The following is a 57,671-nucleotide window of genomic DNA, read 5'->3' on the forward strand; positions in this document are numbered from 1 at the left end:
TTTACTCTCGCACAGTTGATATTTACTCTTTCATATATTAGTGATACGGTTATGTCTCCTTCTGACAGCAGTAGAAGGAGATTTTATGAGCAAATATATTCCCGGTAACCAGAAACATCTTACCCTTGAAGACCGTATATACATTGAAAACTCTCTGAACAAAGGCTGTACCTTCAAGGACATTGCCAAATACCTGTGTAAGGATCCCACTACCATCTCGAAAGAAGTCAAGGCACACCGTTTGTCGGACTGGTATCATAAGGGTACTTTTTACAATGCAAAAAACTTCTGTATCCATCGGTATCACTGTAAAAAAACCAATGCTTGTGGGAAGCTTCTCGTCTGCGGTATCAAATGCGCTTCCTGTCCCACCTGTAACCAGACCTGCACCGATTTTGAGCGGGAACGCTGCTCCAGACTTGATAAAGCCCCTTACGTCTGTAATGGCTGTGACAAGAAGATCAGCCACTGTACCATCGCACACAAATATAAATATGATGCCCGGTTTGCAGACAGAAAATACCGTGAGAAACTCTGCGGTTCCCGTGCCGGAATCAACATGACAAAACGCGAACTCCACCAAAAGGATATGATCATCACTCCTTTAATCGAGCAGGGGCAGTCACCCTATCAAATCGCCACAAATCATCCGGAACTGGATATGTCTGTGCGCACCATATACACCTATCTTGACAACGGATTATTCACAGCCAGGAACATTGACCTAAAACGCAAGCCTAAGTTCAAACCGCGCAAATGCCATAAAACACAGATCACAGACCGGTCTGTTTTTACGAATCGGACTTATACGGATTTTCAGTTATTGGATCCTGATGTTCATGTAGAAATGGATACGGTCCATTCTTCACGGGAATCGAAGAAGACACTGTTAACCTTCTTTTTCCCGAAAGAAAAACTCTTTTTGGCATTCCTGATGAACCGCTGTACAAAAGGCGCTGTACGTCTTGTTTTTGATCATCTGGAAAAACGTCTTGGAACCTATGAATTCCTTTCCCTGTTTGAATATCTGCTTACAGACAGAGGTTCTGAATTCGGCGATCCAGAGGCACTTGAAACAGGTGTGGAAGGGATCCAGCGTACCAGCATTTATTATTGTGACCCTATGAGAAGCGGCCAGAAAGGCGGTGTGGAAAATGCCCACACCATGCTCCGCATGGTACTCCCTAAAGGGACAAGCTTTGAGTACCTGACTCAATGGGATGTGAATCTGATTGTGAACCACATCAACTCCACTCCCAGGAAAAGTCTGGATGGAAAAACACCTTATGACGCTGCCTTGGAATCATTCGGTGAAAATACCCTGAAAGCACTTCAGCTTAAGCGCATTTCACCCGATGAGGTTCATCTGACGCCTAAGCTGATTCACTTTAACCACTAACTAACTTATAAAAATCTGCTGTCGGAGTGGAAGTAAACTTTTCACATTTTTTGAATGTGGCTGGTGGAATTTAGTCTCACACACAGAATTCCAGCAGCCCGTTTGCCATATCCTGAAATCGCATTTTTTATAAGAAGTTAGCCTAATTATAGCAGATATCTGGAATCTTTACGTTAAAAACCTCATAATTTAGGCCGAATTTTAAAGACCGGTGGAATTTAGTCCTGCACTGGAATTTACTTTTTCAATTCAGCACTCTTTCCTATTTCTCAATTAGTTTTTCCCCGATTTTAAAACAGTCAAAAGTAGCAAAATAATCAGCCGGCGTCTCCGCACGGCGGATCAGCTCTGCTGTCCCGTCTTCCTTTAACAGCACCTCTGCCGACCTTAACTTGCCATTATAATTATATCCCATAGAAAATCCGTGGGCCCCCGTGTCATGAATCACCAGATAGTCTCCCATATCGATCTCCGGAAGCATCCTGTCTATTGCAAACTTATCGTTATTCTCACACAGTGATCCGGTCACATCATACTTGTGGTCATTCGGGCATTCTTCCTTCCCCAACACCGTAATGTGGTGATAGGCACCATACATTGCCGGGCGCATCAGGTTCACAGCGCAGGCGTCAACACCAATATAATCCTTATGTGTATGCTTTTCATGGATCGCTTTTGTTACAAGGCACCCGTAGGGTCCCATCATATAGCGTCCAAGTTCAGTATATATCGCCACATCCCCCATTCCTGCCGGCACGAGGACTTCCTCATAGACTCTGCGCACACCGTCTCCGATGATACGGATATCGTTCGGTTCCTGATCCGGTGTGTACGGAATACCGATTCCGCCGGAGAGATTGATAAACTTAATATGCACCCCTGTCTCTTTCTGGAGGCGCACCGCCTGTTCAAACAGCACCTTTGCAAGCATCGGGTAATAATCATTCGTTACAGTATTGCTTGCCAGGAAAGCATGAATCCCAAATTCCTTCGCACCTTTACTCTTCAGAATCTTAAATGCCTCTACAATCTGCTCTGTCGTCATACCATACTTGGAATCCCCCGGATTATCCATGATATCATTGCTGATCTTAAACAATCCGCCCGGATTGTAACGGCAGCTGATCGTCTCAGGAATATGCCCGATCGTCTCCTCAAGAAAATCAATATGCGTGATATCATCCAGATTAATGATTGCTCCAAGCCTGTCAGCCATAGCGAATTCCTCCGCAGGCGTATCATTAGATGAAAACATGATATCCTCCCCGCGCACCCCTATGGCATCGGAAAGCATCAGTTCCGTATAAGAAGAACAGTCACAGCCGCAGCCATATTCCTTTAAAATGTCAATCAAAAACGGGTTGGGCGTCGCTTTTACCGCAAAATACTCTTTATATCCCGGGTTCCAGGAGAACGCCTCCTTCAAAGCTTTTACATTTTCCCGGATCCCTTTCTCATCATAGAGATGAAAAGGCGTCGGAAACTCTTTCACAATCTCTTCAAGCTGCTCTTTTGTTACAAATGGCTCTTTTTTCATCTTCCTTCTTCTCCTCTGCATATTTCTATTAATTTAATCTCATTGGCCAAAGCCGTTTTGAATACCAGCACAAAATTATTCTGTCCCGAATACAGGCATGTGTTCATACTTCCCTTCCCGTATTCTCCCGACAGCACATACTTCGAATCCGTAATCAGTCCGATCTGCTTTCCCTTATCCTCTGTCAGGTAGACCCTTGCACCGTCCATCCCAAATAGGCCGTCCGTAATGATTACGACCTTCTTTTCCTCACTGGCCAGCTGCTTTAATTCGTTCTGAAACTCTCCCAGAACCTGCACTGCACAGGACAAATACACCCGTTCCTTCGCGGAGGCGATCAGATTCTTAACCTTATCCCTAATATTTGCCTCTCCCTCAATCGTAATATACCCTTCCTCATCTACCTGACCTTCTGGAAGATTGCGGACCATCCATTCTTCCTCAGCCTTCATCCGTCTGATGCAGTTCTCACAAAACTCCTCCAGCCTGACAGGTATGTATCTCTTCGCGGATTCCTCCACCAGATACGCCGCACCCTTTTCCACGAGCCCGGCCAGAGAACTGTAAGCATTAGACCGGGAGATTCCGGCCTCCTTAGCCACCTCATATCCCGTCTGCTTTCCCTTAAGCAAAAGCTTCTGGTAAACCAGTGCCTCCTGTCTGGTCAGTCCGAAATGAAGCAAATACCCGGCAAACAACTGCTCATCCATTTCATCCCCTCCAGTCAACACTTATCTTTGCATTTTCTAGTAGTACTGTATAGGAACACTATACACGATTGTGTCTGTGATGTCAATACAAGAAAAGAGTCCCGCTTGCGTAACTAGCGCCTTCGACGGCCACATCGCGACATCTGCCGTATACGCCGCAGTGCGCATCCCGCCGGGAGGCCTTTTTATTTCATGGGACGTCCCCCGATGAAATGAAAAAGGACAACCCTGTGGCTGTCCTTGATTATCACGAGTTCTTACTCGATTGTTGCAATTCTCATCATATTGCTGACCCCGCTTTTTTCCTTTCTGACGCTCGGTGAAGGAATTCCCGCAGTCAGTACTACAACATCGCCAACCTCGATATACTGCTTCACAAGTGCAAGTTCAATCGCACCGCTGCAGATGTCTTCAGTCGTATTAAATTCCAGTGACTTCAGTGGTCTGACTCCCCAGTAAATGGACATCCTGCGCAGTGTCCTCTCATTCGGGGTCACACCGAGCACTTCCTGTTTCGGTTTCAAGTTGGAAACGACTCTTGCAGTGGCACCTGACACGGACGGAGTGATAATACACTTCGCGTTCAGATTGGCTGCCGCAAGGACGGAGGAATAACCGATTGCGCTGGACACGCCGGTTTTTAAATGTTCCCCTGCCTTTTCGAGGATAATATCATAGTCCAGATGCTGCTCTGTGTTCTCGATAATATGAACCATCATCTGCAGTGCCTCAACCGGATATTTTCCCTGTGCAGTCTCACCGGAAAGCATTACTGCGTCTGTCCCGTCATAAACCGCATTGGCAACATCCGTCACCTCGGCCCTTGTCGGGCGCGGGTTACGGATCATAGAATCCAGCATCTGGGTTGCCGTAATTACAGTCTTAAAATTGTTGTTTGCCTTCTGGATCATCATTTTCTGCAGATATGGAACCTCCTCGGCCGGTATTTCTACACCCAAATCTCCGCGGGCTACCATGATACCATCCGCTGCACGGATGATCTCATCAATATTCTGGATTCCCTCTGCATTCTCAATCTTCGCGATAATCGGAATATAAGGTGCCTTCAGTTCCTTTAAATAAGCTTTGATCTCCAGCACACACTCTGCATTTCTTACAAAGGAGGCTGCAATAAAGTCCACATCCTGCTCAACGCCAAACTTGATATCTTCCTTGTCTTTATCTGTAATAGCCGGCAGTCTGACAGGAACGTTCGGTACGTTGACACCCTTGCGCTCACCTAACTCACCGCCGTTGACTACGATACAGTTGATCTCCCTGTCTGTCTTGCTCACCACTTCCAGTCCGATCAGCCCGTCATCAATCAGGATTGTCTTGCCTTTATCAACATCGTCCACCAGTCCGTCATATGTGATGGAAACCTTCTTATCATCTCCCTCTATCTCATCGATCGTCAGTGTAAAAGCAGCACCTGTGTTAAGTGTCACCTTTTTCCCATCTTTCAGGAGCCCTGTACGAATTTCCGGTCCCTTTGTATCCAAAAGGATCGCAGTATTGGCATGTTCCTCTTCCCTTAGCTGCTTCAGCATATCCATTCTGCCTTTATGCTCTGCATGGTCACCGTGTGAAAAATTAAAACGGGCCACATCCATGCCATTCTGAATCAGCTTTCTCATCAGTTCCCTGTCATTTGTATTCGGTCCCATTGTACAAACTACTTTTGTTTTCTTCATTCTTTCATGTCTCCTTCTTACCCTGCTGCTTTTTTCTTAATTACCGCGAGCAGCGAGCCAAAACCAAGTTAGCCTGGTCTTGCCGGCTGCCGCGAGGGTCAAATATTCCCCAGCTTGCTTCGAGGTCTTTGACTTTCTAATACGCCGCGGCGTATCATAATATCTGCCCGGACTACTTCACATGCTGGTGCGTAAACAAATGGTCCTGACAGTATTCATAGTTTCCTTTACATTTGGAACAGAATCTGAATTCCAGAGTCGGGTCATCCAGTTCCGTACGCCCGCACACCGCACACCTGTGGCGTGCTCCTCCCGGATAGGTCATGTGGGGCCTTGACTGCTGCTTAAACTGCTTCTTCCTCGCCTGTTCCTTTGGAGAATATGGCTTCATATTCCTGCTTGAGAAAAAGAAAATCACAAAGTTCAGCAAAGATGCCAGTATTGCAACCCGGATGGCTGCATTTCCCCTCACCATCGAATACAGGATCATGACTGCATAGACAAGCGCCATCCATTTTATTTTAATCGGCAGGATGAAATACAGCATAAGCTCCATATCCGGATAGCTTGCCGCGAATGCAAGGAAAATAGACATATTGATATAATATGTGCTGAAAAAGATACCTACGCTTACGCCGCCACCTGACACGAAATACAGAATAAATGCGCCGATTACTGTAAACAAAATTCCAGAAAAAATATATACATTATACCTGAATGCCCCCCATGTGCGTTCCAGGGCATTCCCCAATGAGTAATAAAGCATCAGCATAATTATGATTGTTAAAAGATTTCCATTTGGCGGTATCAGCACCCATGACACAAGCCGCCATACCTGTCCTCTTAAAATCAAAGCCGGTTCCAGTGTGAGCCAGTTCAATAGACTTGGCATCATTAAATAGATTCCATACCCGATCACATAGCCGCCGATCAGGTACATCGTCAGATTATGAATCGCATGGCGTCCGAATTTTTTTTCTAACTTATTCAACCAGTTCAATGACATCGTTCTCCTTATAATTTATTTTCTCATTCATGAAGTAATTGTACAGTCCACCTCTTTGTTTGTCAAATATATGTTGGCTTTTTTCTGTTATCATTTTGTTAAATTTTATAAACTTTATCGAAATAAACTGCCATCCTGCATAATAATGCCAATTGTGTTTTTCCCTTTCATGTCGTATAATGTAAATTGTTGTAAAAACATGAACTACATTTAATAAGAAGTAACAGACATATACTAGTAAAGAGCCTGCATCACGCATGCTCTGGAGGATGAGGAAAATATTATGAGCTTACATGAATTACATACCTTAGGAATTGACATTGGCTCGACCACTGTCAAAATTGCAATTCTCAACGGTGATAACGAAGTACTTTTTTCCGACTATGAACGGCATTTTGCCAATATACAGGAAACATTGTCCGACCTGCTTGGAAGAGCGATCTACAAACTGGGACCGATCCGTGTCTCACCAGTTATCACAGGGTCCGGCGGGCTGACTCTGGCAAAACATTTAGGAGTGCCATTTGTACAGGAAGTAATCGCCGTATCAACCGCGCTGCAGGACTATGCACCGCAGACAGACGTTGCCATCGAGCTTGGCGGAGAAGATGCCAAGATCATTTACTTTGAAGGAGGCAGTGTCGAACAGCGTATGAACGGCGTTTGTGCCGGAGGCACCGGTTCCTTTATTGACCAGATGGCATCTCTTTTACAGACAGATGCAGCCGGTCTGAATGATTATGCAAAAAATTATAAAGCACTCTATTCAATCGCCGCACGATGTGGTGTATTTGCGAAATCTGACATCCAGCCCCTGATCAACGAGGGTGCTGCTAAAGAAGACCTGGCTGCCTCTATTTTTCAGGCTGTTGTCAATCAGACCATCAGTGGTCTGGCATGCGGGAAACCAATCCGCGGGCATGTAGCGTTTTTAGGAGGGCCGCTCCATTTCCTCTCTGAACTGCGCACAGCATTTATCCGTACTTTAAACCTGGACGATGAGCATATCATCGCCCCGCACCATTCCCACCTGTTTGCAGCAATCGGTTCCGCACTGAATTCAAAAAAAGACGTAAATGTCGCACTGCAGGAGATTCAGGAGCGTCTGGCCGGCAAGATTAAGATGGAATTCGAAGTAGACCGTATGGATCCGCTGTTTGCGACTACTGCGGAATACGAGTCCTTTATCAGCCGCCATGCAAAGCACCAGGTACCGGTCAAGGATCTGGCTACTTACCGCGGGAAAGCATTCCTCGGGATCGACGCCGGTTCCACTACGACAAAAGCAGCACTGGTCGGTGAGGACGGAACCCTTCTATACTCCTTTTACAATAACAATGAGGGGGACCCTCTCGGCACGACGATCCGTGCAATCAAAGACATCTACAGCCAGCTTCCCGAAGAGGTGGATATCGTCCATTCCTGCTCAACCGGTTACGGTGAGGCACTGATCAAGTCCGCCCTCCTTCTCGACGAAGGCGAGGTTGAGACTGTCTCCCACTACTACGCGGCATCCTTCTTCGAACCGGATGTAGACTGCATTCTGGATATCGGCGGACAGGACATGAAGTGTATCAAGATTAAAAATCACACCGTAGACAGTGTACAGCTCAATGAGGCCTGCTCCTCAGGCTGTGGTTCCTTCATCGAGACCTTTGCCAAGTCGCTGAACTATTCTGTGGAAGACTTTGCGCAGGAGGCCCTGTATGCAAAGAACCCGATCGATCTGGGCACCCGCTGTACCGTATTTATGAATTCAAAAGTAAAGCAGGCACAGAAAGAAGGCGCTGAAGTTGCCGACATCTCTGCCGGCCTTGCTTATTCTGTCATTAAAAACGCATTGTTTAAGGTAATCAAAGTATCCGATGCATCTGAACTTGGAAACCATATTGTTGTACAGGGAGGAACCTTCTACAACAATGCCGTTCTGCGCAGTTTCGAGAAAATCGCAGACTGCGAGGCCATCCGCCCGGATATTGCCGGGATCATGGGGGCCTTTGGCGCAGCCCTGATCGCCAGGGAACGTTATGTGGAGTGTGAAGGAACTACGATGCTTCCGATAGACGAAATCGAAGCTCTGGAATACAGCACGACCATGACAAAATGTAAAGGCTGTACAAACAACTGCCGACTGACGATTAACCATTTCAGCGGAGGCCGCAGATTCATTACCGGAAACCGATGCGAACGCGGACTTGGCAAGGAAAAATCACTCAACAAGCTGCCGAACCTGTTCGAGTATAAGGAAGAACGTTACTTCGGTTATAAGCCTCTTGAGGAAGCCGAGGCTGCCCGTGGCACAATCGGAATCCCGCGTGTACTGAACATGTACGAGAATTATCCGTTCTGGTTCACATTTTTCAACAAATTAGGATTCCGCGTCGTACTGTCACCGGCTTCAACAAGGAAGATTTATGAGCTGGGCATCGAATCCATCCCGAGTGAGTCCGAGTGTTATCCGGCAAAACTTGCCCACGGACACGTACAGTGGCTGATTAACCAGGGTGTCGGGCATATCTTCTATCCGTCCGTCCCTTATGAGCGGAATGAATTTGAGGATGCCAACAACCACTACAACTGCCCGATCGTAACGTCTTATCCTGAAAACATAAAGAATAATATGGACCCGATCGTAAACGGGGATGTAGATTTTATCCACCCGTTCCTTTCCTTCAAAAACGAGGAAACACTTTCCAGCAGGCTGACAGAAGAGCTTTCCGCAAAGTTCTCTATCCCTGCCGGTGACATCAGTGCCGCCGTCCATGAGGCGTGGACCGAGCTTATCGCCTGCCGTGAGGATATGCGCCGCAAGGGTGAGGAAACCATCAAGTTTCTGGATGAAACAGGAAACCGCGGTATCGTACTGGCAGGACGCCCGTACCATATCGACCCGGAAGTCAATCATGGACTGCCGGAGCTGATTAATTCTTATAACATTGCCGTGCTGACAGAGGACTCTGTGTCCCATCTGCACGAAGTAGAACGCCCGCTGAATGTCATGGACCAGTGGATGTACCATTCCAGACTCTATGCAGCGGCTAATTATGTGAAAACAAAGGAGAATCTGGACCTGATCCAGCTCAACTCCTTCGGCTGCGGCCTGGATGCCGTAACCACCGACCAGGTTGCAGAAATACTGACCCGCTCAGATAAAATATATACTTCCCTGAAAATAGACGAAGTAAACAATTTAGGGGCAGCCCGTATCCGTGTCCGTTCCCTGCTTGCAGCAATCCGTGTCAGGGAGCAGCGGCAGACAAAGAGGGAAATCCATCCGTCTTCTATCGAAAAAGTGCCGTTTACAAAAGAGATGCGCAGTACTTATACGATCCTCTGCCCGCAGATGTCCCCGATGCATTTCGAACTTCTGGAACCCGCATTCCAGGCGTCCGGCTACAAAGTGGAGGTGCTTCCGAATGACAACAAGCAGGCCGTAGATGTTGGTCTGAAGTATGTCAACAACGATGCCTGCTATCCGTCCCTGATGGTGGTCGGGCAGATCATGGAGGCTATCTTATCCGGGAAATATGATACCGATAAACTGGCCGTGATCATCAGCCAGACCGGGGGCGGTTGCCGTGCTTCCAATTATATCGGATTCATCCGCCGTGCGCTGAAAAAGGCCGGATACTCCCATATCCCGGTTATCTCCATCAACTTAAGCGGTCTGGAGGGCAACCCGGGATTCAAGATTACACCTGCACTGGCACTGCGTGGGGTCTATGCGGCAGCGATCGGTGATATTTTCATGAAGTGTGTCTACCGGATGCGCCCATATGAAAAAGTACCGGGCACGACGGATGCCATCCACAGGAAATGGGTGGAAGTCTGCAAGGAATTCGTTTCCAGCGGATATCCGTCCAGACGGAGGTTCAAAAAACTGTGCCGGGATATCATACACGATTTTGATACAATAGAAACATTGAACGTCAGAAAACCGCGTGTCGGCGTTGTCGGGGAAATCCTTGTAAAATTCCTCCCGGCAGCCAACAACCATCTGGTGGAACTCCTGGAGAGCGAAGGAGCTGAGGCAGTTGTACCCGATCTGCTGGACTTCCTGCTCTACTGCTTCTATAACCAGAACTTCAAAGTATCACACTTAGGGTTTAAGAAATCCAAGGCCACGATGGGCAACCTCGGAATCAAGGCACTGGAATGGTTCCGTTCACCGGCAACCAACGAGTTTAAGAAAAGTGAACATTTTGATCCTCCGGCACACATCGAGGATCTCGCTAAAATGGCATCCGAGATCGTTTCCATTGGCAACCAGACTGGGGAAGGCTGGTTCCTAACCGGGGAAATGCTGGAATTAATCCACAGCGGTGCCGGCAATATCGTCTGCACACAGCCATTCGCATGTCTGCCGAACCATGTTGTCGGAAAAGGGGTCATCAAAGAACTCCGCCGCAGATACCCGCAGTCCAATGTAGTTGCAATCGATTTCGACCCCGGTGCAAGCGAGGTAAACCAGCTGAACCGCATCAAACTGATGCTTTCAACCGCGAATAAAAATCTGGAAGCAGAGATGCAGGACAGACACATAAATCCGACACAGGAAAAGAGCACGGCAAAGCGCACAGAAGCTGCTGTAAGCAGCATTTAGTAAACCATATAGAGAAAAGGTACAGACTGCCATCTGATTTTATTCTCATCCGGCTGTCTATACCTTTTCTTCTTTTTTCTTAAAGACAAAAAATCTCTGCCCTATATAGTTTAATACAACAAAAATCCCCATTCCCACCAGCATAGCCACATTATCTCTTATGACTGCATCAAAGCCCTGCAAAACCTTATAAACAAGCGGTTTCGCCGTACCATAAGCGATGAAGTAACAAATACTGATATTGAGGATAAATTTCAATATCTGCTTAAAAGAACTTTCTTTATACTGGAATGTATAATACTTGTTCAAAAAATAGCTGACGATACTGCCCACAATATAATTCATTGCCGACGAGAACCAGTAACTTGCCCGAAATACATTGTAGAGAATGAACATAACGCCTGTCCCTACAATCGTATTGATTATCCCTACGATGATAAACTTCACCGTAGTTTTATCGATGAGTTTCAATTTCATATTTGTTCACCTTTAATTACAGGTCATCCTCCCCGGTCCTTCTCTGAAGGTAGAGTATTCCCCCGACCAGCCCGAAAATGATTCCTGCATAGGTTCCTGCACACAGGATATTTGACACCGCTTTTGCAAGATCGATGCGTATCAGTACCGCGCCCGCTATTCCAAGCAGAACTGTCAGTGCCGTCCAGCATACGATATTAACCGCCAGATAGATGCCTGCTGCAGATTCCTTATCTGATATTTTATTTATCAAGTTCCATAATGTATGATACATAAACATCCCTCACAATCTGAAATACAATTTTTATTGTATTTATTGTAAGGAATCTGTGTAAACTTTATACGGAAGGTTGAGATAAAGCTTTGTTAAATTTCTCCCGTTTTACCATTTACCCGATTACATCCAGCAATTCAGCCGGTGTCTTTATGATACATCCGGCATCTGCCTTCTCTAGTTCTTCCAGTGTACCATAGCCATAAAGCACACCTGCCGAATGCACGCCTGCTTCTTTCGCACCTATGATATCATGTTCTCTGTCCCCGACCATCAGAACGGTATCTCTGTCTTCCACTCCACACGCCTCAAGAACATATTCGATTACTTCGGCCTTTTTGGTCCGGTTCCCGTCCATCATGCTTCCGCCGATAAAATCAAAATACTTTGTAAGGTTAAAATGATCGGCAATCATCAATGCATACTTCTCCGGCTTTGAGGTCGCCATAGCAGTCTGAATCCCTGCCTCCCTCAATGTCTGCAGAAGTTCAGGGATCCCTTCATACACTTCATTTTCAAAAAGACCTGTTACACTATAATATTCACGGTAATACGCAACGGCACGCTTCCCCTCTTCCTCTGAAAAACCGCAGAATTCTTCAAACTGCTTATGCAGAGGGGGCCCGATAAAGCATCTGAGCCTGGAAAGGTCATCGACCTCCATCCCGTACTTCTTCAGCGCATACTGTACCCCGTTTATAATTCCCGGACCTGAATCCGTCAGTGTCCCGTCCAAATCAAATAAAACTGTTTTTATCTTCATCTTAAAAACTCCTGATCTTGTCATCTTCATCATTGTGTGTATTCACAATTTTACGGATAACAACAAAATATCCTACGTTCTCATTTACCTTCACAAATACCCTGTCATTCACCTTGTGCCCTAAAATAGCCTTTCCGATCGGAGATTCTATACTGATCAGGCCATTAATTGAACTGCCCCTTACCGATGTAACAAGACGGTAGGTCTCAACCTCGGCATCCTCTTCAAAATAGAGCTCTACCGTATTATTGATCCCAACTTCGTCATCCTTAGAAGAATCATCCACAATGACTGCGGTTTTCAGCATCCTCTCCAGATAGCGTATCCGGCTCTCATTCCGGTTTTTTTCTTTCTTTGCGGCATGGTATTCAAAGTTTTCACTCAGGTCCCCATGCGCACGCGCCTCTTTTACGGACTCGATCAATTCCCTGCGAACCACGATTTTCCGGTGTTCAATCTCTTCCTGTATCTTTTCCACATCGCTTTTTGTTAATTTATCATACATAAATATACCAATTCCTTATCTCGTATTATGCGCCGGATCTGCCATAACTTTCATATGCCAAAAAACACCCTTCACCGGGCCGTGCCGTCTGCAGGGCATAATCCTGCCGTCCGCGCGGTCCCGCATCAGGGTGAGGCCGTTCAACTCATCACAGGGCATTCTCTGCTTTATTTTACAAGCAGGGATTTTCCTGTCATTTCTTTGGGCTGCTCCATTCCCATGAGCTCGATCAGGGTCGGGGCAATATCTGCCAGGCATCCGCCTTCTCTCAGCTTATACGCCGGGTCTGCATTAACAAGCACAAATGGTACCGGATTCGTTGTATGGGCCGTGAATGGTTCCCCGGATTCCGGGTCAATCAGCTGTTCTGCATTTCCGTGGTCTGCACAGATAAACATCTGTCCGTTCACTTCTTTCACTGCATCTACGGCTCTTCCGACACACTCGTCAACTGCCTCGATCGCCTTGACCGCAGCCTCTTCAACCCCGGTATGGCCTACCATATCCGGATTTGCAAAATTAATGATGATGACGTCATACTTATCAGATTTGATTGCATCTACCAGTTTATCACATACTTCAAATGCACTCATCTCCGGTTTCAGATCATAGGTAGCCACCTTCGGGGACTTCACGAGGATTCTGTCCTCTCCCTTGTTCGGTTCTTCTACACCGCCGTTGAAGAAGAATGTTACATGGGCATACTTCTCTGTCTCGGCGATACGTGCCTGCGTCATATTATGAGCTGCCAGAAATTCTCCGAATGTATTTGTAATCTCATCCTTTGTAAATGCAACAAGCTTATTCGGGATTGTCACATCATAGTCTGTAAAGCACACAAACGTTGTCTGAATACGTGCTCCCCTGTCAAAGCCTTCAAATTGTTCATCACAGAATGTCCTGCTGATTTCTCTTGCCCTGTCAGGACGGAAATTAAAGAAGATGACGGAATCATTGTCTTTGATCGTGGCAACCGGTGCCCCATCCTTTACAACTACGGTCGGAAGAACAAATTCATCTGTTGCATCCGCATCATAAGATGCCTGAATCCCTGCCGGGCCTGACTCTGCAGTCTCTCCAATCCCCTTAACAAGGGCATTGTAAGCCTTTTCCACGCGGTCCCAGCGGTTATCCCTGTCCATTGCATAATAACGTCCCATTACGCTTGCAACCTGTCCTACGCCGAGTTCTTTCATTTTAGCTTCCAGCTGCTCTACATATTCTTTTCCTGATGCCGGAGGGGTATCACGTCCGTCAAGGAAACAGTGGATATACACTTTTTCAATCCCCTGTCTCTTAGCCAGCTCAAGGAGTCCGAAAATGTGTTCAATGTGGCTGTGTACACCACCATCAGACACGAGTCCGAACATATGCAGTGCAGAATCATTTTTCTTTACATTTTCACAAGCCGCAAGAAGTGCCTTGTTTTCAAAGAAATCCCCGTCTTTGATTGCTTTTGTAATCTTTGTAAGGTCCTGATAAACAATGCGGCCCGCGCCCATGTTCAGGTGCCCTACCTCTGAGTTCCCCATCTGTCCGTCAGGAAGTCCTACTGCCATTCCACTGGCATTCCCCTTCACGAACGGGCATTCTGCCATCAATTTATCCATAACCGGGGTCCTGCCTTCATAAACGGCATTCCCGGTGGTACTGTCATTTAATCCATAACCATCTAAGATCATCAATACGGTTGGTTTTTTACTCATATCTATTCTCCTTTACTCCTTTTATTTCATCCGGGTAACTGTCCAGAACACTCGGACAGTTACTCATCCGGTACTTATTGTACATGTTTTTCCCGCTTTTTGCAAATATCTTTTTCAGTCCTTGTGGCAAGCCACACCTCCAGCAGGTCAATCCATGACTGGACAGGCGGGCAGACTGAACTTCCGTCCGCCCTCGATGTAGACTCATCAGCGAGTGAAAGGCCGTGTTCCCCTGTAGGATAGACATGGAGTTCTGTAGAAACCCCGGCCCCTCTTAAAGCCGCCGCAAGCAGCAGTGAATTTTCCACAGGAACGGTTGTATCGGTAAAGGTATGCCAGATGAAACAGGGAGGCATATCTGAAGTGACCAGCTTCTCCAGTGAAACTTCCTTTTTCTTTTCCTTATATTCGCTGCCCAGCAGATTTCTGAAGCTGCCCTCATGAGAATACTTCTTCTTGGATGTTATGACCGGGTAATTCAGGATCAGGCCTGCCGGTTTTAAGATATCAGGCGTCGTTCCCGCTGCTTTATACAGAAACGGCTTATTCCAGAAAACTCCCAGACTTGCTGCCAGATGGCCGCCCGCAGAAGATCCCTGCACATAAATCTGGTTCCAGTCCACATGCCATTTTTCATGATTCTCATGCACCAGCTTCATAACCTCCGCCAGTTCTAAGAGTGCCGTCGGAAATCTGGCCGGTGCAACGGAATACCTTAAAATCCCTACATGGTAACCCATTGCCAGCAGACGCATTGCAACCGGTTCCGCCTCTCTGTCACTTGTCTTTTCGTAGCCGCCGCCCGGACAGAGAATAATCATCGGGCGTATCAGGTCCGGCTGGAATTCTTTGGAGCTGTCCAGTATATACGCATAAAACTTCGTATTCGGTGCGGACTGCTCTGTATGGATAGAGATCACCTCGTACTGCATATTTTTCTCCTTCTCTGATATCATATGATGTTGGGGGCAAAAAGCATTTTTACCCCTGATGCCTACGGATTTCTCGTATAACAAGAAAAAAATCGCAGTGAGCATATGCTGTTTCGCTTACTCCCCACGATTCCCTTCCTTACAGACTCCGGCGGGATATATCCCGCCGGACCGGTATTCCTGTGATTCTTATTTGTAATTTACAATCTTTCCAAAATCAGCTTTCAGGGAAGCCCCGCCTACAAGTCCTCCGTCAATGTCTGCCTGTGCAAATAATTCAGGTGCTGTTGCAGCATTTACAGATCCGCCGTACTGGATACGGATTGCTTCTGCTGTTGCTTCATCATAAACTTCAGCGATGCATGCACGGATTCCTGCACAAACTTCCTGAGCCTGCTCTGTTGTAGCTGTCTTTCCTGTTCCGATAGCCCAGATAGGCTCGTAAGCAATAACAGCTGTCTTAGCCTGGTCTGCTGTCACGTTCTGGAATCCAACTTTCACCTGCTGGCGGATGAAGTCCATCGTAACTCCCTGCTCTCTCTGCTCCAAAGTCTCTCCACAGCACATGATCGGTGTAATGTTATGTTCAAATGCTTTCAGGACTTTTTTGTTGACATCTTCGTTTGTCTCTCCGAAGTATTCTCTTCTCTCAGAGTGCCCTAAAACTACATATTTTACACCTGCATCTACAAGCATAGCCGGAGAAATCTCTCCTGTGTATGCTCCGCTCTCTTCAAAATACATATTCTCAGCGCCAACCTGGATGTTTGAACCCTTTGCAGCTTCCACTACAGGTACGATATCGATTGCCGGAACACAGAATACAACGTCAACTTCTTCGTTCGCTACTAATGGTTTTAACTCTTCTACTAATGCTACTGCCTCACTTGGAGTTTTGTTCATCTTCCAGTTTCCTGCGATAATTTTTCTTCTTGCCATGATATGGTCTCCTTTAATCTGTTTTTATGTTGCCTCTTTGACGGGATGTTCGCCTCTCTAGGCTCATGTAATACCTCGCCAAGGTCGGCGAACTAAGTAAACGCTAGGCTCGATAATACCTCGCCAAGCTTTTTACTTATTATTAGCTGCTGCTACGCCTGGTAATTCTTTTCCTTCGAGGAATTCGAGGGAGGCTCCGCCGCCTGTTGAGATGTGGGTCATTTTGTCGCCGTATCCTAACTGGTTAACGGCTGCTGCTGAATCTCCGCCGCCGATGATTGTTACTGCTTCTGTCTCGGACAGTGCTTTTGCGACTGCTTCTGTTCCTGCTGCAAAGTTTGGCATCTCGAAGCATCCCATTGGTCCGTTCCATACTACTGTCTTAGCTGATCTTACTGCGTCTGAGAATATCTTAGCTGTCTCAGGTCCGATATCCAGGCCTTCCCAGCCGTCCGGGATTTCTCCGCGTCCTACAACTTTTGTATGTGCATCGTTGGAGAAGTCATCTGCAATTACGTTGTCTACAGGAAGAAGCAGCTTTACGCCCTTGTCTTCTGCTTTTTTGATCATATCAAGGGCATACTGGCAGTAATCTTCTTCAAGAAGGGAATTACCAACGCTTCCGCCCTGGGCCTTGCTGAATGTGTAAGACATTCCGCCTCCGATAATCAGGGTGTCAACCTTGTCCAGCAGGTTCTCGATTACGGAAATCTTGCTGGATACTTTTGCTCCGCCAAGGATTGCTACGAATGGTCTCTCAGGATTTTCTACTGCATTGCCAAGGAAGTCGATTTCTTTCTGCATTAAGTATCCTACAACTGCCGTGTCCACAAACTGTGTCACCCCAACATTGGAGCAGTGCGCTCTATGTGCTGTCCCGAACGCATCATTCACGAAAACATCGCAGAGGGATGCAAGGTCTTTGCTGAACGCTTCCCCGTTCTTTGTCTCTTCTGCCCTGTAACGGGTATTCTCAAGAAGGATGATATCTCCATCATTCATTGCTTCTACTGCTGCCTTTGCGCTAGGTCCTACCACTTCAGGATCAGCCGCAAATTTTACTTCCTGTCCAAGCAGTTCAGATAATCTTACAGCGACAGGTGCGAGTGATAACTCAGGAACAGGCTGTCCCTTCGGCTTTCCGAGATGTGAGCAGAGGATGATCTTTCCTCCGTCTGCAACCAGCTTCTTAATAGTAGGCAGGGCAGCCACAAGGCGGTTCTCATCTGTAATCTTTCCATCGATCAGCGGTACATTGAAGTCGCATCTTACAAGGACCTTTTTACCCTTTACATTAATATCATCTACTGACTTTTTGTTGAGCATAGTATTGCCTCCTGTTTTTTATTTTTACCTGCGCAAAACCATGAGCAGATACTTGATTTTTACATAAAAAGAATCCGGTCCTATACAAAGACCGGACCCTTTTTTGAGTCTATTCTATTTATTTATTCAAAACTTGTAACTGTTCAGGACCATGAACAGTTACCAAATCTTACAGTAATGTTCCGAAGTATTTGATTGTTCTTACCATCTGGCTTGTGTAAGAATTCTCATTATCATACCATGAAATTACCTGTACTTCTGTTGTTCCGTTGTCAAGTGGAAGTACCATTGTCTGTGTAGCATCGAATAATGAACCGTATTTCATTCCTACGATATCGCTGGATACGATCTCATCTGTGTTGTATCCGAAAGATTCGTTGGAAGCTGCTTTCATTGCTTCGTTGATCTGGTCAACTGTTACTGTTCCTTCAACAACTGCTGTTAAGATAGTTGTAGAACCTGTCGGGGTTGGAACTCTCTGTGCAGATCCGATTAATTTTCCGTTCAGTTCCGGGATAACAAGACCGATTGCTTTCGCTGCACCTGTGCTGTTAGGAACGATATTTACAGCAGCTGCACGTGATCTTCTTAAATCACCTTTTCTCTGTGGTCCGTCAAGTGTCATCTGATCGCCTGTGTAAGCGTGGATTGTGCACATGATACCTGATTTGATCGGTGCTAAATCGTTCAGCGCTTTTGCCATTGGAGCTAAGCAGTTAGTTGTACAGGAAGCAGCTGAGATGATGTTGTCCTCTTTTGTAAGCTCTTCGTGGTTTACATTGTAAACGATTGTAGGAAGGTCATTTCCTGCCGGTGCAGAAATAACGACTTTCTTAGCGCCTGCTTTGATATGAGCTTCTGCTTTTGCTTTGGATGTATAGAAGCCTGTACACTCCAGAACAACATCTACACCGATCTCTCCCCAAGGAAGTTCTTCAGCGTTAGCTTTTGCGTAGATTTTGATTTCTTTTCCGTCAACTGTGATGGAATCTTCACCTGCTACTACTTTGTCGCATAATGCATATCTTCCCTGTGTTGAGTCATATTTTAATAAGTGAGCCAGCATTGTCGGTGATGTTAAGTCGTTAATTGCAACTACTTCATATCCCTCTGCTCCGAACATCTGTCTGAATGCAAGACGTCCAATACGTCCAAATCCATTAATCGCTACTTTTACTGCCATGATTAATTCCTCCTAAAGTTTTAAAAAGTGTCAACTGTTACACAGTCGCTATATTGTGGAATCTCCAGCCAAACAGCCTGTTTGTTAAAGATTCATCAACTATGGTTTATTGTACTAAATCAAGAACAAAAATTCAAGTGCAAAATGCATTTTTATGGAAGTTGTTCAAATTTCGGCTTTCTCCCTGAAAATTCTGTGTAGTATTTAAATCCACAGTCTTTCAGAATGCCTGCTGCCTTCTCAAAATCGTAGGCAATGTGTTCGGGTCTGTGCCCGTCGGCACCGATCGTAATAATCTCGCCGCCAAGCTCCCGGTAACGCCTGATGATGTCCGGATGCGGATGGCAGAAACCGAGCCCATATTTGAATCCGGCCATATTCATCTCGATCCCTTTGCCTTTGGCAATCACCTTTTTCAGGATTTCATCAAGCTGGTCCGCATACTTCCGGTAGGAATACTCCTGCGCCTGATTGTTCCCGTAACGGACCACATAATCAATATGCCCCAGAACGTCAAAATCATCTACGGCATCGAGGTCTTCCAGTGTCGCCTGAAAGGTCTCCCTGTACGCCTCCTCATCGCTTCTGCCCTGAAACATTTCCCGATAGTAAGGATCGCTGCCATGTACGACATGAACCGACCCTATGACAAAATCGAATGGATATTTATTCACCAATTCTTTATAATATGCACCAAGATGTGGCTGGAGCCCAATCTCAATACCGATGCGGACATCTATTTTATCCGCATACTCTTCTTTCAGCCCTCTGAGCACTTCAAAGTAGTGGTCTATGTCAAAAATAAACGCTTTGGGTCCGATATCTTCGTGAAAGGGATAATCTTTATCATTGTGGTCGGTGATACAGATTGTCTTCAGTCCTTTTGATACCGCACCCTCTATCATGTCTCTCGCCGGTGCCTCACAGTCCGATGAGAAATCTGTGTGCATGTGAAAATCGCTTGTTATCATAATATTGTTCCTCCGCCGAGCACATATTCCCCATCGTAAAATACCACTGCCTGTCCCGGAGTGACTGCCCTCTGAGGTTCTTCAAATGTACAGGTAACTTCGTCCGTGCCCGTTTTTTCTATTGTACACCATGCACCTTTATGGTTATAGCGTATTTTTGTAAAAACACGTAAAGGTTTTGTCAAATCTTCAACGGACATAAAATTCAGGCGGTCTGCACGCAGCACATGTGTCATGGATTCTTCCTTGGTCCCGATCACCACCTCGTTCGTCTCCGGACGGATTTCCAGCACAAAGGCCGGATATCCCAGTGCAAGTCCAAGTCCTTTACGCTGGCCGACTGTATAATGTGTAATTCCCTTATGAGTTCCCAGAACAGTGCCGTCACTGGTCACGAAATCCCCCTCAGGGATCCTGACTTCTGTATTCTCTTCTATATAAGAAGCATAGTCTTTGTCCGGGACAAAACAGATGTCCTGGCTGTCCGGCTTATTCGCAACCTGAAGATGGATCTTCTCCGCAATGCGGCGCACCTCGTCTTTCGAATACTCCCCGACCGGCATCAGCGTCCGCTTCAGCTGTTCCTGTGTCAGATTATAAAGTGCATAGGTCTGGTCCTTCTCAAGCGTTGCAGAACAGCGCAGCGTGCGGCGCCCATTGGGAAGTTCCACGACTCTCGCATAGTGGCCGGTCGCGATATAATCCGCACCGATCGCCATGCTCCTTGTAAGCAAAGACTCCCATTTTACATATCTGTTGCAGGCAATGCACGGGTTCGGTGTTCTCCCATGCATATACTCGTCTATAAAATAGTCGATGACATGTTCTTTAAATTCCTGTTTAAAGTTCATCACATAATATGGAATCCCGAGGTCTGCCGCGACCCTTCTGGCGTCATCTACGGCGCTCAGTCCGCAGCAGCCTCCGTTTTCCTGCTGTACGGCCAGATCTTCATCCTGCCAGATCTGCATCGTCACCCCGATGACCTCATATCCCTGCTTCTTCAAAAGATATGCCGCCACGGAAGAATCTACACCCCCGGACATTCCGACTACTACTTTGCTCATTAATATTCCTCTTCTTCCTCGCCCTCATGGATATCTGACTTTGGCTTCGTGAGCCCTTCGATCTTAATGTCATGTTTTTCGGCATAATCCCAGAGCGCGGCATGAATGGCCTCCTCCGCTAACAGGGAACAGTGCACCTTGACTGGTGGAAGTCCGTCCAAAGCCTCCATTACCGCCTTGTTCGTTATCTGCATCGCTTCATTGATATTCTTTCCCTTTACCAGCTCTGTTGCCATACTGCTTGTAGCCACGGCAGCCCCGCAGCCAAATGTCTTGAATTTCACATCACGGATAATCTGGTTTTCATCAATATCCAGATAAATCCGCATGATATCTCCGCACTTTGCATTTCCTACTGTTCCAACGCCGCTGGCGTTTTCTATTTCCCCTACATTTCTAGGGTGTTCGAAGTGATCCATTACCTTTTCTGTATACATTTATTTTTCCTCCTGTCGTTTGCTTTGTTTTTTTATAAAATCCTCGTATAAAGGTGACATATTTCTCAAATGCTGCACGATTTCTTTTAAGGAATCAACAACAAAATCAAGGTCTTCCTTCGTCGTCTCCTCGCTCAGGGTCATACGCAGTGAACCGTGGGCGATCTCATGGGGCAGGCCGATTGCAAGCAGTACATGTGACGGGTCTAAGGAACCTGAAGTACAGGCAGAACCGCTGGATGCACAGATTCCTTTCATGTCCAGCTTAATCAGAAGAGATTCCCCTTCAATAAACCGGAAACTGAAGTTCACATTATTCGGAAGACGCTTTACCCGGTCGCCGTTCAGCCTGCTGTAAGGAATCTCAGCCCCGATCCTCCCGATCAGATAATCCCGCAGTTCGATTTCCTTCTCTGTTCTCTCCTTCAGGGACGCTGCCGCACGCTCAACAGCCTTTCCGAAACCAACGATACCGGGAACATTCTCAGTCCCTGCGCGGCGTTTCCTCTCCTGCGCACCTCCATGTACGAAAGAACGGATCTTCACGCCCTTCCTGATATACAGAAAACCAATGCCTTTCGGCCCGTTCAGCTTGTGAGCGCTTGCGCTGAGCATATCGATATGACAGGCATCTACATCGATCGGCACCTGGCAGAAAGCCTGTACCGCATCTGTGTGGAAAAGAATCCCCTTCTCATGGGCAATCTCTCCGATCTCCTGAATCGGCTGTATCGTACCGATCTCATTATTCGCATACATGACCGAGATCAGAATCGTATCCGGCCTGATGGCCGCCTTTAAATCATCGAGCTTCACGATCCCATTCTCATCTACGTCCAGATAAGTCACCTCGTATCCCTGCTTTTCCAGATACTCGCATGTATGCAGGACTGCGTGGTGCTCAATCTTCGTCGTAATGATATGTTTTCCTTTATTTCCATAAGCCTCGGCCGTCGCTTTCAGGGCCCAGTTATCCGATTCGGAGCCGCCTGCCGTGAAATAAATCTCATTTCCATTCGCCCCCAGCGTATCTGCGATAATCTCTCTCTGGCGGGTAATCACATCTTTGTTGCCCGATGCAAATGAGTATACGCTGGAAGGGTTCCCGTAATTCTCTGTAAAATAAGGAAGCATCGCCTCCACAACCTCCGGCGCTGTTTTTGTTGTAGCCGCATTGTCTAAATAAATTAGTTTATTCATCTATATTTCCTCCTGTATTGTTTCTCTAATTCTTACAGCCTGTCTGTCCGGGAAAATCCTGACATCCCATCTTCCGGCTTTCTTCCACCAGCTGGTCCAGCTTCATCTCATCCACCGTATGGTTGATGCTTTCATTAATCCGCTGCCACACATACTTGGTCACACAGCTGTCCGCCGCCTTACATCCTTCTTCCGGATTCAGTCCCGAACATTCTACCGGCTCCAGACTGCCTTCCAGGGCACGCAGGACATCGCCAACGGAAATTTCCTCCAGTTCCTTCGCCAGCACATAACCGCCGCCGGCACCCCGGATGCTCTTCACAAGCCCGGCCTTCTTCAGCATTGCCATCAGCTGCTCCAGATACCGTTCTGAAATCCCCTGTCTGTCAGAGATGCTTGTAATTGAAACCGGCTCCTGCCCACTGTATTTCGCAAGATCAATCAGGGCCCTTAAGCCATATCTTCCTTTTGTCGATAATTTCAATCTATCACCTTCTTAATCCCTAGTATAACAATTCCTAGTATTCCATATCCTAGTGTTTTAATCCCTAGCAATTTGCTAGGATTTCTTTTCTTTTGTAGAATACCACTCGGTTCTGGTTCTGTCAAGCCGTAAGCAGGAATATGTTGTAAAAATATGTTTTTTAGGAGATACATAACAAGTGTCCAGAAAACAAACCATCATACGGGGGACCTTTATCTTAACAGCAACCGGCTTTTTATGCAGGTTCATGGGCTTTTTCTACCGGATGTTTTTAAGCCATACTTTCGGGGAGGAAGGTGTCGGCCTGTATCAGCTGATCTTCCCCGTATATTCACTCTGCTTTGCGCTGACCGCGGCAGGACTCGAAACCGCCATATCCAGAACCGTTGCCCAGAAAATCTCCCTCGGGAGAAAAAAAGAAGCCCGCGAAATCCTTCTGCTGGGGCTTTTTATTTCCATGCTGCTATCTTTAATCTGCCTTTTTGTCCTTCAGGGAAATGCGGCATACATTTCCGAAAAATTTCTGGGGGACACCCGCTGCGAACCACTGCTGATTCCTTTGTCCTATGCACTGCCGTTTGCCGCGATCCACAGCTGCATATGCGGCTACTGTTACGGAATGAAGGAAACGAAGATTCCGGCCGTATCCCAGCTGGTCGAACAGGTAACAAGGATTCTTGCTGTCTATGTGTTTTATATGATTTTAATAAAAAAAGGGGACGATGCACCGATCACCATTGCAGTACTCGGGCTGGTCGTCGGAGAAGTGACTTCCGCACTTTATGCCGCCAAATCACTGACACGGAGCACTCATACTATATCCGGACTGAATGTTACATATCAAGAATTCTGTTCTCGTTTCAAGGAACTGGTCCCGCTCTCCCTGCCCCTGACCGCCAACCGCATGTTAATCAACCTGCTGCAGAGCATAGAAGCCATCTCCATCCCTGCCCGGCTGCAGATGCACAACCACAGCACCTCCGAGGCGCTCAGTATTTATGGGGTCCTGACCGGGATGGCACTTCCCTGCATCCTGTTTCCGTCCGCCATCACCAGTTCCATCTCCATCATGCTTATGCCCACCGTTGCAGAAATACAAACGACAGACAACCGTCATGAAATGCTGGATATTATAAAAAAAGTTGCCGGCTCCTGTTTCATACTCGGTCTCGGCTGTTGTTTCATCTTTCTCATCCTCGGTTCCTGGATGGGAAACGTACTGTTCGGCAGCGCCTCCGCCGGTAAGTTCATCATAACCCTGGCATGGATCTGCCCCTTCCTATACACCAACTCTGCCCTGCTGAGTGTGATAAACGGCCTTGGAAAGACAACAAGTACATTCCTCATAAATTCCTTCGGCCTCGTGATCCGGATTGCCAGCGTATTCATTGCAATCCCGTTGTTTGGAATTCAGGGGTACCTCTGGGGAATGCTGCTAAGCCAGCTCATTGTAACGCTTTGCGCGGCAGCCGTTCTCTATCCGAGTCTGAAAACAGGAAGATAAGTTCCAAAAAGAGGAGCCGGATTTTACGAATGTTCCGTAAAATCCGGCTCTGTTTTATTCCACCCGGCTCTCTTTACAGGGTTTTCAGGAATGCCTGCATCAGGATCGGGTTTACATAGGCCTCAAGGATGATGCCCATAACCATTGCCAGCCCGATAAAGATGCTCTTTTGTGCATTCCACTTATTCTGCGGGTATGTATAGCTGTACCAGATAACTACCATATACGCAGGTATATACAGAAGAAACTGGGGCAGGATACCAACAATACAAAGGATGCTGCCCTTTATCCCCATCCCGAGGACCCCCATAGATAACAGCATCCCGCTTGAAAAGCCCGTCCATACAATAAATGCTATGGAAGCCGGTTTTCTTATTTTCGTGAACGCCAGGCCCAGTAATACGAAAAAGGGGACTGCACGGACCCGGACCAGATACCATATGTATTCCTGTGCCGCAATTTCTGCGGTCTGGTACTGGTTCAGAAAGTAATCACTGAAGATTCCGGGTTCGGCGGTATATTTCTTCATGATTAAGTTTACATATAAAATTCCAAATAAAAATCCCGGCATAAAGAAAGCAAACAGCTGCTTCCTCGTATGAAGTATCTTCACAGGCTCTCCTCCTATTGTTCAGATATTTCATTATATGCCGGGGTTTATGATTTATGCCTGTTCGTTTCACCGCCAGAGCGTATGAAAGGGTTTCTTACTTATTTCCTGACGTACTTTGCATCGTATGCCAGAAGCGAGGAGATTGTTTTTCCATCCTCTATTTCACCGGAGAAAATCTTCTCCTTTAATTCTTCTATCGTATAAGCCTTCAGATCGATGAATTCGTCTTCATCCAGATGCTGCTTTGACGGAATCAGGTTCCGGGCAACATAAACTTCAATCCTTTCATTACAGAATGCGACTGTTGTGCGAAGGGTTATCAGCCATTCCAGATCCTCACTCCGGTAGCCAGTCTCTTCTTCCAGTTCACGGCCTGCACATAAGATGCCGGGTTCGTCCTCCGCATCGAGGGCACCTGCCGGAATCTCCAGTGTATAGCGGTCCAGTGCATTCCTGTACTGTCTCACCATCAATATCTTTCCATCGTCCGTAACCGGCACTACCGCGGCAGCACCTTTGTGCCTGATGAAATCCCACACTACGGTATGGTCACCGTCAATCTCCATCGTATCCTGGTAAAAATCGATAATCTTCCCTTTAAACTTCAGTTCCCGGTTAATTCTTTTAATCTGTCCGCTCATATCTGCTCCTTTTCGTTTCCCTACAGAGAGGAAACAAATTTTTCTATTCTGTCAAGACCTTTATCAATCGCCTCTAAAGAAATAGCATATGACAAACGGATAAAATTGTCAAATCCGAAATCTGCACATGGCACGACGGCTACCTTGTAATCTTCAAGCAGGATCTCTGCTACTCTTGCCGTTGTCCCGATCTTCTGCCCTTTATAGGATTTTTCCAGTACATCCGTGAAATCGATAAACACATAGAAAGCTCCTTCCGGCTCCAGCAGATTAAGAAGCGGCATCCCGGAAATCCTTTCATACATGTGCTTTCTTCTTTTATCGAATTCCACCTTCATAGACTCTAACGCTGACTGGTCTCCTGAGAGTGCCTCGAAAGCAGCCTTCTGTGCAATCGAGTTCGGATTGGATGTCTGGTGGCTCTGTACACTTCCCATCAGTTTAGCGATCTCCACGCTGGAACCGGTATAACCGATTCTCCATCCTGTCATTGCATAGCTTTTTGAAACACCGCTGCAGGTGATTGTTCTTTTATAAATCTCATCCCCAAGTGAGGCGATACTCACATGCTTCTTCTCTCCGTAGATCAGATATTCATACATCTCATCAGCTACAACGTAGAAATCCTTTTCCACTGCAACTTCAGCAATTGCACGAAGCTCTTCCTCGGAATAAACCATTCCCGTCGGGTTAGACGGTGTATTCAGAATCAGCGCCTTTGTATTCTCTGACACCGCATTGCGGATCTGCTGTGCCGTTACTTTATAGCCGTTTTCCTTTGATCCGTAGACATACACCGGTATTCCGTCGCTGAGTTTTACGATCTCAGGATAGGTCAGCCAGTATGGTGCAGGTATGATGACTTCGTCTCCCGGATTTAAGATTGCCTCGAAAATATTTGTGAGAGAATGTTTTCCACCGTTACTGATTACAATCTGGTTTGGCTCGTAATGCAGGCCGTTAAAGCTCTCAAACTTTTCACAGACTGCTTTCTTCAATTCTGCCGTTCCTGAGGCTGGCGTATATTTTGTAAATCCTTCTTTAATCGCTTTGATTGCCGCTTCATTGATATTATCCGGTGTATTAAAATCCGGTTCCCCGGCGCCGAACCCTACAACGTCGATTCCTTCTGCCTTCATTGCCTTTGCCTTCGCTGTAATTGCCAACGTTGATGACGGTTTTACCCCCGCCGCTTTTCGTGATAATGTTAATCCCATTTTTCCATCCTCCACTTCATACCAGTATTCGTTTCATTATATAGTATGCGTTCTGATTTAATATTATAGTATACGTTTCCATATATTGCAAGTTCTATTTTTGTTTTATTCTTATTTACTGGATAATCACACTTTTTAAGCAGTATTATATGTTTTTCTGCAATTTACATTTTCGTTTCCTGCATTTGTATTCCCACACTTCAAAACTATTCCTTTTCCCATTCGAAATTTTCTATTGAGGATACCTGAACGAACCTCTCTGGAGCATGTTTAATAATTGCTTATGCATATTTACGGGCAAAAGAAAAAGCCCCCGTCATATGACAAGGGCTGTAATTTCAATTCCTATCTGATATGGATTATTTCGCATAATCTGTAACTCGTGATTCACGGATTACATTTACTTTAATCTGGCCTGGATATTCCAATTCAAATTCAATCTGCTTTGCAATCTCTCTGGCCATAAGTACCATGTCATCATCAGATACTTGTTCCGGAACTACCATAACTCGAATCTCTCTACCTGCCTGAATAGCAAAAGACTTCTCAACACCTTTAAACTGGTTTGATATTTCTTCTAATTGTTTCAATCTGTTTGTGTATGTTTCTATTGTTTCTCTTCTTGCACCTGGTCTTGCCGCAGAAATCGTATCGGCAGCCTGTACTACACATGCAATCAATGTCTGGGGCTCTACATCACCATGATGAGATTCCACTGCATTGATTACTGTCGCAGACTCTTTATACTTTCTGCAAAGGTCAGAACCAATCTGAATATGTGAACCTTCCACGTCGTGGTCAATCGACTTGCCGATATCATGCAGCAACCCTGCACGCTTTGCCATCCTGACGTCCAGACCGATCTCGCCGGCAAGGAGCCCGGATAACTGGGCAACTTCAATAGAGTGCTTTAATGCATTCTGACCATAACTTGTTCTGAACTTCATACGTCCCAACAGACGAATCAGTTCCGGATGAATTCCCGGCACGCCAACTTCTAATGCGGCTGCCTCTCCTTCTTCCCTGATCATTGTGTCCACTTCTTTTTGTGCCTTCTCTACCATCTCCTCGATTCTCGCCGGATGGATACGACCATCCACAATCAATCTTTCAAGTGCAATTCTGGCAACTTCTCTTCGGATCGGGTCAAACCCGGATAATACGACTGCTTCCGGTGTATCGTCGATAATCAGTTCGACGCCGGTCAAAGTCTCAAGAGTTCTGATATTACGTCCCTCTCGTCCGATAATTCTTCCTTTCATTTCATCACTTGGAAGCTGCACTACAGAAATCGTAGTTTCAGCCACATGATCTGCCGCACATCTCTGGATTGCGTTGACGACATATTCCTTCGCCTTCTTATCCGCATCTCCTTTCGCCTGTGCTTCCAGCTCTCTGACCATCTTGGCTGTGTCATGTTTCACATCTTCTTCAACAGTTTTCAACAGATATTCTTTTGCTTGTTCGGAGGTAAGTCCTGAGATTCTTTCTAGTTCCTGTACTCTCTTCTGACTGAGATCTTCTACTTTCGCTTCACGCTGCTTTAGTTGTTCTTCTTTTGCTGTAAATTTAACTTCCCGCTGTTCAATCGCCTCTGACCGTTTGTCCACGGCCTCTTCCTTACTTAGCACCCTTTTCTCATAGCGCTGTAACTCGGCTCTTCTTTCCTTTGTCTCTTTTTCCAGTTCATTCTTAGTCTTGATAGACTCTTCCTTCACCTCTAAGAGAGCTTCTTTTTTCGTTGTCTCAGCAGTCTTTACGGCATCATCAATTATCTCTCTTGCCTTTGCTTCTGCATTCCCGATCTTGGACGCTGCATTGTTCTTCAGATTGGAAACCGTCACAAAGTGAGTAATAATACCAACTATCAACGCGAGGGCTACGGCAATAACAATACTAATCATTGTTGGCACAGGAGCACCTCCTTATTTAATTTTCATTGTACATATTGCTCTAAATACAACAGTTAAATTTTATACTGTTTTCACAACTATGTCAAGCATTCTCATTATAATTTTGTATCACTTGACGGATGTCGTCATAACGGAAGCCTTTTCGCGATAAATATCCATAAATTTTATGTAATTCTTCCTCCGTGGCATGAGCCGGATCGACCCTTTTTTTACGGAATATCTGGAGGATTGCATCCCGCTCAGAGTCTGGGCCGGAGCACTCTTCGAAGGCAAGGTCAATCTGACCGGACGATACTCCTTTGCTTAACAGCTGGGCGTAAATCTCCCTTCTGCTCTTTGTCTGCTGCCTGCTTTCAATGAACCGCTTTGCATATCGATAATCATCTATGTAACCAAAAGTCTTCACATATTTGAGTGCTGCCTCTATCGCCTCTTCGGGATACAGCCCCTGCCTCAGTTTTTCTAAAAGTCCCGCCTCGGTCCTGTCCATGTCTTCCAGAAGGTGCATGGCCCTGAGCTTCGCACGCTTCAGTACCACCTCGTCCATCACCCGCCGGCGCACTTCATCGTCAATTTGTTCCCCTTCCCGGATGCCGTAACGTGAGAGTTCGCCTTTGTATAATACAAAGGCGAACTCCTCATCCAGGAATACTTTATACTTTGTCTTCGTTACAGGTTCCAGCTTTGTAACTGTCATAGTAAGTGCACGCTCCTGTTCCTCTATTCTTATCTTTTATCTCGAAGACTTCTTCTACTCTGTCTTAGCCGCTTCAGCAGCAGGAGCAGTCTTATCTGCCGCCTTTGCCTTCCCCGCAGCCTCTGCTTTTGCCGGCTCTTTTACTTTCTTTGTCAGCTTAAGTTCGTCTGCTTCATCCGCTTCGCTGTCTTCTCCGTTGAGCTTATAATAAGAACGCACCTGATGGTCCAGTTCTTCCATCAGCTCTGGATGCTCCGAAAGATATGCTTTGGCATTCTCGCGTCCCTGTCCGATCTTTTCTCCTTTGTATGCATACCATGCACCACTCTTATTGATCACGTCTATACCGGCCGCCAGATCCAGCAAATCCCCTTCTCTGGAAATACCTTTCCCGAACATGATATCGAATTCAGCTTCCTTGAACGGAGGCGCAATCTTGTTCTTTACAATCTTAATACGTGTCCGGTTACCGACCATTTCCCCGCTCTGCTTGAGAGTCTCAATTCTTCTGACGTCCATTCTGACAGATGCATAGAACTTCAGCGCACGCCCTCCTGTCGTGGTCTCCGGATTACCGAACATAACACCAACCTTCTCACGCAGCTGGTTGATAAAGATAACGACACAGTTAGACTTGCTGATAACCGGTGTCAGCTTCCTCAATGCCTGGGACATCAGCCTTGCCTGAAGGCCCACATGGCTGTCTCCCATATCCCCTTCAATCTCCTGTCTCGGAACCAGGGCTGCTACAGAGTCGATAACAATAATATCGATCGCACCCGAACGCACCATCGTCTCTGTAATCTCAAGTGCCTGGTCACCACTGTCCGGCTGTGAGATATACAATTCATCAATATCAACCCCGATGCTCTTCGCATATACAGGGTCCAGAGCATGCTCGGCATCGACAAACCCTGCAATCCCGCCCCTCTTCTGGACCTCTGCGATCATATGTAAGGCAACCGTCGTCTTACCACTGGACTCAGGCCCGTAAACCTCAATTACACGTCCCTTCGGGACACCGCCAAGTCCCAGCGCCAGATCCAGGCTCAGACAGCCGGTCGGTACAGTCTCCACAGCCACATGCGCTCCCGGTTCCCCGAGCTTCATAACCGTTCCTTTTCCAAAATCCTTCTCTAACTTTGCAATCGCCGCTTCCAACGCTTTCTTCTTATCTTCATTACCATTATTCGCCATAGTCTTAAACTTCTCCTTCTCGTCTCTCGAACAATTGTTCGCTTTTCTATTAATATACTATTATACTTGTTGTCAATTGTCAACAACAATTTTATAAATTTATTATACAACATTACATGTCCAATAATCAGGACTTATCTCTATTTTTAGTTATTACCAGAAATAATTTTAAAACAAATCATTCATCCCCGGCCATCGGCCAAACACAAAAATCAAACTTATAAAGACACTCCACCCATAGGCATCACATCCATTCCATATCCATATTAATCAACTTGAATTCCCTCGGCGATACGCCTGAACCATCAGAAAACCAGAATTTCTTTGAATTGCTTTGTTGATGAAGGTAGTATAACATATAAGCACGCTATTTTCCAGAGAAATATTTTTTAATTACTGATTACTATGTACACCTAAAAAGTATGGCATATATCCTCCGGCGGATGCACCCAGCGTCAATTGAAACCGGCCGCGGGGATGCGGGGGTTCCTTATGCGGGGGGCAAGTGCTGAAAGTGCGCATAAGGAACCCCCGCATCCCCGCGGCCGGTTTTAATTGACGCGTCCCGCATTCTAAACTTTTTCTACAACTTCACCTTGTTTTTTGTAGATGCTCCCTGACGGGACATATCCTCTGACTGAGGACAGTGGGTAGATGTTTGTATGGCTGCCTACTACGGTTCCGGGGTTTAAGACACTTCCACACCCTACTTCCACTTCGTCGCCGAGCATGGCACCGAATTTCTTCATTCCTGTTTCGATCTTTCCTTCCGGAGTCTTTACAACGACAAGCTTTTTGTCGGATTTCACATTGGAGGTGATGGAACCCGCACCCATATGGGACTTGTAGCCGAGAATGGAATCTCCTACATAGTTGTAATGCGGAACCTGAACTTTATTAAACAGGATTACATTTTTCAGTTCTGTAGAGTTTCCGACGACTGCACCTTCCCCGACAATCGCGTTACCCCTGATAAATGCACAGTGTCTTACCTCTGCATCCTTTCCAATGATGGCAGGACCATTGATAAATGCGGTAGGTGCAACCTTTGCTGTTTTGGCGATCCATATATTTTCATCGCGTTTTTCGTACTCATCTTTGCTTAAAGAGGCACCGAGTTCCAGAATGAAACTGCTGATCTTCGGGAGTACTTCCCAAGGATAAGTCACTCCCTCGAAAATATCTTTTGCGATTGTTTCATCAAGTGTGTAGAGTTCTTTTACTGTCAATGCTGTCATGTTCTGCTCCTCCTAATCGTTGTCTTCCGGTCCACAGAATTTTCTGTAACCGGTCTGAAAGTCTACTTCATTTTCTATCTTACAGCCTGTTAAAACTGCTTTTAAATTTTCTGCGGCAATCTCTACTACTGTCTCCAGTATCTGCTGCATGTGGTAATTCCCGGACACATGCGGCGTAATCAATAGATTCGGAGCATCCCACAGGGGTGAATCTTTCGGAAGCGGCTCCTGCTCAGCCACATCAATCGCTGCGCCGCCCAGTTTCCCGCTTCGCAGTGCATTTACCAGATCTTCTGTCGGGATCAGGCTCCCCCTCCCTACGTTAAGCAGGAGCGCCCCGTCCTTCATCCGGTCTATCCGCTCCCTGTTCAGAAGATGTTCCGTCTCGGGGGTTCCCGGAAGGGAGCATGCCACGATATCGGCCCTGCCAAGCAGGTGATCCAGTTCATCCATTTGATGCAGTTCATCCAGATAGTCCGGCCTCTTTGCCCGGTTCCTGCGCACACCGATCACATGGCTTCCCAGCGCATGCATCTTTCTGGCAAACTGGCCGCCGATATCGCCCAGCCCGATAACCAGAGTCACAGAGTTCATGATGGAATTCACTTTCCCTTCATCCTTCCACTCATGTGATTCCATGTTCTTATAGTACCGGTCCAGTTTCTTCATCAGCATCAGTACGGCACCGAGCATATACTCCGATATAGCCAGGCCATATGCGCCTGTTGCATTGGCAAGCTGTGCCCCTGCCGGCATGATGCCGGGCACAATATACGGTGCTGCACCCGCACTGTCCAGCTGCATAAGCTTTAAATTACGGGCAGACTTCAAATACTCCGGCTTTACATTGCCCAGAATAAACTCTGACCGTTCAACCATCTCCTGTGTCACATCCTTCTGTGAAACATAGGTAAAATGAAATTGATCACTGCCTGCCGCTTCAGATGCCGCATGCTCCAGATATATTTTATGCTGCGGTTCTGCCGGAATTGTCACTAATATTTCTCTCATGCCAAGCCCTCCCTGACTATTTCACACTCTGTTTCGTATCCTGTTTCTTATCAGAAATCTTTTTGGCAGCCTTCGCCCTGCCGGCACCCGGTTTCGTATCAGCTTCCTTCTTATAAAACTGTGCCGCCCGGTCATAGCAGCCTCTCAGCTGATACTGGTTGTTAAGCCCCTTCACCCCATTCGTCCGGCTGATAATAAAATGATCCAGCTTCTTCATGTATTCATCCGGGGTAATCTCCCCGTCGGCCACATAATTCAGCCCTTTTTCCCAGCTGGCCGTCAGTTCCGGGTTTAACAGGGATTTAATCGAATTCTCCACAACATCAAAAATCATTTCCCCCTGAAGTGTTGGTGTGATAATCTGCGTCTTTTTATTCAGGGCAAGATACTTGATGTTGATAAGCTTTTTCAGGATTTCTGCCCGCGTCGCACTCGTACCGATACCGCTTCCTTTAATCTGGGCCCTGAGTTCTTCGTCTTCGATCAGCTGCCCTGCATTTTCCATCGCCAGAATAATCGAGCCGGAATTATACCTCTTCGGCGGAGACGTCTCGCCCTCCTTGATGTCCAAAGCCTTCACTGGAAGTATGGCCCCCTTTTTCAGGCTTTTGATCACCTCGAAGAAACTGGTATCCAGATCCTGCCCCTGTTCATCCGGTGCATCATTACTTCCCGCATCCGAACCGGCCTCCCCGTTTCCGGCAGTGGAATTATTCCTTTTTGCCTGAGGGGAGCCTGCCACTTTCAGGTAACCCTCCTCCGCCAGTACTTTAAAACTGGAGAAAAAGCATTCTTCTTTGATCTTTGTTGTGACAGATACCTTCTGGTAGACAGCCGGCGGATAAAAAATACTTAAAAAACGCCGGACAATGCAGTCGTACACTTTTTTTGCCGTTGCAGGGACAGCATTCAGGGCACTAAGCCCCTGCCCTGTCGGAATGATGGCATAGTGGTCCGTGATCTGCTTGTCATTGACATATCTCGTCTTTGCCAGACCCTTGTGGCTTCCGAACCCCAGAATATCTTTCAGGTATGGCGCAGCCATCGGATATTTGGACAATCCGTTTAAGTTTCTGCTGATTTCTTTCGCTACGGCGGTTGAAAGCACTCTGGCGTCTGTTCTGGGATATGTAACCAGCTTTTTCTCATACAGCTCCTGCACGATACGCAGCGTCTCATCCGGACTGATCTTGAATCGTTTGGAACAGTCATTCTGAAGCTCCGCAAGATTATAAAGGAGCGGTGGATTCTTCTTCTCCGTCTTCTTCTCCATCGAAACAATCTGGCAGGTAACCGGCTGGGGCTCCTTCAGATAATCAACCAGTTCCTCTGCTTTTTCTCTCTTCTTAAACCCATTCTCCTTGTACAGATCAAAAGACTCAAAATAACGGGACCCTTTGACGGCCCTCCATTCTCCTTCAAATGTCCGGCCCTGTGCTTCAATGGTGCTTAAGACACGGTAAAACGGAGTCTTTACAAATTCCCGGATTTCTCTTTCCCTGCGCACGATCATTCCCAGTACGCAGGTCATGACACGCCCCACCGAAATCACCGCATACTTTGTATGCAGGTAGTTTGAGATGCTGTTTCCGTATTTCAGGGTCAGGAGGCGGGAAAAATTGATCCCCATAAGATAATCCTCTTTTGCCCTCAGATAAGCGGATGCGCTTAAGTTATCGTACTCCGATAAATCTTTCGCCTCCCGGATTCCGCGCAGGATTTCCTCCTCTGTCTGGGAATCAATCCATACTCTTCTTCTCTGTTTCCCCTCCACATGGGCTTCCTGCTCCACGAGCCGGTAAATATATTCCCCCTCGCGTCCGGAGTCCGTGCACACGTATATCTTGTCCACATCATCCCTTGTCAGGAGGCCGCTCACGATCTGGAACTGCTTTGCCACCGCCGGAATCACCTCGTACTTGAAATTTTCCGGGATAAACGGAAGGGTGTCCAGACTCCAGCGCTTCAGCGCAGGGTCATACACCTCCGGGTAACTCATCGTGACCAGATGCCCTACACACCAGGTCACGATGGCCTCATCAGATTCCAGATAGCCGTCTTTTCGTCTTGTATTTAATTTTAATGCTTTCGCGAATTCCTGAGCCACACTCGGCTTCTCCGCAATATATACTGATTTCCCCATAAATAATTATACTGCCTGCTTTTCTCTTTATAGTGTACCAAACCGGTATTCTGTAACGGTTTTATATGCTTCCCCGCTTTTGTATACCGGGCCTGCAAAATGATCGTGATGGATGGCATCCGGGAAGTACTGTGTCTCGAAGCAGACTGCAGCGCGCTTCTGATAAATACTGCCGTTTTTGCCCGGTTCGTCCGTCAGGAAATTGGCTGTGTAAACCTGCATTCCGGGCAGGTCCGTCCACACTTCCATGACAATGCCGCTCTCATCATATGCAGCTTCCGCTACTTTAGCAAATTTCCCGTCATTTTTCAATACCCAGTTGTGGTCATAGCCGCCTCCGAGGCGGGTCGCTTCATAATCTGCATCAATCCTTTCACCGATCCGCCGGGAAGTTCTGAAGTCCATCGGGGTGCCTGTTACTTCTACCAGTTCCCCTGTCGGGATCGACTCTGCATCCGCCCTTGTGAAATAATCTGCATCAATGGTCATACAATGGTTCAAGATAGTCCCGCTGTCATGCCCGCCAAGGTTAAAATAACTGTGATTTGTCATGTTGATGATCGTATCCTGATCCGGAACGGCGTAGTATTTCATGCGCAGTACATTGTCTTCTGCCAGCTCATAAGTCACATGCATATCGAGTGAGCCCGGGTAGCCCTGGTCCATGTCCGGACTGTGGAGCACAAACGTAATGGAATGCTCTGTCTCCTCCTCTACTTCCCAGAAACGCTTGTTGTAATAATCCGTACCGCTGTGGAGGTTATTTTTCCCATTGTCATTCTTCTCGAGCTCATAGGCTACACCGTTGATTTCGAACGAAGCACCGCCGATCCTGTTTGCATTTCTTCCGACCGGCGCCCCAAAGGATGCCCCGCCTTTCTCATACCCTTTCGTGTCGTCATATCCGAGTACGACGTCCAGAAGATTCCCATTTTTGTCCGGCACATATACGCTTACCAGTGCCGCCCCGAAATCTGTTACTGTGATCTTCATACCGTTCTTGTTTTCCAGAGTAAACAAGTACCCCATTTTTCCGTCCTTTGCTGTTCCAAATTCTCTTTTTTCTAAACTGCTCATTTTTTCTTCCTCCTGTCTTAAATTTTATGAATGTCTGAAGAAACTTCTCAGCCGTTTCAGCAGAGAAGGCTTTTCCACCGTCGGCTGCGGGCGTTTTGCCTGCAGTGCTTCTTTCATGAATATCTCCTGCGCGTTAACCGTCTTTTCCCCAACACTCTTTTTCTGGTACGTCCCGTCGTCCTGCATAACCCTCGCCTTAACATTGTCAGCCAGCATCACATTCAGGCTGCGGGCGAGTCTCTTCTTGATCGACTCGTCGTAGATCGGACAGGCCACCTCGACTCTTTTTTCGGTATTTCTTGTCATCATGTCGGCTGAACCGATATAAACCTTCTGTTCCGCCCCCTGTCCGAATAGAAATACTCTCGGATGTTCCAGATAACGTCCGACGATGCTGGTGACAGTAAGATTGTCGGTCTCCCCCGGAATTCCCGGCAGGATACAGCAGATCCCGCGTACAATCAGGTCAATCCGCACGCCGGCTTTGGAGGCCTCCGCAACCTTGGTAATGAAATCCATGTCTGTCACAGAATTCATTTTCATGATGATTCTTCCTTCTGACCCTTTTTTAATTTCCTCGTCCATCAGCATGAGCACCTTCGGCTTCAGGCTGGTGGGCGATACGATCAGATGCTGGTAAGCCCCGTCCAGATTGCCGATCGACATGTTTTTAAAGAATACGGCGGCATCCTCCCCGATTGACTGGTTCGACGTCATCAGCGAAAAGTCTGTGTACATCTTTGCCGTCTTTTCGTTATAATTACCTGTCCCGATCTGTGTGATATATTTAATTTCATTCTTATTCCTATATGTGATCAGGCAGATCTTGGAGTGCACCTTGTAGCCTTCAAAACCATAGATTACCCGGCAGCCGGCCTCCTCCATGCGCTCCGACCAGTCGATATTGTTCTGCTCGTCAAACCTTGCACGCAGTTCGATCAGTACCGTGACCTCTTTTCCGTTTTCCGCCGCGGCACAGAGATATTCTACCAGCCTTGTCTTTTTTGCGAGACGGTAAATCGTAATCTTAATCGTCATGACGCTGGGGTCCGCAGCGGCTTCCTTGATCATCTGCAGGAAGGGTTCCATACTCTCATAGGGATAGGAAAGAAGGATATCACGTCTTTTGACCTGTGCCATGACACTGCCCTCCATGACAGAAGGCGAAGCCTGCGGCGTAAATGGTTCATCTACGAGGGAGCGCCTCATGGAAACCGGAACTTTTTCGGCGATCGCAAACATGAATTCCAGTTTCATCGGCATTTTGGTGCGGAAAATGCATTCCGGGGTGATGTTAAACTTATCACAGAAGTACTTCTCCATCTCTTTCGTCAGCGGATTCGCCACCTCCAGCCTGACCACGGCCATCCGCCTGCGCTTATGCAGCGTTTCCTGCATAATATTGCGGAAATCTTCACTGTCGGCATAGGCCTCATCATCCGGGGATACATCGGCGTTGCGCGTCACACAGATATAGTTTCTGCCAGAAACCTGATACTGTTCAAAAACAATGTCCAGATACTCCATCAATACCTTTTCCATCCGGATATAACGGATGTCATGTCCCGGCAGGTAAAGGATGTCCGAGATGAACTGCGGCACCGGAACAATCCCCATCATGCTCTTATTCTCAAGCCTCAGGTCCGCCACCACATAGATCTCTTTATTAAGCAGATGCGGGAACGGGTGGTTCACATCCACGATCTGCGGGGAAAGCACCGGCAGTACCTGGTCCTTAAAGTATTTCTTTACATATTTCCGCTCCTGTGGCTCCAGTTCCTTAAAATCGAGCCCGCATACGCCGTACGGATGCAGCTGCTTCTTAATATCCGCATAAGTCTTGTCTCTCTCTTTATACAGCGGCGCTACTGCCGCATAGATCGCATCCAGCTGTTCCTGCGGTGTCATGCCGCACTTCGAGTCCACGCTCTTATTATTCACAGAAGCCATATCATACAGGCTTCCTACACGAATCATGAAAAATTCATCCAGATTACTTGTGAAGATAGCTACGAACTTCATCCTTTCCAGAAGCGGAACGCTCTCATCCTTTGCCTCCTCAAGCACCCTCTGATTAAAGCGCAGCCAGGAAAGCTCTCTGTTCTGTGTATAACTCAATGTCTTTTTATTCATGGTCTCCCCTCACTTTTTTCATAAAAATATCTGTCCCGTTATTCTCGTAAATATGAAAACCATACTTCTCGTAAAGTCCTGCTTTATCTTCCGTATGAAGCATCCCATAGAGGCCCTCAAGTTCCCCGTCGCCGGTTATGTAATCCAGAAGCAGCCGCCCGAGGCCCTGCCCCCGGTAAGCCTCATCTACAATCACATCCGCCAGATAGTATGTCGTCGTATAATCTGTCAGAACCCGCGCATAGCCGACCTGGTAATCATTCCGGTCATAAACACCATAGCATCTGGAGTTCTCCATCGCCTTTTGGCACTGACCGAGCGTCCGGTCCCCTGCCCACGATGTCTGCTCCATCAGCTCTTTAATCCTGCTAACCTGCAGTTTCTTCTTGTCCGTACTCACATAAAAAACTTCTCCGTCTGCCTCACTGGCACCTTCCGGCGCTTCACGCATGATCTTTTCTTTCGAATCCTGCCTTAACCGTTCCCGCAGCATTTTTGTGTAAGCAAATGCTTCGGACTGCTCATTGCCATACGTCATCTGGAGGTCATATTCCAGAGGGAGCCAGCTCTCAATTGGCGCCTCATTATGCTGAAGCAGCGCCTCCATCTTGTCTAAGGCCGCAAAGAGTCTTGCTTCGGGGGTCTTCTTTTCCCTGACTTCGGAAAGCAGGCCCTCCAGTTCCTCTTTCTCCGCCCCGTCCAACAGGCCGGTAAGCTGCCGCAAAGCCTCCTCTTCACGAAGTTCTTCCCGTTCCCCTTTATGAAATACGGCGAAATCCCCGGTGAGCGCTTCCCCGATATCATGGAACATACACAGCTCTATGACACGCTCCATCCTGACCTCAGGGATTTCGTGGCGGAGCATCCATGCAAATACACACAGTCTCCAGGAATGCTCAGCCACACTTTCCTGCCTGCCGCCGGAGGTCCAGGAATGCCTCGTATTGCACTTGAGCTTCTCCACCGCATCCAAAAATGCAATCAAATTGTCTGTCTTCATCCGCTATCCTTCCATGATCTTCACAAAAAATGTACGGTTCCTCGGCCCATCAAACTCACAAAAATACAGGTCCTGCCAGATTCCAAACAGAATCTCCCCATCATGCAGGATCAGCGTCTGGGACGGCCCTGTCACTGTTGTCTTCATATGTGCGTGGGAATTGCCCTCCGCATGCCGGTAAAATGGGGCTTCTGTTGGAAATACTTCCTCGAATCCGAGAAGCATATCATGCACAACATCCGGATCTGCATTCTCATTTATTGTAAATCCTGCCGTTGTGTGGGGAGAGAATACAACAACGATTCCCTCCATGATGCCGCTCTTTTTGATGTCCTCCCTTACCATATTTGTCACTTTCGTCATCTGCTGTGCGCTCTTTGTTGAAATGTGATGCTCATAAAGATTCATCCTTCATACCTCCTTTACTTTTCCAGATATTCCAGCAACCTGCCATATTCCTGTTCCATCAGCTCATATCCGTGGTTGTAAAAAGCAGTCAGTGTCTCCTTGTTCCGCTCCAGTCTCGCCACCGGCTTCACAAGCGGGCGGAGTACAAATATGGATCCTTCCCTCTCCAGTGCCTCAAGCTGGTTCATGGTCCTGTTATAATAAAAACTTCTTGTGAGAATCGATTTTACCAGTTTTGGGTAGGAGCGGTATGCCTTCCGGTATACTTCTGCCATCCCCTTTGACACTGTCTTCTTCCTGTATCCCGTATTCCTTGTAAGAAATATGACAATCTTTTCATTGCCCTTTTTCAGCGCCCTCGCAAGTGGTACGCTGTCGGACAGCCCGCCGTCCAGATATGGCACCTCGTCAATATTGACGATCGGTGTGACAAGCGGCATGCTGGAAGATGCCCGGCAGATCTTCATCAGCCTTTCCCTGTTCTTCTTCTCATTAAAATATTCCGCCTTTCCCGTTAAACAGTTCGTCGCCACAATCTCACACTCGATCTCTGATGCAAAATACGTATCATAATCAAATGGAATCAATTGATTCGGAAATACATCAAAGATCAGATCCATATTCATCAGGCTCTTTTCCTTTACAAATTTGCGGAAGCCGTAATAATAGTTGCCGCTCTTATCCGTCGGTATCATACAGTCTCTTGTCCTGCCCGGCTGCCTTGACACATAGTCCACTGCATTGCAGGCCCCGGCCGAAACACCAATCACGTGTGACATATATAAATCCTTTTCCATCAGGTAATCCAGTGCCCCTGATGTGAAAACACCTCTTGTAGCGCCGCCTTCCAGTACTAATGTAGCTTTCTGCATTTTTTTGCCTCCTCGCTTTTCTTTTCCCATTATATAACGATTTTCTTTATTCGAAAACAACAACTTTGTTAATTTTCCCGAAAACCTATGGAAACCTTGCTATTTCCATGCTTCTCATGTTAATATAATCGTTGTAGCCAAAATTCCCACAGCAGGCTGCGGGGTATTTAATCCCCCCGTCAGCTTCCGGGCCTGTAAGCCCGATCCGGACCTCCCGGGGCGCGGGAAAACAGCGGAAAATATACGTGCTGCCTCCATATGCCGGTAAGCTGGCCTTGTGCAGTACACGAACACGATTTAAAGGAGATTACAAACATGATCAGTGCAAATAATGTGACATTGCGCGTTGGAAAAAAAGCGCTGTTTGAAGATGTGAACATTAAATTCACAGAAGGGAACTGTTACGGAATGATCGGTGCGAACGGAGCCGGAAAGTCTACATTCTTAAAGATTCTGTCCGGACAGCTTGAGCCGACAAAAGGGGATATCGTCATTACTCCCGGCGAGCGACTCTCCTTCCTGCAGCAGGACCACTACAAATACGATGACTGTCTCGTACTGGACACCGTCATCATGGGAAACGCCCGCCTTTATGAAATCATGAAGGAAAAAGAAGTCATCTATGCAAAGGAAGACTTCACAGAAGAGGACGGTATTAAGGCAAGTGAGCTTGAAGGCGAATTTGCCACTATGAACGGCTGGGAAGCAGAATCCGATGCTGCCACCCTTTTGAACGGGCTTGGAATTGACACAGACCTTCATTATAAATACCTGAGGGACTTAACCGGTGCCGAAAAAGTCAAGGTCCTGCTTGCCCAGGCATTATTCGGAAATCCGGATATCCTGCTGTTGGACGAGCCTACCAACCATTTGGACCTGGATGCGATCGCATGGCTGGAAGAATTCCTCATTAATTTTGAAAATACAGTCATCGTCGTATCCCATGACCGTTACTTCCTAAACAAGGTATGTACACAGATCGCTGATATCGATTACGGCAAGATCCAGCTCTATGCCGGTAACTATGATTTCTGGTATGAATCCAGCCAGCTGCTGATCCGCCAGATGAAAGAAGCAAACAAGAAGAAGGAAGAAAAGATCAAAGAGCTTCAGGAATTCATTTCCCGGTTCAGTGCCAACGCTTCCAAATCCAAACAGGCAACTTCCAGAAAGAAAGCCTTGGAAAAGATTGAACTGGACGAGATCAAACCTTCCAGCAGAAAGTACCCTTACATCGACTTCCGTCCGAACCGTGAAATCGGTAACGAGGTTCTCACTGTAGAAGGGCTCTCCAAGACAATCGACGGAGAAAAGATTCTGGACAACATTACCTTCACTCTCGGGCACGACGATAAAGTAGCCTTTGTCGGAAGCAACGAGCTTGCAAAAACAGTACTGTTTAAAATACTCATCGGCGAGATGGAGCCGGATGCCGGAACTTATAAATGGGGAATTACAACCACACAGGCATACTTCCCGAAAGACTTCGGTGGGGAATTTGACAATGACTACACGATCACCGAATGGCTGACCCAGTATTCCGAAAATAAAGACGCGACCTATGTCCGCGGATTCCTCGGAAGAATGCTCTTTGCCGGTGAAGACGGTGTGAAACGTCTGAAAGTGCTTTCCGGAGGAGAGAAGGTGCGCTGCCTGCTTTCCAAAATGATGATCTCTGGTGCAAACGTACTGCTTCTGGATGAACCTACTAACCATCTGGATATGGAATCAATCACCGCGCTGAATAACGGAATGATCAAGTTTCCGGGAGTACTCCTCTTCACCTCACGCGACCATCAGATTGTACAGACAACGGCTAACCGTATTATGGAAATCGTGCCTGGCGGTAAACTGATTGATAAGATTACCACTTACGATGAATATCTTGAAAGTGATGAAATGGCTAGAAAGAGATATACTTATACAGTGGAAACCGAAGACGAAGATTAATCGAATTTCGCAACAGGACCAAAAAGGCCCTACCAGAAAAGACTTCATGTCTCTGGTATGGCCTTTTTTCATCACTTTCTTTACGTCTGTTACAACGCTCTAAGCAGCGTTTTCTTGCCCTCCTCAGGGTTCAGAATCTGTGTCTTCATCCCGGTTAAGTAATCCAGCACATCGGACCATTCTCCGACAGCATATGCTGTACTGTCTATACTTTCGATAGCGCCGATCAAAGAATTGCGAAACTCATCTTTTCTCAAATCAGATATATAATTCGCACCTACCCGATGTGTCAGAACCTCTAACAGTCCCTCTTCTCTTGACATAACTTATTCCTCCTTATGGTACTGCGGATTAAAGCAGACTTTATTCTGCATTATTGTTAAGATTAATTTATATATGGCAGATTATAATTTTTTATGGAAATGTTATTTATTTCCTATCTAAGGACTATCTTTTTTTAGCTAAAAAGTACAGGAATGTATTTGTTGACCAAAGTCTACCTTTTTCATCACCAGATGCATACCAACTATTATTATATTATCAACAATGCAGAATAAAGTCTACCTTTTTCTGCATTATTTTTACCATATTTTTACATCTCTTCTTTTTGGCTGCACCATTTTTTAAAAGTTTTAAAATCTACATTCAGCCTTCTGGATGCCTCTCTGGCGCTGATTTCCTGCCGTTTCCACTCCCAGTATACATTTTCGAATGTTTTGGGAATCTTAAGGGACTCTCTCCCAAAATGTACGCCCCTTGCTTTTGCCACTGCAATTCCCTCCGCCTGTCTCTGCCTGATGCTCTCGCGTTCGCTCTGCGCTACAAAAGACAAAAGCTGCAGTACAATATCAGCAATCAGTGTACCTACCAGATCTTTCCCCTTCCTTGTGTCCAGAAGCGGCATATCAATTACTACAATGTCTGCTCCTATTTCCTTCGTTATGTACCTCCACTGCTCTATTATATCCTCATAATTTCTTCCCAGGCGATCGATGGATTTTACGTACAGGACATCGTCCCGTCTGATATTTCTGAGAAGTCTTTTATATTCGGGTCTGTCGAAATCTTTTCCGGATATCTTTTCCACGTAAAGATTTTTTTCCGGTATCTTCAGATGCTCCATTGCAACCAACTGTCGTTCTACATTCTGGTCTTTAGAAGATACCCTCACATAACCAAAGCATTTGTGCATTCCTTTCCCTCCTTTTACGACACAACTATTATCGCACATTTATGCGGCAGTACCCGCTGGTATATTTTACCAGTTTTCGAACTAAAAAGTAAAACAAAAGCAACTATAATATTATATACAATACATGGAAACATTTTTCGTAATCATCCATAATTTCATAATCAAAAAGATTCATAAAACACCGGACAAAAAAGAAGTGCCCATAAGAGGTGCTGCCGGTATACTGCGAAAAGCCTGAATCTTTTCGCAGTATACCGGCATGAAAACTGATTCCATAACTATCAATTTTCACCTCTTCTGAACACTTCTCCTGACAAAAACAGTTCTATCATTTATATGTGCACTCACTGTGCAGCTCAAACAAGCTCTAATAAAATACTTTGCCTTCTTCCAGAATTTCCGGCTTACCGTCCCTTACTTCTACAATGGTAACAGCACAGTTCTTCGGAACGCCATTTATCCAGAATCTGGATATATCGGTTTCCCCTTTGATGCAGTTTAACATGGCCGTCAGGGACGCACCATGAGTCGAGATAAGGATTGTTTTGTCTGTAAATTCTTCCCTATTGTATAATTCCTCCAGAAATTCCTGAACCCTTTTTTCCACTTCGGGTATGGACTCTCCGCCTTTTGGTACTTTATAACCGGCTGTGTCCGTAAAGAATTTATTGAATTCATCACTGTCCGGATCCCGGTTTTCCCCTCTGCAGCGCATCCCCTCACAGACTCCAAACCCCATTTCCTGAATCCTTGGTTCGTCATATAGAGGAACTGTCCTGCCTGAAAGTATGATCCGTGCAGTCTCACGGGCACGGGCCAGAGGGCTTGTGTAGGCTGCATCGAAGGTGACATCTTTCAGTCCCTCTGCCGTCTGTTTTGCCAGATGCCTGCCATAGTCGTTCAGGGGGATGTCCGAATGTCCCTGTACTTTTCCTAATTTATTCCACGCCGTCTCACCATGACGAACTAAATATAATCTCATGCCATACCTCCTGATTTATGTCTATATGTATCTGTATAGTATAAACATTCCTGTTCCTGCCGTCAAGTTACTGCGCAGGCTGTACCCTGCCCCTAATTTGTGCTTGTCTTCTTCCTCTACACCCGCTATAATAATTTTTAAGATATTGAAGCCATACTGGATTTCATATAATTTCAAGGAGGAACTATCATGGAAAAGATAACAAGCTTCACCATAGATCATTTAAAATTAATTCCCGGACTCTATGTTTCACGAAAGGATTTCATAAACGAGCATCCTGTCACCACCTTCGACATACGTATGACGAATCCAAATGAGGAACCCGTCATGAATACAGCTGAAGTACACACGATTGAACACCTCGGTGCTACTTTTTTAAGGAACCATCCTGCATACGGGAACAAAGTCCTCTATTTCGGCCCAATGGGCTGCCGTACCGGATTCTATCTGCTTCTGGGAGGCAGTTATGACTCAGCCGATATAGTTCCCCTTATGCAGGAAATGTTCAGCTTTATATCCACTTTTGAAGGAGAAGTCCCCGGGGCTTCTGCGAAAGACTGCGGGAATTACCTCGATATGAATCTGCCGATGGCCAGATACCTGGCAAAAAAATATCTGAATGAAGTACTCATAGACATACAGGATACACAGATGTACTATCCCGGATAACTATGAAAACAAAAAAGGGAACTGCCAGCCGCAGTTCCTTTTTCTGTTATATGCTGTCATACTTCTTATTTCCCGATCAGCAGTACGATGCTTCTTTCCTTTAGCTCAATCATCTTCTGATTTTCAAGCGGAATACTGCTCTTTTCTACTCCCAGCCTTGTCTCTGTCACCCGATACCACTTTTTCTTCTTTCCCAGCGTCGGCAGGGCAAAGGAATGCTTTTCCCAGTGCATATTGTATGCAATGAAGCAGTCATCGTCTTTTAGTCCGCTGCCACTGTATAGAATTCCGAGCTGGCGGCTTGCAATCTCCGCCGGAATCTGCCATGCATTCTCTCCGTGGTAAGATACGTCCGGCGTTCCGCATGCGGTCTGGTCCAGACCCAGAAGAAGGTCCGCACGATGGAGCACAGGATGTGATTTTCTCAATGCAATCAGTTCCTTCACATACTGGAACAAGTCATCGCTGGTCTTTTTCTTACTCCAGTTGAGCCAGGACAATTCATTGTCCTGGCAATACACATTATTGTTCCCTTTCTGTGTATTCCCAAATTCATCTCCCGCCAGCAGGCACGGCGTTCCCTGGGCCATCAGCAGCAGGAAAAATGCGTTCCGTATCTGGTTCCTCCTAAGTTCCACCACTGCTTTTTTACGGCTCGGGCCTTCCACTCCGCAGTTCCAGCTGTAATTGTAATCCGGGCCGTCCTGATTGCGTTCCCCGTTAGCCTCATTATGTTTTCCGTCATAGGATACGAGGTCAAACATGGTAAACCCTGTATGTGTCGTGATGTAATTGCAGCAGCCATCTTCTTTTGTGTTATGGCGCAGCGCCCAAATAACGTCATTTACCATGCCTTCGTCCCCCTTCAGGAAACGGCGCATGATGTTCTGGAAGGTATCCTCTTTTTTCATGATTTTGACGCCCTTTAAAAGAGGGTCGCCGACAAGCATATCCCACGGTACGGTATATGGATTCACTACAAAACCATCAACATGATATTCCAGAGTATAGTATCTGAGGCACTCCCATGCTTTCTGCGGAAGAATCCCGGCCGCAAAAGGCATCTCCAGAACGACTTCTATGCCGGCTTTGTGATATTGCTTTACCATCTCCTTCAGTTCAAGACAGGGGTTCCCTGATGCACTGTAGGCCGCCTTAGGGGCGAAGTAATATCCGGGTCCGTATCCCCAGTAATTCTGGTATTTTCCCGTGTACTCCTCGAACTCATAAACAGGCATACACTGGATCTGGTTGATCCCCAGTTCTTTCAGATAGGGAATCTTCCCGGCAGCGCCCAGAAAAGTTCCTTTATGTTTTACATGGGAGGAACTGTGCATCGTGAAGCCCCTGACATGCAGACTATACGCAATCACTTCATGGTAAGGGATCTTCAACTGGGAGTCTCCCTCCCAGTCAAAGGAACCCGTGCTGATCTTCCCGCGTATCTGGTGGGACTCGAGGTCTGCCTTCTCTCCAAATGCATGCTGTCCCGTGATTTCCCTGACGAACGGGTCTATACTCACCCGTCCGCCAATTCTGTAATTATATTCATACTTATCCGGCTCCAGCCCTTCTACTGCCAGAAACCGGACCTCACCCACAGCCTTTTCTTCTGGCATGGAGAATACCTGCCCGGGGACCTGTCCGCCCTTTTCGTACAACATAAGTTCACAAGCGGCTCCCGCGGGCACCGCCACTGCAAAATTCACCCTGTCTTTTACGATCCTTACTCCCAGTGGATATGGAACTCCCTGCACTTCTCTCATATTCTCTAGGTCCTCTCTTCCTTTTACTGCCAGCCGTCGGTGCCGTACATCTCTACATTTTCCTTATTGATAAAGAACGTCTCTTCATATGTCTCTCTCTCGTAATCATCGTCGTCCAGAATTGCAATTCCTACCTCGACAGCTTTCTTCCCTATATTGATCGGTGACTGGGCCCCTGTCCCTTCCATTAAAGTCCCCGGTTTCGATAACTCACTTTTCACTCCGGGTGAACCATCCACGCCGTATACGAGAACATCTTTCCTGCCGGCCTCTTCAAGCGCCTCGACTGCCCCAAGCGCCACCTGGTCATTCCCGCACATAACAGCATCAATCTTCGGATTGTCGGTCAGAATTCTCTTCATCTCTTCCTTTGCCGTATCTTTTTTCCCTTTTACATCTGCTCTCGCAAGCACTTCAAAGCCCGCATTTGTAATCGCACTCTCAAATCCCGTAATTCTCTCATTGATAGAATTCATGGAAGGGCATTCCAGTATGACAATCTTTCCTCCGTCAGGACGGTGTTTTACAAGATCCTCACCGCACAGATAACCTGCGTTCTTATTGTCCGAACCTACATAGGCCGTAATCAGGCCGGTTTCCTTTACCTGTGTATCGATATTGATTACCGGGATATCCGCTTCTTTCAACGCCTCCAGAGCCGGTGTGATCTTCTCCCAGTCAACCGGGCATAAAAACACGGCATCCACGCCTTCTTCTATCATTTCCTGAATCTGCTGTATCTGAAGCTCCACATCTGAACCCGGGTCCTTTGTAACCAAATGGTATTCCTTTTCATTCAGAGATGTCTCTATAGACTTCTTAAGGGTATCGAAATAAGGATTGCCCATATCTATACAGCTATAGCCGAAGGTATAGCCGTCGTACACTTCCTCTTCTTCCTCGCCGCCATCCTCATTCTCTGTTTCCTGTACTGCATTATCTTCAGGCGTACCTACATTTTTCTTGCAGCCCGCGAGCATCATGGATGCTGTCAGAACTACAAGGAGTACGCTCAGTATTTTCTTTTTCATCTGTTAACCTCCTACATGTTTCTGAATCTGTCAATCACCTGCTTCTTCCATTCTACCGTTTTTCTCCCCAATGTCAATAGTTACTGTTCACAGGCAAGCCTGTAAACAGTAAAGCGCCTGCTCATTTAAAGTCGCCTGCGGCGAGGAGCAGGCTTATTGGCTACTTTACGTTCTTCCTCCCAGCCTATCAGCGTAGTGATAGGCTGGGGAGTGAGCAGTAACTGTCAATAGCAACAACTGCCATCCCGTGTATGTTTCCCCTTGCTTTTTACTCTTCTTTTTGTTAGAGTTAAGGTATATCCAAGGGCCGCATCAATCTGCACCCGCGGAAGGATCTGCCGATAAAACTGCAGAATAAGCCAACCAATAAAGGAGATCATCTATGAACGAAGAAAACGAATCACTCACCGTAACATTAACACTCGACAACAATGAAGAACTTGAGTGCGCTGTACTCACAATCTATGAAGTGGACGGACAGGAATATATTGCCCTGCTCCCCCTGGATGAGGAAGGCAGCAATGAGGAAGGACAAGTCTTCCTTTACCGCTTCTCTGAAAAGACACCGGGTGAACCGGAGCTCGAGAACATCGAAGATGATGATGAATACGAACGTGCTGCTGATAAGTTCGATGAGTGGCTGGATACTCAGGAATTTGAAGACCTGGATCTGGATGACGACTCAGACGAGGAATAACTCATCAACAAAACGGGAAGGGGATGTCTCCTTTCCGTTTTTTGTTTTAACATACACGATTTTAAGCAGTTCCTTTGCTCTGGTCATTGCTACATAAAAAAGCCGTCTTTCCTCCTCAATCCCCTGTTCTTTCAGCGCCTTTTTATAGGGTACCTGACCCTCGTTGGCCTCGATAATGTAAACCGTGTCGAATTCCAGCCCCTTTGCCGCGTGCATCGTCATCAGGCGGACGCCTTCATGATTCAGTTCTTTTTTCTTCTCCCTGAGCTTCAGAGTATTGGTATACTCCTCAACATGCGTAAACCACTCTTCCAGCGTCGCATATGGGCGGGCAGCCTCTTCCAGCTCCGCCATTACCTCGAACAGGTCGCCTGCATTGATTTTTCTTTCCTTTGCATATTCTCTCAGAAAATCGTCATATCCAATCCGTTTCCTCAGATATTGGATAGCCGCGTAGGGAGCCATTTTCACAAGCATTTTCAAGTCCCACTCAAATTGGTCTACCCTGTCCTGCATCCATTCTTTATCACAGTAGAATCTTCTTAAATCTTCGAAAGAAACATTCCTCCCAGACAGGCTGTCCCTGCCAATATACCGCTTCGGCCGGTTCATGATCTGCAGGAAATCCTGTCTTTCACGGCTTCCGAGCGCCATTTTAAAATATGTCCGGATATCTTTTGCAATAAAATGATTATAAATGTTCGGCATATGCTCCCTCATTTGAAACGGGATCTGACGCTCTAAAAGGCCTTCCACAAGCGGCCTTGCATCTGTATGGATGCGGAACAAAACTGCAATCTCCTCCGGTTTTACCCCTGACCTGATTCGTTCCTGTATTTCATCCAGAATATATGAGCCTTCCTCAACCGGATCCCGCACCTCCTGTACATGGAGACTCGCCCCTGCCTGTTTATCCGCCCGGATTGCCTTGTCAAAACGTACTTCGTTATGTCCGATCACCTTCAGGGCATTTTCCACAATATTCGATGTGGAACGGTAATTGATATCCAGAAGGATCTGCTTTGCACCCGGAAAATCTTTCTTAAACTGGAACATCAGCTTTGCATCCGCACCCCGGAATCCGTAAATGGACTGATCGTCGTCTCCGACCGCAAACAGATTATTTTGAGGGGCTGAAAGCATTTTAATCACGTCATACTGTACCTGGTTAATATCCTGGAATTCATCTATTAGAATATACTGAAACTTTTCCTGCCACATTTTCAGGATATCCGCTCTGGCACTGAATAATTCATAGCAGAGAACAAGCATATCGTCAAAATCGATTTTTCTTGCTTTTTTACGCTCCTCTTCGTACTGCCGGTAGATATCCCGGAATGCACCGGCATTACATTTTGTTGATTTATAGGTCTCTATATCAAGCCTGTTATTCTTTATCTTCCCGATTTCCGTTGCAATCTCCTGCAGGAAATCTTCTTCATCAAAAATCTCTATATTCTCCTGCTGGTTCACGACATGGCGGATCAGCTGGTATTTTTCTTCCTCTGATAAAATATTCTGAGGCCCGAACCTGTAGGCCCATTTCAGTATCCCATAGTATATTCCGTGGAACGTGCCAACAGTGACAGGAAGCTTCTTACTTCCCATCAGATTTATAAAGCGGTTCTTCATCTCCGTGGCCGCATACTTAGTAAAAGTAATGACCAGAATTTCTTCTGGCCTTACTTTTTGTTCTTCAATCAGGTATTTCATTCGGTTCACAATTGTCAGGGTTTTCCCGGAACCGGGACCCGCCAGTACGAGACATGGGCCTTTCCCATGAGTGACTGCCTCTGTTTGAGCCTTACTGAAACTCATATATACCTCTTTCCCAGTCATTTGTTCAGCTTAACTTCTCAATCGCAGTTTTAATCCTGCTTATAGATTCTTCTTTTCCGAGAATCTCCATGATCTCCGTGGCACCTCCGGGTGTGTTCTGTTTTCCTGAAACAGCGGTTCTGACCGGCCACATAACATAACCGTTCTTACAGCCCTTCTCTGCCACGTACCCTTTCAGCGTTTCGAACAGGGCATCATTACTGTAATCTTCCTGGGCCTCCAGAAGCGGAAGCAGTTCTTTCAGTACTTCTAATGATGTCTCCTCATTCGTCTTCATCTTCTTATGGGTGTACATTGCCGTATCATACTCCGGAAGTTCTTCAAAGAAATCGATCTGCCCGGTAATGTCCGGGAATACCTCGATCCTTGACTTTACAAGTCCGGCAATCTTCTTTAGGTCATAGTCCTTTTTGATGACTTCTTTTATATATGGCTCTGCCATCTCATAGAACCGGTCAAAGTCCATTGCCTTTATATACTCCCCGTTCATCCACTTTAACTTTACAGTGTCAAATACCGCCGGTGACTTGTTCATATGGCGGTAGTCAAAAGCTTCCACCAGCTCCTGCAGGGTGAAAATCTCCCTCGTATCCGCCGGGCTCCAGCCTAAAAGTGCTACGAAGTTTACAACGGCTTCCGAAACAAATCCCTGCTCGATCAGGTCCTCATAAGAAGAATGCCCGCATCGTTTGCTCAGCTTCTTATGGTTCTCATCTGTAATCAGGGGACAGTGTACATAAACAGGGACTTCCCATCCGAATGCCTCATACAGGCGGTTGTACTTCGGTGCAGAGGAAAGATATTCATTTCCCCTTACTACATGGGTGATCTCCATCAAATGGTCATCGATTACATTTGCAAAATTATAGGTCGGGAACCCGTCTGATTTGATCAGGATCATATCATCGAGTTCTGCATTCGGGACTGTAATATCCCCGTATATCTCATCCTGGAAAGTTGTCGTGCCTTCATTCGGTACGTTCAGACGGATGACCCACGGTGTCCCTTCTGCCAGCTTTGCCTCCACCTCTTCTTTGGAAAGCCCGAGGCAGTGCTTGTCGTATACAACAATATCTGTCCCGTCTTCAGATACAGAAGTCTTTAAAGACTCCAGTCTTTCTTTATCACAAAAGCAATAGTAAGCATCGCCCTGTTCCACAAGTTGTTTTGCATACTTCAGGTATAATCCGGAAGCATTTCTCTCACTCTGCACATATGGGCCGTACCCGCGGTCTTTGTCGGGTCCCTCATCATGAATCAGGCCTGTTTTTTCCAGTGTCCGGTATATAATCTCCAGAGCCCCTTCCACAAAGCGCTCCTGATCTGTATCTTCCACACGGAGGATAAAATCGCCCCCCTCATGCTTTGCAATTAGATATGCGTATAACGCCGTCCTTAAATTTCCTACATGCATCCTCCCTGTCGGACTTGGTGCGAACCTTGTTCTTACTTTACTCATGTCATTTTCTCCATTTTCTGTTTCTTATTTTGAATTTATCTGGTATGTCTTTACCAGTTTTTCAAGTGCATCATCGACTCTGCTGTATATCACTACATCTGCCAGCTTATCTGAATAATGCTCCTGATTTGTAATAAGGATCAGCTTCTCCCCATTGTAATACTGAATCAGCTGATGGCACAGTGCTGCATGCAGGCTCGTTCCCAGAACAAGCAGCACGTCTGCCTTCTGAATCTCTTCGGCAGCTTTCGTCACAATGCCATTATCTACCATCTCCCCGAACAATGTGATCTTCGGGCGGATTGTATTCTCACATTTTTCACAAAGGGGGATCCCCTTTGCATTCTTCATGTACTCTATCGGATATTCCTTCCTGCAGTGGGGGCAGAAGTTATCATACACGGAACCGTGCAGGTTGACCACGTTTTTACAGCCCGCCCTCTCTAAAAGTCCAAATATGCGTTTGGTAATTGAACATTGTATCAGGCCGTACCCTTCCAGTTTCTGGAGGTTCATAAATCCCTTTCCCGGCGGTATCTCTGTCTGCGCAAGAACCTCATTTTTGTAAAATTCAAAAAAAAGTTCCTTCCTGGTTGCATAAAAGGCACTGCTCATGATCTCCTCCACAGAATAACCGTACTTCTGCTCGATATCATATGACACAGCCCCGTCCCTCAATCCGGGATATCCATTCTCCAAAAGCATCTCAATCCCGCTCATCGCAACAGTATACTGACTCTCTTTCAGCATTTGTAAAATATTAGCGCCCGGCATACTCATCCCGCCTTCCTATTCCTTACACATTTGCCGCAGGTTTCATTGTTAAAATCATTATAAATCAAGTCCCACGATTGTTCAACATTTCAATTCACATTCCTAATGTGTATCTTTCGGAACCGTTTTTTTTAAGTGCACCTTAAACAAGGTGTCCATAATAAAAACGGCAAGTGAGATAACTCCCGCAATTTCCAGTGTCTGTGTCAGGTAATAACTGCACTGTGCACTGTCATTGGCTATCAGATAATAAACAATCCGGTACATACCGGCACCGGGAACGGTCGGCAGAATACCCGCTATCAAAAATATGGTCACCGGGGCTTTAAATACTCTGGCAAAGATGTGCGAGGTCAGTGCGATTGCAAGTGCCGAAAAGAAAGATGCCAGTACGGCATCCACGTGGCACTGCACACTGAACAGATAGACAAAACCGCCGATCGCACCTACGATCCCATCGTGCAGCATGTACTTCTTCGGTGTCTCCAGCAATACCGCGAATGCAGCCACGGCCACAAAACATCCCGCCACCCCGAATACCAGCATCATATCAGCCCACCTCCACGGAAGAATACGCCTGCCAGTGCAATGCCCGCACCGACGCCAAGTGCAACTGAGGCCGCAATCAGGAATGCCTCCAGTATTCTGGCCCCTCCGGAAATATAATCCCCCTGAAGTGTATCCCGCACCGCATTCGTAATTGCCACACCGGGAACCAGGGGCATGATCGAACTCATAATGATAATATTATCATTCACAGACGGTATGACCTGTTTCAGTGAAATAGCAGCCAGTGCTATCGCAAAGGAAGACAGCATGTCCAGAATGAAACCATTGATCCCCAGCCGTTTTCCAATGGTATGCGTCAGGGCAAGCACCGTACCAGTCAGGACTGCCGCCCCTACCTCCGTAACCCCTCCGCCAAACAATGGTGCAAATCCGGTGGCTGCAAGGATTGTTGCCAGATTATAGATCCATGTGCGGTGCTGTTTCCCGCCGGCCTTTTTCAGTCTCTCATAGGATTCTTCCAGCGTCAGCCCACCGGAACAGTACTTTCTGGATATATCATTTACTTCCATGATGCAGTTCAGGTTCGTCCCACGTTCCTGCACACGCTTCGTGGCAGTGATCGGTTCCATGTCCGGGCCCCCTAATGTCGCCACAAGACCTGTCATCATCACAGTAGCCTCCACCGTCTGTGTGCCCGCGGTACGAAGGATATGGTTCATCGTATCTTCCACACGGTACGTCTCGGCTCCGCTGCACAACATCAGTTCCCCCGCCAGGACCGCTGTATTCATAACAAGTTTATAATCCATATTTATATGTCCTGCCTTTTCAATCCGCTTATGCCGGGAATCTGGTATTCCCCAGAGCGTGTTTGATAAATCATGTATACGGCTGATTTATCAAACACGCTCTAATCCCCGGCTGTATAAATACTTAAACATTTTAACACAAATACATTACTTGTGAAACCCCCGATTACTTTAACTGTACAGTTACCTGAAAACCGGAGAAGATTTCCTGAAACTCTTCGAAATAATCTGGAGGAGCAGAAATCACTAAACCACTGCCTCCACTTTCACCAAATGCCATGCTGCCCACTTCCGGCGGCAGACTTTTGATCATGACCAGCTTTGACAGATTCGTATTAGCAAAAGCGTAATCAGCAATACGCGTTACAGAGGATGGAAGTTCATAGGTCCCGATTCTGCCGCTTGGAAATGAAACGATTGTTGTCATATCCTTATCAAACAGTGCACCGTCTTCAATATAAGTTATATTATCCGGAATCTCAATATCAGTGATTCCCTCCCCGGCGTTATCAAATGCACCACTCACTATCCCCGTACAGCCTTCAGCAGGAAGGACTAAGTAACCGTCATCAATCTGGGCCTCCTCCGGTATAAAGCGGCAGAGCAGTCCCTCCTCATTAATTTCGAATCCTGCCGCTGCATTCACAGTTCCGTCTGAAGGAGTGTCCGGTGCAGTTCCATCATTCGGCACATCCGTGCCAGAGCCTTCGTCCGGTACATCGGGCGGCACAATTTCCGGCGTGTCGGGCAGAACCGTTTCCGGTATATCAGGCACCACATTCTCCGGTGTGTCAGGCAGTACTGTTTCTGGTGTACCGGGTACCACATTCTCTGGTGTACCGGGTACCACATTCTCCGGTGTGCCGGGTATCACAATCTCCGGCGGGTCCGGAGTGAAAGGGTACTTTCCATATGTATTTTCACCTGCTGCATGGTGATCCATCGCTATATCCGGTCCGGAATACAAATTTCCCGTCAGATTCATACCACTTTCATCCGGCAGAACGACTGCCGGCCCGATATACATATTCGCATTCTTTAGCCTTACAGCACCGGCCTCCATATTTTTCCACGGGAATTTAACACTATCCGGCCACTGTGTCAGAATCTTTGCCGGATCCCATCCATTAATGTTTCCTGCTATCGGCTGGTATGGATTCTTTGTCATTTCTTCCATCATCTTTGTATCTGCTGACGCAATTTCTGCATAATTCAACTCCGGCAGTTCATATGCCGTCCCCGTCAGAATTATCATCGCCAGCGTGGCACCCAACGCCGAAAACATTCTTCTTTTACTTAACATGTTTCTTGTAATTTTACCGCAATATTCCATAATCCCTCACCTGTACCTTCTATAATTTTCCAAACACCACAATAACTGATTTTACAAAAGAAACGGCAGCGCTGCAACTATTATGCAACATTTCTTTGCTTTTTTGCAGAAACATGCTGCTGTACATACCATTCTGGTGTGCACAGCAGCTGAAACATCACGATTTTACACAAGAAAAAGGAATGCTGCAAGCTTTTACAGCATTCCTTTACGCTTTTTTAATATACTCCGGGCACTCCTGTTACCAGCTCCCGCCGCCTCCGCCGCCGAAACCGCCTCCGGAAAATCCGCCCCCTGAGAAGCCGCCTCCCGTAAAACCTCCGCCTCCGTGACCTGTTCCCGAGGTCACAGAAGGCTGAGGCACGGTCAGGGTCGACGCTGTTTTGTTCAGGCCGCTTATCATCAGCCTGTTAAACATATAATAGTCGAAGAATGTATAGCTGTGATATGGTGTATACCACTGTGGTGCAGCCAGAGACAAATTCTTCAGTTTTTTTGCAAACACGTCCGAGAGACCGAACACATATGCATACGGTATCACGTGGTAAAACCATTGAGGATCGGTCTTTGCCAGTTCATTCATCCGGTCCAGTTCTGCCGTCTCTATGAAATCTCTCAGACCTGCAATGCGTCCCATCCACTCGGCACACTTGGGAGTCCTGCTCTTCATAAAACCTGTCATGCCGATCGATGCGCCAGTCATGACAAGCAATGGAATCAGGACCCAGATATAATCAAACACCTCTCTCTGGATCACCCGCATGATATAACTGCCTGTATAGACTGCCGTAGAGAGAAAACAGATTCCCAGTGTAACAGCAGCCGTCCCTTTTCGTGACACATTCGCTTTTGCATACCAGTCATCAATATTGGAACAGAAGATCAGCATGCCGGCCAGCAGCACAGCCCACAGGACCACCTGCAGGACCCCCCTGCCTATACTTGTATAAGAATAAATACTGGTAACCGCCATAAACCATGCAAGTGGCAGCGTACATAAAACCTTCGAAACCACGCGGGAAATCTTTGACCCGCGGGTATACAGCATATCATTTCCACCGCTCTTGAAATAATTCTTCAGTTGTGTCTTTGCCATGTCCAAAGTTCCCCTGAACTTGTACTGAAGTTCTGAGATTTTACGTTCCGCCCCCCGCTCAAATAGTTTTCGGAAGACCGTATGCTGGTAATTCGGTGCATCTGCCGGAAGCTCTGCGAGCTTATACAGACACAGTTCATGGTCCGCCATTTCTTCGATCCGCACATACCCTTTATCCGCCCAGTAGATAATCAGGGAAAGAACATCCTTGTCCTCCACGCTTCCGTCAATAATATATCCGACCGCGGCACTGTCCAGCCCTTCCGGGGGCTGGTACTGGATCGATGTAATAATCGGTTCGTCTTTTCCAAATTTTAAAAACAGGATCAGTATCAGCAGGAATACTGCGATCCCCGGCAGGAACAAAAGCCATCTTAAAAATGACAGACTGTTCGCCCCTGTAAAATAGCCTTTTTCCACGGGTGCATAAAAAGTAATTCCTTCCCCAATTCTCAGGTCCGTCTTTAATATACCGGTTACCGTATTACCATCCCAGGTTAATTTCAGAATCTCCTTTGCATTCTCGATTCCCCCGTAACTACCATAGTAAAAGCGAAGCTTGCTATGATCTATTTCCTTCGGAAATGTGATACTAAATCGACTCCCCGCCGGAATCCTGTTCTGCCACTGGCCGGGCATGACATTGTATGTTGTCTCATAATAATCCTCTGTCTGTACCCTTGGGAT

50 protein-coding genes (1 of these 50 running past the window's edge) are annotated in these 57,671 nt (G+C 46.6%); 6 read left to right on the top strand and 44 right to left on the bottom strand.

The window, feature by feature from the left end; all coding sequences use genetic code 11:
* The first annotated feature begins 85 nt into the window (after nucleotides 1-85).
* On the top strand, nucleotides 86-1,399 hold the full coding sequence (locus DWX43_RS17840; RefSeq protein ID WP_118621303.1) for an IS30 family transposase: 1,314 nt from the start codon (nucleotides 86-88) through the stop codon (nucleotides 1,397-1,399).
* A gap of 262 nt (nucleotides 1,400-1,661) precedes the next feature.
* Here the strand turns inward: DWX43_RS17840 and DWX43_RS17845 are convergent, their stop codons facing one another.
* The 4 genes from DWX43_RS17845 to DWX43_RS17860 all read right to left on the bottom strand — a co-directional run bounded on the left by DWX43_RS17845 (nucleotide 1,662) and on the right by DWX43_RS17860 (nucleotide 6,340).
* On the bottom strand, nucleotides 1,662-2,936 hold the full coding sequence (locus DWX43_RS17845; RefSeq protein WP_118621304.1) for a diaminopimelate decarboxylase: 1,275 nt from the start codon (nucleotides 2,934-2,936) through the stop codon (nucleotides 1,662-1,664).
* The gene (locus DWX43_RS17850; RefSeq protein WP_118621305.1) at nucleotides 2,933-3,646 is read right to left on the bottom strand and encodes a TrmB family transcriptional regulator; all 714 of its coding nucleotides are present in this window, start codon (nucleotides 3,644-3,646) and stop codon (nucleotides 2,933-2,935) included. Before DWX43_RS17850 ends, DWX43_RS17845 begins: the two co-directional genes overlap by 4 nt.
* 257 nt (nucleotides 3,647-3,903) lie before the next feature.
* Nucleotides 3,904-5,340 carry a pyruvate kinase gene (gene pyk / locus DWX43_RS17855; RefSeq protein ID WP_118621306.1) on the bottom strand — a complete coding sequence of 479 codons (1,437 nt, stop codon included), beginning with the start codon at nucleotides 5,338-5,340 and terminating at the stop codon, nucleotides 3,904-3,906.
* A gap of 172 nt (nucleotides 5,341-5,512) precedes the next feature.
* On the bottom strand, nucleotides 5,513-6,340 hold the full coding sequence (locus DWX43_RS17860; protein WP_118621368.1) for a hypothetical protein: 828 nt from the start codon (nucleotides 6,338-6,340) through the stop codon (nucleotides 5,513-5,515).
* Between the two features lie 289 nt (nucleotides 6,341-6,629).
* Here DWX43_RS17860 and DWX43_RS17865 point away from each other — a divergent pair, with 289 nt between their 5' ends.
* Nucleotides 6,630-10,949 (top strand): 2-hydroxyacyl-CoA dehydratase, encoded by a 4,320-nt coding sequence (locus DWX43_RS17865; RefSeq protein ID WP_243099387.1) that lies wholly within the window; start codon nucleotides 6,630-6,632, stop codon nucleotides 10,947-10,949.
* 57 nt (nucleotides 10,950-11,006) lie between these two features.
* Here DWX43_RS17865 and DWX43_RS17870 read toward each other — a convergent pair whose 3' ends face one another.
* The 14 genes from DWX43_RS17870 to DWX43_RS17935 form a co-directional block, all read right to left on the bottom strand.
* Nucleotides 11,007-11,426, bottom strand: a complete 420-nt coding sequence (locus DWX43_RS17870; RefSeq protein WP_109729149.1) for a GtrA family protein — start codon at nucleotides 11,424-11,426, stop codon at nucleotides 11,007-11,009.
* A 16-nt stretch (nucleotides 11,427-11,442) separates the two neighbouring features.
* Complete coding sequence (locus DWX43_RS17875) at nucleotides 11,443-11,700, bottom strand: hypothetical protein (RefSeq protein ID WP_118621307.1); 258 nt, start codon at nucleotides 11,698-11,700, stop codon at nucleotides 11,443-11,445.
* A 115-nt stretch (nucleotides 11,701-11,815) separates the two neighbouring features.
* Nucleotides 11,816-12,463: an HAD family hydrolase gene (locus DWX43_RS17880; protein WP_118621308.1), complete on the bottom strand. Its 648-nt coding sequence runs from the start codon at nucleotides 12,461-12,463 to the stop codon at nucleotides 11,816-11,818.
* Nucleotide 12,464: 1 nt separating this feature from the next.
* Nucleotides 12,465-12,968, bottom strand: coding sequence for a transcription elongation factor GreA (gene greA, locus DWX43_RS17885; RefSeq protein ID WP_109729146.1), 504 nt, complete (start codon nucleotides 12,966-12,968; stop codon nucleotides 12,465-12,467).
* Between the two features lie 167 nt (nucleotides 12,969-13,135).
* Nucleotides 13,136-14,674, bottom strand: coding sequence for a 2,3-bisphosphoglycerate-independent phosphoglycerate mutase (gpmI, locus tag DWX43_RS17890; RefSeq protein WP_118621309.1), 1,539 nt, complete (start codon nucleotides 14,672-14,674; stop codon nucleotides 13,136-13,138).
* Nucleotides 14,675-14,748: 74 nt separating this feature from the next.
* A complete protein-coding gene (locus DWX43_RS17895; protein ID WP_118621310.1) occupies nucleotides 14,749-15,606 on the bottom strand; it encodes an alpha/beta hydrolase in 858 nt (285 codons plus the stop codon).
* A gap of 189 nt (nucleotides 15,607-15,795) precedes the next feature.
* Complete coding sequence (gene tpiA, locus DWX43_RS17900; RefSeq protein ID WP_109729143.1) at nucleotides 15,796-16,545, bottom strand: triose-phosphate isomerase; 750 nt, start codon at nucleotides 16,543-16,545, stop codon at nucleotides 15,796-15,798.
* 132 nt (nucleotides 16,546-16,677) lie between these two features.
* Nucleotides 16,678-17,871 carry a phosphoglycerate kinase gene (locus DWX43_RS17905; RefSeq protein ID WP_118621311.1) on the bottom strand — a complete coding sequence of 398 codons (1,194 nt, stop codon included), beginning with the start codon at nucleotides 17,869-17,871 and terminating at the stop codon, nucleotides 16,678-16,680.
* A 169-nt stretch (nucleotides 17,872-18,040) separates the two neighbouring features.
* Nucleotides 18,041-19,054: a type I glyceraldehyde-3-phosphate dehydrogenase gene (gene gap / locus DWX43_RS17910; RefSeq protein ID WP_109729141.1), complete on the bottom strand. Its 1,014-nt coding sequence runs from the start codon at nucleotides 19,052-19,054 to the stop codon at nucleotides 18,041-18,043.
* A 152-nt stretch (nucleotides 19,055-19,206) separates the two neighbouring features.
* The gene (locus DWX43_RS17915; protein WP_118621312.1) at nucleotides 19,207-20,025 is read right to left on the bottom strand and encodes a histidinol-phosphatase HisJ family protein; all 819 of its coding nucleotides are present in this window, start codon (nucleotides 20,023-20,025) and stop codon (nucleotides 19,207-19,209) included.
* Nucleotides 20,022-21,092, bottom strand: coding sequence for a tRNA 2-thiouridine(34) synthase MnmA (gene mnmA / locus DWX43_RS17920; RefSeq protein WP_118621313.1), 1,071 nt, complete (start codon nucleotides 21,090-21,092; stop codon nucleotides 20,022-20,024). Before mnmA ends, DWX43_RS17915 begins: the two co-directional genes overlap by 4 nt.
* The gene (gene nifU / locus DWX43_RS17925) at nucleotides 21,092-21,529 is read right to left on the bottom strand and encodes a Fe-S cluster assembly scaffold protein NifU (protein ID WP_118621314.1); all 438 of its coding nucleotides are present in this window, start codon (nucleotides 21,527-21,529) and stop codon (nucleotides 21,092-21,094) included. Before nifU ends, mnmA begins: the two co-directional genes overlap by 1 nt.
* A complete protein-coding gene (gene nifS, locus DWX43_RS17930) occupies nucleotides 21,530-22,729 on the bottom strand; it encodes a cysteine desulfurase NifS (protein ID WP_109729137.1) in 1,200 nt (399 codons plus the stop codon).
* A 25-nt stretch (nucleotides 22,730-22,754) separates the two neighbouring features.
* Complete coding sequence (locus DWX43_RS17935; protein ID WP_109729136.1) at nucleotides 22,755-23,213, bottom strand: Rrf2 family transcriptional regulator; 459 nt, start codon at nucleotides 23,211-23,213, stop codon at nucleotides 22,755-22,757.
* A 178-nt stretch (nucleotides 23,214-23,391) separates the two neighbouring features.
* On the opposite strand from DWX43_RS17935, the gene DWX43_RS17940 reads away from it, so the two are divergent.
* Nucleotides 23,392-24,717: a polysaccharide biosynthesis protein gene (locus DWX43_RS17940; RefSeq protein WP_118621315.1), complete on the top strand. Its 1,326-nt coding sequence runs from the start codon at nucleotides 23,392-23,394 to the stop codon at nucleotides 24,715-24,717.
* A 73-nt stretch (nucleotides 24,718-24,790) separates the two neighbouring features.
* Here DWX43_RS17940 and DWX43_RS17945 read toward each other — a convergent pair whose 3' ends face one another.
* The 14 genes from DWX43_RS17945 to DWX43_RS18010 all read right to left on the bottom strand — a co-directional run bounded on the left by DWX43_RS17945 (nucleotide 24,791) and on the right by DWX43_RS18010 (nucleotide 40,877).
* Complete coding sequence (locus tag DWX43_RS17945) at nucleotides 24,791-25,330, bottom strand: stage II sporulation protein M (protein ID WP_118621316.1); 540 nt, start codon at nucleotides 25,328-25,330, stop codon at nucleotides 24,791-24,793.
* A 98-nt stretch (nucleotides 25,331-25,428) separates the two neighbouring features.
* Complete coding sequence (locus DWX43_RS17950; RefSeq protein ID WP_109729133.1) at nucleotides 25,429-25,971, bottom strand: NUDIX hydrolase; 543 nt, start codon at nucleotides 25,969-25,971, stop codon at nucleotides 25,429-25,431.
* A 20-nt stretch (nucleotides 25,972-25,991) separates the two neighbouring features.
* The gene (locus DWX43_RS17955; protein WP_118621317.1) at nucleotides 25,992-27,188 is read right to left on the bottom strand and encodes a pyridoxal phosphate-dependent aminotransferase; all 1,197 of its coding nucleotides are present in this window, start codon (nucleotides 27,186-27,188) and stop codon (nucleotides 25,992-25,994) included.
* Nucleotides 27,189-27,547: 359 nt separating this feature from the next.
* The gene (gene rny, locus DWX43_RS17960; protein WP_181368568.1) at nucleotides 27,548-29,092 is read right to left on the bottom strand and encodes a ribonuclease Y; all 1,545 of its coding nucleotides are present in this window, start codon (nucleotides 29,090-29,092) and stop codon (nucleotides 27,548-27,550) included.
* Nucleotides 29,093-29,183: 91 nt separating this feature from the next.
* On the bottom strand, nucleotides 29,184-29,798 hold the full coding sequence (locus DWX43_RS17965; protein WP_109729130.1) for a regulatory protein RecX: 615 nt from the start codon (nucleotides 29,796-29,798) through the stop codon (nucleotides 29,184-29,186).
* 54 nt (nucleotides 29,799-29,852) lie between these two features.
* A complete protein-coding gene (gene recA / locus DWX43_RS17970; protein ID WP_109729129.1) occupies nucleotides 29,853-30,995 on the bottom strand; it encodes a recombinase RecA in 1,143 nt (380 codons plus the stop codon).
* Between the two features lie 572 nt (nucleotides 30,996-31,567).
* Complete coding sequence (locus tag DWX43_RS17975) at nucleotides 31,568-32,233, bottom strand: UDP-N-acetylglucosamine pyrophosphorylase (RefSeq protein WP_118621318.1); 666 nt, start codon at nucleotides 32,231-32,233, stop codon at nucleotides 31,568-31,570.
* 12 nt (nucleotides 32,234-32,245) lie between these two features.
* Nucleotides 32,246-33,244 carry a D-2-hydroxyacid dehydrogenase gene (locus tag DWX43_RS17980; RefSeq protein ID WP_118621319.1) on the bottom strand — a complete coding sequence of 333 codons (999 nt, stop codon included), beginning with the start codon at nucleotides 33,242-33,244 and terminating at the stop codon, nucleotides 32,246-32,248.
* Nucleotides 33,245-33,260: 16 nt separating this feature from the next.
* Nucleotides 33,261-35,387 (bottom strand): DNA topoisomerase, encoded by a 2,127-nt coding sequence (locus DWX43_RS17985; protein ID WP_118621320.1) that lies wholly within the window; start codon nucleotides 35,385-35,387, stop codon nucleotides 33,261-33,263.
* A 27-nt stretch (nucleotides 35,388-35,414) separates the two neighbouring features.
* Nucleotides 35,415-36,464: an aldose epimerase family protein gene (locus DWX43_RS17990; protein ID WP_118621321.1), complete on the bottom strand. Its 1,050-nt coding sequence runs from the start codon at nucleotides 36,462-36,464 to the stop codon at nucleotides 35,415-35,417.
* Between the two features lie 24 nt (nucleotides 36,465-36,488).
* Nucleotides 36,489-38,597, bottom strand: coding sequence for a polyphosphate kinase 1 (gene ppk1 / locus DWX43_RS17995; RefSeq protein WP_118621322.1), 2,109 nt, complete (start codon nucleotides 38,595-38,597; stop codon nucleotides 36,489-36,491).
* Nucleotides 38,590-39,597, bottom strand: a complete 1,008-nt coding sequence (locus DWX43_RS18000) for a GNAT family N-acetyltransferase (protein WP_118621323.1) — start codon at nucleotides 39,595-39,597, stop codon at nucleotides 38,590-38,592. Before DWX43_RS18000 ends, ppk1 begins: the two co-directional genes overlap by 8 nt.
* Nucleotides 39,598-39,600: 3 nt before the next feature.
* Nucleotides 39,601-40,005, bottom strand: coding sequence for a secondary thiamine-phosphate synthase enzyme YjbQ (locus DWX43_RS18005; protein ID WP_109729122.1), 405 nt, complete (start codon nucleotides 40,003-40,005; stop codon nucleotides 39,601-39,603).
* Between the two features lie 14 nt (nucleotides 40,006-40,019).
* The gene (locus tag DWX43_RS18010; RefSeq protein WP_118621324.1) at nucleotides 40,020-40,877 is read right to left on the bottom strand and encodes a patatin family protein; all 858 of its coding nucleotides are present in this window, start codon (nucleotides 40,875-40,877) and stop codon (nucleotides 40,020-40,022) included.
* Between the two features lie 315 nt (nucleotides 40,878-41,192).
* On the opposite strand from DWX43_RS18010, the gene DWX43_RS18015 reads away from it, so the two are divergent.
* Complete coding sequence (locus tag DWX43_RS18015; protein ID WP_109729120.1) at nucleotides 41,193-42,827, top strand: ATP-binding cassette domain-containing protein; 1,635 nt, start codon at nucleotides 41,193-41,195, stop codon at nucleotides 42,825-42,827.
* An 89-nt stretch (nucleotides 42,828-42,916) separates the two neighbouring features.
* Here DWX43_RS18015 and DWX43_RS18020 read toward each other — a convergent pair whose 3' ends face one another.
* The 3 genes from DWX43_RS18020 to DWX43_RS18035 form a co-directional block, all read right to left on the bottom strand.
* On the bottom strand, nucleotides 42,917-43,150 hold the full coding sequence (locus DWX43_RS18020) for a hypothetical protein (RefSeq protein ID WP_118621325.1): 234 nt from the start codon (nucleotides 43,148-43,150) through the stop codon (nucleotides 42,917-42,919).
* Nucleotides 43,151-43,419: 269 nt separating this feature from the next.
* Nucleotides 43,420-44,019 carry a recombinase family protein gene (locus DWX43_RS18025; RefSeq protein WP_109729290.1) on the bottom strand — a complete coding sequence of 200 codons (600 nt, stop codon included), beginning with the start codon at nucleotides 44,017-44,019 and terminating at the stop codon, nucleotides 43,420-43,422.
* A gap of 367 nt (nucleotides 44,020-44,386) precedes the next feature.
* Nucleotides 44,387-45,001, bottom strand: a complete 615-nt coding sequence (locus DWX43_RS18035; RefSeq protein WP_109729291.1) for a histidine phosphatase family protein — start codon at nucleotides 44,999-45,001, stop codon at nucleotides 44,387-44,389.
* A 189-nt stretch (nucleotides 45,002-45,190) separates the two neighbouring features.
* Between DWX43_RS18035 and DWX43_RS18040 the strand changes: the two genes are divergently transcribed.
* On the top strand, nucleotides 45,191-45,670 hold the full coding sequence (locus DWX43_RS18040) for an S-ribosylhomocysteine lyase (protein WP_118621327.1): 480 nt from the start codon (nucleotides 45,191-45,193) through the stop codon (nucleotides 45,668-45,670).
* 65 nt (nucleotides 45,671-45,735) lie between these two features.
* On the opposite strand, the gene DWX43_RS18045 is transcribed toward DWX43_RS18040, so the two are convergent.
* A complete protein-coding gene (locus DWX43_RS18045) occupies nucleotides 45,736-47,436 on the bottom strand; it encodes a glycogen debranching protein (protein ID WP_118621328.1) in 1,701 nt (566 codons plus the stop codon).
* Between the two features lie 23 nt (nucleotides 47,437-47,459).
* A complete protein-coding gene (locus DWX43_RS18050; protein ID WP_109729294.1) occupies nucleotides 47,460-48,467 on the bottom strand; it encodes a sugar ABC transporter substrate-binding protein in 1,008 nt (335 codons plus the stop codon).
* A 382-nt stretch (nucleotides 48,468-48,849) separates the two neighbouring features.
* Between DWX43_RS18050 and DWX43_RS18055 the strand changes: the two genes are divergently transcribed.
* Entirely contained in the window at nucleotides 48,850-49,164 is a 315-nt protein-coding gene (locus tag DWX43_RS18055) for a DUF1292 domain-containing protein (RefSeq protein WP_109729295.1), read from the top strand.
* Here DWX43_RS18055 and DWX43_RS18060 read toward each other — a convergent pair.
* From DWX43_RS18060 to DWX43_RS18090, 7 genes are all read right to left on the bottom strand, one after another.
* Nucleotides 49,150-50,982, bottom strand: coding sequence for an ATP-dependent helicase (locus tag DWX43_RS18060; RefSeq protein WP_118621329.1), 1,833 nt, complete (start codon nucleotides 50,980-50,982; stop codon nucleotides 49,150-49,152). The genes DWX43_RS18055 and DWX43_RS18060 overlap by 15 nt on opposite strands.
* A 25-nt stretch (nucleotides 50,983-51,007) precedes the next feature.
* A complete protein-coding gene (gltX, locus tag DWX43_RS18065; RefSeq protein WP_109729297.1) occupies nucleotides 51,008-52,462 on the bottom strand; it encodes a glutamate--tRNA ligase in 1,455 nt (484 codons plus the stop codon).
* A 24-nt stretch (nucleotides 52,463-52,486) separates the two neighbouring features.
* Nucleotides 52,487-53,236 carry a Sir2 family NAD-dependent protein deacetylase gene (locus DWX43_RS18070; RefSeq protein ID WP_181368532.1) on the bottom strand — a complete coding sequence of 250 codons (750 nt, stop codon included), beginning with the start codon at nucleotides 53,234-53,236 and terminating at the stop codon, nucleotides 52,487-52,489.
* A gap of 102 nt (nucleotides 53,237-53,338) precedes the next feature.
* Nucleotides 53,339-53,785 carry a threonine/serine exporter family protein gene (locus DWX43_RS18075; protein ID WP_109729298.1) on the bottom strand — a complete coding sequence of 149 codons (447 nt, stop codon included), beginning with the start codon at nucleotides 53,783-53,785 and terminating at the stop codon, nucleotides 53,339-53,341.
* Nucleotides 53,782-54,555, bottom strand: a complete 774-nt coding sequence (locus DWX43_RS18080; RefSeq protein ID WP_118621330.1) for a threonine/serine exporter family protein — start codon at nucleotides 54,553-54,555, stop codon at nucleotides 53,782-53,784. Before DWX43_RS18080 ends, DWX43_RS18075 begins: the two co-directional genes overlap by 4 nt.
* A 166-nt stretch (nucleotides 54,556-54,721) precedes the next feature.
* Entirely contained in the window at nucleotides 54,722-55,888 is a 1,167-nt protein-coding gene (locus tag DWX43_RS18085) for a leucine-rich repeat protein (protein ID WP_118621331.1), read from the bottom strand.
* A gap of 241 nt (nucleotides 55,889-56,129) precedes the next feature.
* Nucleotides 56,130-57,671: the 3' portion of a DUF2207 domain-containing protein gene (locus DWX43_RS18090; RefSeq protein WP_243099388.1), read on the bottom strand. It continues 441 nt past the right edge of the window; the window shows 1,542 of its 1,983 coding nt (coding positions 442-1,983); the start codon falls outside the window, past its right edge; it ends in the stop codon at nucleotides 56,130-56,132.

The organism is Clostridium sp. AF19-22AC, from assembly GCF_003479085.1.
In the GTDB taxonomy this organism is placed as follows: domain Bacteria; phylum Bacillota; class Clostridia; order Lachnospirales; family Lachnospiraceae; genus Faecalicatena_A; species Faecalicatena_A orotica.

What these genes read in the sequence shown, in the direction of transcription:
- DWX43_RS18050 (WP_109729294.1), bottom strand. Translation starts at nt 48,467, where the DNA reads ATGAAAAAGAAAATACTGAGCGTACTCCTTGTAGTTCTGACAGCATCC.
- DWX43_RS17915 (WP_118621312.1), bottom strand. Translation starts at nt 20,025, where the DNA reads ATGATAACAAGCGATTTTCACATGCACACAGATTTCTCATCGGACTGT.
- DWX43_RS18060 (WP_118621329.1), bottom strand. Translation starts at nt 50,982, where the DNA reads ATGAGTTTCAGTAAGGCTCAAACAGAGGCAGTCACTCATGGGAAAGGC.
- DWX43_RS17845 (WP_118621304.1), bottom strand. Translation starts at nt 2,936, where the DNA reads ATGAAAAAAGAGCCATTTGTAACAAAAGAGCAGCTTGAAGAGATTGTG.
- rny (WP_181368568.1), bottom strand. Translation starts at nt 29,092, where the DNA reads ATGATTAGTATTGTTATTGCCGTAGCCCTCGCGTTGATAGTTGGTATT.
- DWX43_RS17975 (WP_118621318.1), bottom strand. Translation starts at nt 32,233, where the DNA reads ATGACAGCATTGACAGTAAAAGAACTCTACACACTTGATGAAACAATC.
- DWX43_RS17880 (WP_118621308.1), bottom strand. Translation starts at nt 12,463, where the DNA reads ATGAAGATAAAAACAGTTTTATTTGATTTGGACGGGACACTGACGGAT.
- DWX43_RS17870 (WP_109729149.1), bottom strand. Translation starts at nt 11,426, where the DNA reads ATGAAATTGAAACTCATCGATAAAACTACGGTGAAGTTTATCATCGTA.
- DWX43_RS18015 (WP_109729120.1), top strand. Translation starts at nt 41,193, where the DNA reads ATGATCAGTGCAAATAATGTGACATTGCGCGTTGGAAAAAAAGCGCTG.
- DWX43_RS17985 (WP_118621320.1), bottom strand. Translation starts at nt 35,387, where the DNA reads ATGGGGAAATCAGTATATATTGCGGAGAAGCCGAGTGTGGCTCAGGAA.
- DWX43_RS17865 (WP_243099387.1), top strand. Translation starts at nt 6,630, where the DNA reads ATGAGCTTACATGAATTACATACCTTAGGAATTGACATTGGCTCGACC.
- nifU (WP_118621314.1), bottom strand. Translation starts at nt 21,529, where the DNA reads ATGTATACAGAAAAGGTAATGGATCACTTCGAACACCCTAGAAATGTA.
- nifS (WP_109729137.1), bottom strand. Translation starts at nt 22,729, where the DNA reads ATGAATAAACTAATTTATTTAGACAATGCGGCTACAACAAAAACAGCG.
- DWX43_RS18055 (WP_109729295.1), top strand. Translation starts at nt 48,850, where the DNA reads ATGAACGAAGAAAACGAATCACTCACCGTAACATTAACACTCGACAAC.
- gpmI (WP_118621309.1), bottom strand. Translation starts at nt 14,674, where the DNA reads ATGAGTAAAAAACCAACCGTATTGATGATCTTAGATGGTTATGGATTA.
- recA (WP_109729129.1), bottom strand. Translation starts at nt 30,995, where the DNA reads ATGGCGAATAATGGTAATGAAGATAAGAAGAAAGCGTTGGAAGCGGCG.
- DWX43_RS17895 (WP_118621310.1), bottom strand. Translation starts at nt 15,606, where the DNA reads ATGCAGTACGAGGTGATCTCTATCCATACAGAGCAGTCCGCACCGAAT.
- gap (WP_109729141.1), bottom strand. Translation starts at nt 19,054, where the DNA reads ATGGCAGTAAAAGTAGCGATTAATGGATTTGGACGTATTGGACGTCTT.
- DWX43_RS17850 (WP_118621305.1), bottom strand. Translation starts at nt 3,646, where the DNA reads ATGGATGAGCAGTTGTTTGCCGGGTATTTGCTTCATTTCGGACTGACC.
- DWX43_RS17965 (WP_109729130.1), bottom strand. Translation starts at nt 29,798, where the DNA reads ATGACAGTTACAAAGCTGGAACCTGTAACGAAGACAAAGTATAAAGTA.
- DWX43_RS18085 (WP_118621331.1), bottom strand. Translation starts at nt 55,888, where the DNA reads ATGGAATATTGCGGTAAAATTACAAGAAACATGTTAAGTAAAAGAAGA.
- ppk1 (WP_118621322.1), bottom strand. Translation starts at nt 38,597, where the DNA reads ATGAATAAAAAGACATTGAGTTATACACAGAACAGAGAGCTTTCCTGG.
- DWX43_RS18035 (WP_109729291.1), bottom strand. Translation starts at nt 45,001, where the DNA reads ATGAGATTATATTTAGTTCGTCATGGTGAGACGGCGTGGAATAAATTA.
- DWX43_RS17905 (WP_118621311.1), bottom strand. Translation starts at nt 17,871, where the DNA reads ATGCTCAACAAAAAGTCAGTAGATGATATTAATGTAAAGGGTAAAAAG.
- gltX (WP_109729297.1), bottom strand. Translation starts at nt 52,462, where the DNA reads ATGAGTAAAGTAAGAACAAGGTTCGCACCAAGTCCGACAGGGAGGATG.
- DWX43_RS18075 (WP_109729298.1), bottom strand. Translation starts at nt 53,785, where the DNA reads ATGATGCTGGTATTCGGGGTGGCGGGATGTTTTGTGGCCGTGGCTGCA.
- DWX43_RS18040 (WP_118621327.1), top strand. Translation starts at nt 45,191, where the DNA reads ATGGAAAAGATAACAAGCTTCACCATAGATCATTTAAAATTAATTCCC.
- DWX43_RS17950 (WP_109729133.1), bottom strand. Translation starts at nt 25,971, where the DNA reads ATGAGCGGACAGATTAAAAGAATTAACCGGGAACTGAAGTTTAAAGGG.
- DWX43_RS17980 (WP_118621319.1), bottom strand. Translation starts at nt 33,244, where the DNA reads ATGAGAGAAATATTAGTGACAATTCCGGCAGAACCGCAGCATAAAATA.
- DWX43_RS18070 (WP_181368532.1), bottom strand. Translation starts at nt 53,236, where the DNA reads ATGCCGGGCGCTAATATTTTACAAATGCTGAAAGAGAGTCAGTATACT.
- DWX43_RS18010 (WP_118621324.1), bottom strand. Translation starts at nt 40,877, where the DNA reads ATGCAGAAAGCTACATTAGTACTGGAAGGCGGCGCTACAAGAGGTGTT.
- mnmA (WP_118621313.1), bottom strand. Translation starts at nt 21,092, where the DNA reads ATGAGCAAAGTAGTAGTCGGAATGTCCGGGGGTGTAGATTCTTCCGTG.
- tpiA (WP_109729143.1), bottom strand. Translation starts at nt 16,545, where the DNA reads ATGGCAAGAAGAAAAATTATCGCAGGAAACTGGAAGATGAACAAAACT.
- DWX43_RS18080 (WP_118621330.1), bottom strand. Translation starts at nt 54,555, where the DNA reads ATGGATTATAAACTTGTTATGAATACAGCGGTCCTGGCGGGGGAACTG.
- DWX43_RS17840 (WP_118621303.1), top strand. Translation starts at nt 86, where the DNA reads ATGAGCAAATATATTCCCGGTAACCAGAAACATCTTACCCTTGAAGAC.
- DWX43_RS17955 (WP_118621317.1), bottom strand. Translation starts at nt 27,188, where the DNA reads ATGGGATTAACATTATCACGAAAAGCGGCGGGGGTAAAACCGTCATCA.
- pyk (WP_118621306.1), bottom strand. Translation starts at nt 5,340, where the DNA reads ATGAAGAAAACAAAAGTAGTTTGTACAATGGGACCGAATACAAATGAC.
- DWX43_RS18020 (WP_118621325.1), bottom strand. Translation starts at nt 43,150, where the DNA reads ATGTCAAGAGAAGAGGGACTGTTAGAGGTTCTGACACATCGGGTAGGT.
- DWX43_RS18045 (WP_118621328.1), bottom strand. Translation starts at nt 47,436, where the DNA reads ATGAGAGAAGTGCAGGGAGTTCCATATCCACTGGGAGTAAGGATCGTA.
- DWX43_RS17875 (WP_118621307.1), bottom strand. Translation starts at nt 11,700, where the DNA reads ATGTATCATACATTATGGAACTTGATAAATAAAATATCAGATAAGGAA.
- DWX43_RS18005 (WP_109729122.1), bottom strand. Translation starts at nt 40,005, where the DNA reads ATGAATCTTTATGAGCATCACATTTCAACAAAGAGCGCACAGCAGATG.
- DWX43_RS18000 (WP_118621323.1), bottom strand. Translation starts at nt 39,597, where the DNA reads ATGAAGACAGACAATTTGATTGCATTTTTGGATGCGGTGGAGAAGCTC.
- greA (WP_109729146.1), bottom strand. Translation starts at nt 12,968, where the DNA reads ATGTATGATAAATTAACAAAAAGCGATGTGGAAAAGATACAGGAAGAG.
- DWX43_RS17990 (WP_118621321.1), bottom strand. Translation starts at nt 36,464, where the DNA reads ATGAGCAGTTTAGAAAAAAGAGAATTTGGAACAGCAAAGGACGGAAAA.
- DWX43_RS18025 (WP_109729290.1), bottom strand. Translation starts at nt 44,019, where the DNA reads ATGCACAAATGCTTTGGTTATGTGAGGGTATCTTCTAAAGACCAGAAT.